Origin of the sequence: Streptomyces sp. NPDC048636 (assembly GCF_040650655.1) — a bacterium.
In the GTDB taxonomy this organism is placed as follows: domain Bacteria; phylum Actinomycetota; class Actinomycetes; order Streptomycetales; family Streptomycetaceae; genus Streptomyces.
On record NZ_JBEZHR010000013.1, the window covers coordinates 1 to 57671 of the forward strand.

The 57671-nt window shown below is 71.8% G+C and carries 46 protein-coding genes (1 of these 46 running past the window's edge); 14 read left to right on the forward strand and 32 right to left on the reverse strand.

The features are described 5' to 3' along the window. Positions 1–500 precede the first annotated feature (500 nt). Complete coding sequence (locus AB0C66_RS28135) at positions 501–1316, reverse strand: EamA family transporter (protein ID WP_362444899.1); 816 nt, start codon at positions 1314–1316, stop codon at positions 501–503. Positions 1317–1516: 200 nt separating this feature from the next. Between AB0C66_RS28135 and AB0C66_RS28140 the strand changes: the two genes are divergently transcribed. Beyond that, positions 1517–2374, forward strand: coding sequence for a LysR family transcriptional regulator (locus tag AB0C66_RS28140; protein WP_362444432.1), 858 nt, complete (start codon positions 1517–1519; stop codon positions 2372–2374). A gap of 128 nt (positions 2375–2502) precedes the next feature. Next, positions 2503–4281, forward strand: coding sequence for a glyoxylate carboligase (gcl, locus tag AB0C66_RS28145; RefSeq protein WP_362444435.1), 1779 nt, complete (start codon positions 2503–2505; stop codon positions 4279–4281). Between the two features lie 50 nt (positions 4282–4331). On the opposite strand, the gene AB0C66_RS28150 is transcribed toward gcl, so the two are convergent. Beyond that, positions 4332–5171: an SDR family oxidoreductase gene (locus AB0C66_RS28150; RefSeq protein WP_362444438.1), complete on the reverse strand. Its 840-nt coding sequence runs from the start codon at positions 5169–5171 to the stop codon at positions 4332–4334. 223 nt (positions 5172–5394) lie between these two features. Between AB0C66_RS28150 and AB0C66_RS28155 the strand changes: the two genes are divergently transcribed. Then, complete coding sequence (locus AB0C66_RS28155) at positions 5395–7266, forward strand: glycoside hydrolase family 15 protein (protein ID WP_362444441.1); 1872 nt, start codon at positions 5395–5397, stop codon at positions 7264–7266. Continuing rightward, positions 7263–7769, forward strand: a complete 507-nt coding sequence (locus AB0C66_RS28160) for a hypothetical protein (protein WP_362444443.1) — start codon at positions 7263–7265, stop codon at positions 7767–7769. Before AB0C66_RS28155 ends, AB0C66_RS28160 begins: the two co-directional genes overlap by 4 nt. Positions 7770–7803: 34 nt before the next feature. On the opposite strand, the gene AB0C66_RS28165 is transcribed toward AB0C66_RS28160, so the two are convergent. The 16 genes from AB0C66_RS28165 to AB0C66_RS28240 all read right to left on the reverse strand — a co-directional run bounded on the left by AB0C66_RS28165 (position 7804) and on the right by AB0C66_RS28240 (position 25685). Continuing rightward, positions 7804–8469: a hypothetical protein gene (locus tag AB0C66_RS28165; RefSeq protein ID WP_362444446.1), complete on the reverse strand. Its 666-nt coding sequence runs from the start codon at positions 8467–8469 to the stop codon at positions 7804–7806. Positions 8470–8647: 178 nt separating this feature from the next. Continuing rightward, entirely contained in the window at positions 8648–9445 is a 798-nt protein-coding gene (locus tag AB0C66_RS28170; protein ID WP_362444902.1) for a SigB/SigF/SigG family RNA polymerase sigma factor, read from the reverse strand. Positions 9446–9712: 267 nt separating this feature from the next. Continuing rightward, a complete protein-coding gene (locus AB0C66_RS28175; protein WP_362444449.1) occupies positions 9713–10633 on the reverse strand; it encodes an AEC family transporter in 921 nt (306 codons plus the stop codon). A gap of 187 nt (positions 10634–10820) precedes the next feature. After that, positions 10821–13136: a beta-glucosidase BglX gene (bglX, locus tag AB0C66_RS28180; protein WP_362444452.1), complete on the reverse strand. Its 2316-nt coding sequence runs from the start codon at positions 13134–13136 to the stop codon at positions 10821–10823. A 181-nt stretch (positions 13137–13317) separates the two neighbouring features. Continuing rightward, positions 13318–14253: a 2-dehydropantoate 2-reductase gene (locus tag AB0C66_RS28185; RefSeq protein ID WP_362444455.1), complete on the reverse strand. Its 936-nt coding sequence runs from the start codon at positions 14251–14253 to the stop codon at positions 13318–13320. A 66-nt stretch (positions 14254–14319) separates the two neighbouring features. After that, positions 14320–15129: an aspartate/glutamate racemase family protein gene (locus tag AB0C66_RS28190; protein WP_362444458.1), complete on the reverse strand. Its 810-nt coding sequence runs from the start codon at positions 15127–15129 to the stop codon at positions 14320–14322. 111 nt (positions 15130–15240) lie between these two features. Next, entirely contained in the window at positions 15241–15720 is a 480-nt protein-coding gene (locus AB0C66_RS28195) for a MarR family winged helix-turn-helix transcriptional regulator (RefSeq protein ID WP_362444461.1), read from the reverse strand. A 73-nt stretch (positions 15721–15793) separates the two neighbouring features. Next, on the reverse strand, positions 15794–16642 hold the full coding sequence (locus AB0C66_RS28200) for an alpha/beta hydrolase (RefSeq protein ID WP_362444464.1): 849 nt from the start codon (positions 16640–16642) through the stop codon (positions 15794–15796). 17 nt (positions 16643–16659) lie between these two features. Further along, positions 16660–17334 carry an isochorismatase family protein gene (locus AB0C66_RS28205; RefSeq protein ID WP_362444467.1) on the reverse strand — a complete coding sequence of 225 codons (675 nt, stop codon included), beginning with the start codon at positions 17332–17334 and terminating at the stop codon, positions 16660–16662. Further along, the gene (locus AB0C66_RS28210; protein ID WP_362444470.1) at positions 17331–18044 is read right to left on the reverse strand and encodes an SRPBCC family protein; all 714 of its coding nucleotides are present in this window, start codon (positions 18042–18044) and stop codon (positions 17331–17333) included. The genes AB0C66_RS28205 and AB0C66_RS28210 overlap by 4 nt, the downstream gene beginning before the upstream one ends. Continuing rightward, positions 18045–18542, reverse strand: a complete 498-nt coding sequence (locus AB0C66_RS28215; RefSeq protein WP_362444473.1) for a (2Fe-2S)-binding protein — start codon at positions 18540–18542, stop codon at positions 18045–18047. After that, on the reverse strand, positions 18539–20881 hold the full coding sequence (locus AB0C66_RS28220; RefSeq protein ID WP_362444905.1) for a xanthine dehydrogenase family protein molybdopterin-binding subunit: 2343 nt from the start codon (positions 20879–20881) through the stop codon (positions 18539–18541). Before AB0C66_RS28220 ends, AB0C66_RS28215 begins: the two co-directional genes overlap by 4 nt. A 68-nt stretch (positions 20882–20949) precedes the next feature. Further along, the gene (locus AB0C66_RS28225) at positions 20950–21813 is read right to left on the reverse strand and encodes an FAD binding domain-containing protein (RefSeq protein ID WP_362444476.1); all 864 of its coding nucleotides are present in this window, start codon (positions 21811–21813) and stop codon (positions 20950–20952) included. 34 nt (positions 21814–21847) lie between these two features. Next, positions 21848–23248 (reverse strand): MFS transporter, encoded by a 1401-nt coding sequence (locus AB0C66_RS28230; protein ID WP_362444479.1) that lies wholly within the window; start codon positions 23246–23248, stop codon positions 21848–21850. Between the two features lie 82 nt (positions 23249–23330). Then, positions 23331–24602, reverse strand: a complete 1272-nt coding sequence (locus AB0C66_RS28235) for an FAD-dependent oxidoreductase (RefSeq protein ID WP_362444482.1) — start codon at positions 24600–24602, stop codon at positions 23331–23333. A 51-nt stretch (positions 24603–24653) separates the two neighbouring features. Beyond that, complete coding sequence (locus tag AB0C66_RS28240; protein WP_362444485.1) at positions 24654–25685, reverse strand: hypothetical protein; 1032 nt, start codon at positions 25683–25685, stop codon at positions 24654–24656. A gap of 477 nt (positions 25686–26162) precedes the next feature. Here AB0C66_RS28240 and AB0C66_RS28245 point away from each other — a divergent pair, with 477 nt between their 5' ends. The 5 genes from AB0C66_RS28245 (at position 26163) to AB0C66_RS28265 (ending at position 33414) form a co-directional block, all read left to right on the forward strand. Then, positions 26163–26909, forward strand: coding sequence for a YoaK family protein (locus tag AB0C66_RS28245; protein ID WP_362444488.1), 747 nt, complete (start codon positions 26163–26165; stop codon positions 26907–26909). Between the two features lie 228 nt (positions 26910–27137). Continuing rightward, the gene (gene sthA / locus AB0C66_RS28250) at positions 27138–28541 is read left to right on the forward strand and encodes a Si-specific NAD(P)(+) transhydrogenase (RefSeq protein WP_362444491.1); all 1404 of its coding nucleotides are present in this window, start codon (positions 27138–27140) and stop codon (positions 28539–28541) included. Positions 28542–28714: 173 nt separating this feature from the next. Continuing rightward, positions 28715–30604 (forward strand): molecular chaperone DnaK, encoded by a 1890-nt coding sequence (gene dnaK, locus AB0C66_RS28255; RefSeq protein WP_362444494.1) that lies wholly within the window; start codon positions 28715–28717, stop codon positions 30602–30604. A gap of 119 nt (positions 30605–30723) precedes the next feature. Then, positions 30724–31404 (forward strand): class I SAM-dependent methyltransferase, encoded by a 681-nt coding sequence (locus AB0C66_RS28260; RefSeq protein WP_362444497.1) that lies wholly within the window; start codon positions 30724–30726, stop codon positions 31402–31404. Positions 31405–31464: 60 nt separating this feature from the next. Further along, positions 31465–33414: an ATP-binding SpoIIE family protein phosphatase gene (locus AB0C66_RS28265; protein WP_362444500.1), complete on the forward strand. Its 1950-nt coding sequence runs from the start codon at positions 31465–31467 to the stop codon at positions 33412–33414. Between the two features lie 30 nt (positions 33415–33444). Here the strand turns inward: AB0C66_RS28265 and AB0C66_RS28270 are convergent, their stop codons facing one another. From AB0C66_RS28270 to AB0C66_RS28290, 5 genes are all read right to left on the reverse strand, one after another. Next, positions 33445–34923: a branched-chain amino acid ABC transporter substrate-binding protein gene (locus AB0C66_RS28270; RefSeq protein ID WP_362444503.1), complete on the reverse strand. Its 1479-nt coding sequence runs from the start codon at positions 34921–34923 to the stop codon at positions 33445–33447. Between the two features lie 5 nt (positions 34924–34928). Further along, entirely contained in the window at positions 34929–36896 is a 1968-nt protein-coding gene (locus tag AB0C66_RS28275; RefSeq protein WP_362444506.1) for a hypothetical protein, read from the reverse strand. 105 nt (positions 36897–37001) lie between these two features. After that, positions 37002–38174 carry an anhydro-N-acetylmuramic acid kinase gene (locus tag AB0C66_RS28280; RefSeq protein WP_362444509.1) on the reverse strand — a complete coding sequence of 391 codons (1173 nt, stop codon included), beginning with the start codon at positions 38172–38174 and terminating at the stop codon, positions 37002–37004. Beyond that, positions 38165–39475, reverse strand: a complete 1311-nt coding sequence (locus AB0C66_RS28285) for an MFS transporter (protein ID WP_362444908.1) — start codon at positions 39473–39475, stop codon at positions 38165–38167. Before AB0C66_RS28285 ends, AB0C66_RS28280 begins: the two co-directional genes overlap by 10 nt. A 151-nt stretch (positions 39476–39626) precedes the next feature. Continuing rightward, positions 39627–42104 (reverse strand): SpoIIE family protein phosphatase, encoded by a 2478-nt coding sequence (locus AB0C66_RS28290; protein WP_362444512.1) that lies wholly within the window; start codon positions 42102–42104, stop codon positions 39627–39629. A gap of 188 nt (positions 42105–42292) precedes the next feature. Here AB0C66_RS28290 and AB0C66_RS28295 point away from each other — a divergent pair, with 188 nt between their 5' ends. Continuing rightward, positions 42293–43081, forward strand: coding sequence for an SDR family oxidoreductase (locus tag AB0C66_RS28295; protein WP_362444513.1), 789 nt, complete (start codon positions 42293–42295; stop codon positions 43079–43081). 10 nt (positions 43082–43091) lie between these two features. Here the strand turns inward: AB0C66_RS28295 and AB0C66_RS28300 are convergent, their stop codons facing one another. Continuing rightward, positions 43092–44348 carry a cellulase-like family protein gene (locus AB0C66_RS28300; RefSeq protein WP_362444515.1) on the reverse strand — a complete coding sequence of 419 codons (1257 nt, stop codon included), beginning with the start codon at positions 44346–44348 and terminating at the stop codon, positions 43092–43094. Between the two features lie 179 nt (positions 44349–44527). On the opposite strand from AB0C66_RS28300, the gene AB0C66_RS28305 reads away from it, so the two are divergent. Next, entirely contained in the window at positions 44528–45232 is a 705-nt protein-coding gene (locus tag AB0C66_RS28305) for an FCD domain-containing protein (protein WP_362444517.1), read from the forward strand. A gap of 35 nt (positions 45233–45267) precedes the next feature. On the opposite strand, the gene AB0C66_RS28310 is transcribed toward AB0C66_RS28305, so the two are convergent. The 8 genes from AB0C66_RS28310 to AB0C66_RS28345 form a co-directional block, all read right to left on the reverse strand. Then, on the reverse strand, positions 45268–45558 hold the full coding sequence (locus AB0C66_RS28310) for a DUF1876 domain-containing protein (protein WP_362444520.1): 291 nt from the start codon (positions 45556–45558) through the stop codon (positions 45268–45270). Between the two features lie 73 nt (positions 45559–45631). Beyond that, the gene (locus tag AB0C66_RS28315; RefSeq protein WP_362444523.1) at positions 45632–46243 is read right to left on the reverse strand and encodes a hypothetical protein; all 612 of its coding nucleotides are present in this window, start codon (positions 46241–46243) and stop codon (positions 45632–45634) included. Between the two features lie 67 nt (positions 46244–46310). Continuing rightward, positions 46311–47165, reverse strand: coding sequence for an aminotransferase class IV (locus tag AB0C66_RS28320; protein ID WP_362444526.1), 855 nt, complete (start codon positions 47163–47165; stop codon positions 46311–46313). Next, positions 47158–48747: a class I adenylate-forming enzyme family protein gene (locus tag AB0C66_RS28325; RefSeq protein WP_362444529.1), complete on the reverse strand. Its 1590-nt coding sequence runs from the start codon at positions 48745–48747 to the stop codon at positions 47158–47160. The genes AB0C66_RS28320 and AB0C66_RS28325 overlap by 8 nt, the downstream gene beginning before the upstream one ends. A 12-nt stretch (positions 48748–48759) precedes the next feature. Beyond that, a complete protein-coding gene (locus tag AB0C66_RS28330) occupies positions 48760–51012 on the reverse strand; it encodes a chorismate-binding protein (RefSeq protein ID WP_362444532.1) in 2253 nt (750 codons plus the stop codon). A gap of 289 nt (positions 51013–51301) precedes the next feature. Beyond that, a complete protein-coding gene (gene rocD, locus AB0C66_RS28335) occupies positions 51302–52546 on the reverse strand; it encodes an ornithine--oxo-acid transaminase (protein WP_362444535.1) in 1245 nt (414 codons plus the stop codon). Beyond that, the gene (ddaH, locus tag AB0C66_RS28340) at positions 52546–53355 is read right to left on the reverse strand and encodes a dimethylargininase (RefSeq protein WP_362444538.1); all 810 of its coding nucleotides are present in this window, start codon (positions 53353–53355) and stop codon (positions 52546–52548) included. Before ddaH ends, rocD begins: the two co-directional genes overlap by 1 nt. A gap of 133 nt (positions 53356–53488) precedes the next feature. Beyond that, positions 53489–53980: an Lrp/AsnC family transcriptional regulator gene (locus tag AB0C66_RS28345; protein ID WP_362444541.1), complete on the reverse strand. Its 492-nt coding sequence runs from the start codon at positions 53978–53980 to the stop codon at positions 53489–53491. 422 nt (positions 53981–54402) lie between these two features. Here AB0C66_RS28345 and AB0C66_RS28350 point away from each other — a divergent pair, with 422 nt between their 5' ends. From AB0C66_RS28350 to AB0C66_RS28360, 3 genes are all read left to right on the forward strand, one after another. After that, positions 54403–54612: a DUF5988 family protein gene (locus AB0C66_RS28350; RefSeq protein ID WP_362444543.1), complete on the forward strand. Its 210-nt coding sequence runs from the start codon at positions 54403–54405 to the stop codon at positions 54610–54612. Between the two features lie 52 nt (positions 54613–54664). After that, entirely contained in the window at positions 54665–55978 is a 1314-nt protein-coding gene (locus AB0C66_RS28355; RefSeq protein WP_362444546.1) for a beta-ketoacyl synthase N-terminal-like domain-containing protein, read from the forward strand. A gap of 110 nt (positions 55979–56088) precedes the next feature. Next, positions 56089–57671, forward strand: the 5' end (the start) of a protein-coding gene (locus AB0C66_RS28360) for a type I polyketide synthase (protein WP_362444549.1). The gene runs 4846 nt beyond the window's last position; 1583 of the gene's 6429 nt are visible here — the first part of the coding sequence; it begins with the start codon at positions 56089–56091; the stop codon falls past the right edge of the window.

Consider the following 57671-nt stretch of genomic DNA (forward strand, 5'->3'; position numbering starts at 1 on the left):
GGCCGACCGGCAGAAACGCCTTGACGCTGTCCAGGTCGCCGAAGATCTGCTGGTCCGGCTTGAGCGACGACACCAGCATGAACACGATCGGGGACACGGCCGTTTGTGTGTTCAGGGGCGGCGGTGGTGGCGCGGTGGCCGGGTGCCGAGGGCCAAGTGCCGCTGGGAGCGCTGTTCTGACATTTGGTCGTAATTCTCTTTTCCCAGCGAGTCCGACACATAGGGCAAGTTCACACTTTTGTATGCTTTCTTCAGCGCGTCGTTCCCCCGTTCACGAAAGGGGCTCCACATGCACACGATGGAGGTTCGCCCACCCGTACCCAGTCGTTCCACCAGCAGATGGCGTCGATACGGGCGGCTCGCCGCCGCGAACTTCGTCCGCGGCGCGTCCTACGCGTGCGGCACCGCGGCCATCGGTCTGATGGCGTGGTGGGTGCAGACCCACTAGGCCCCGCTCCCGACAGATCCACCGGACAGGGCCCGGCCCTTCCGCCGACGCGTCACCCGGCGCGGCGCCCGGACGCCAGGACGCTGACCGCGTTGCTGACCACGACCGCGGCGATGGCCGCCCAGGCGCTCCAGGTCAGCGACTCGCCCAGCACGACCAGCCCCACCACCGCGGCGAGCACCGGGTTGACGCTCATGAAGATCCCGAAGAACCGTGCGGGCACCCGCCGCAGGGCCCGTACATCGCTGAGGAACGGTACGGCCGAGGACAGCACCCCCGCCACGGCCGCGCAGGCCAGCGCCGGTCCGGTCGGCGGATGGTGGAGCAGGACCACGATGCCGACCGGCACGAACAGCAGCCCGGAGAGACCGGCCGCGGCCGCCGAGCCCTCGGCTCCCGGCAGTCTGCGCCCGATCGTCCCGTTGAGCAGGATGTAGGACGCCCAGCACACCGCGGCCAGCAGCCCGAGGCCGATCCCGAGATAGTCCGTGGACGGCTGTGGCCTGGTGAGGGCCACCACCCCGGCCGCGGCGACCAGCGCACACCCCAGGTCCACCGCCCGCCGGGAACCGGCCAGCGCCACCGCGAGCGGGCCGAGGAACTCCAGCGTCACCGCCAGACCCAGGCCCACCCGGTCGATCGCGGTGTACAGCGAGAGGTTCATCGTGGCGAACACCACGGCCAGCAGCAGCACCGGCCGCCACTGCCGGGCGGTGAACGACCGCAGCCGCGGGCGTGCCACGGCCAGCAGCAGCACCGCCGCCACCCACTGCCGTACCGCCACCACCCCGGCCGGGCCGATCACCGGGAAGGCCAGCGCGCCGATCGCGGCGCCGGTCTGGTTGGACAGGCCGCTGCCGCACATCATCGCGATCCCCGCGAGCCAGCCGCGCCCCTCACCGTCGCCCGTGGCGCTTGTGGCGCCCGTCGTCCCGCCTCCCGTGACCGCGGTCTCCGCCCCGGTCCCGGCCGTCCGCTGTCCACGCGCCATCGTCCGCATGCACCGAGCGTGGGACCGCGCCGCTCTTTCACAAAATGCATCGGACGCGTTATCCATACGCTGGGGTTATGCACATCGAACTGCGGCAGCTGCGCTGTCTCGTCGCGATCGTGGACGCGGGCAGCTTCACCGACGCCGCGATCGACCTGGGCATCTCCCAGGCCGCCGTCTCCCGCAACCTCGCCTCGCTCGAAGCCGCCCTCGGCGTACGGCTGTTGCGCCGTACCAGCCGGGAGGTGGCGCCCACCGCGGCCGGGACCCAGGTGCTCTCCCGCGCCCGACGTCTGCTCGCCGAGGCCGACGACCTGGTGCGCGAGGCCACTACCGGCCACAGCCGACTGCGGATCGGCCACGCCTGGTCGGCGATGGGTCGCCACACCCTGGAGTTCCAGCGCCGCTGGCCCGCCGCGCGGCCCGATGTCGAACTGCACCTGGTGCGCACCAACTCCGCGACGGGCGGGCTCGCCGAGGGCACCTGCGATATCGCCGTGGTGCGCACCGAGCCCGAGGACCGGCGGATCGAGAGCGCGGTGGTCGGCCTCGAGCGGCGCTACTGCACGATGGCCGCCGACGACCCGTGGGCGCGCCGCCGTTCCCTCCGCCTCGCCGAGACCGGTGAACGCACCCTGGTCATCGACCGGCGCACCGGCACCACCACCGCCGATCTCTGGCCGCCCGACCGCCGTCCGGTCATGGAGTACACCCAGGACGTCGACGACTGGCTCTCCGTCATCGCGACCGGCCGCTGCATCGGGATCACGGCCGAGTCCACCGTCACCCAGTACCCCCGGGCCGGGATCGTGTTCCGGCCGCTGCGGGACGCCGCGCCCATCCCGGTGCGGCTCATCTGGTGGCGGGACGATCCGCATCCGGCCGCACCCGCCGCCGTGGCGCTGCTGACCGACCTCTACCGGCGGGAGGGCTGACGCCGTCCGGTGCGCGCCCCTTGACGGGCTCCCTTCATCGGTGGACCATCTTTTCCGTTCAGCAAAATTCAGATTCCGCAATACGGAAAAGTAATCCGGAGAACCGGTCCGACCCCAGGAGCGACCCCATGGCGCGCATGACCGCGGCTCGGGCAGCGGTGGAGATCCTGAAGCGTGAGGGCATCACCCACGTCTTCGGCCTCCCCGGTGCGGCGATCAACCCCTTCTACGCCGCGATGCGCGGCGACGGCGGCCTGCACCACATCCTCGCCCGGCATGTGGAGGGCGCCTCGCATATGGCCGAGGGCTACACCCGCGCCAGGGCCGGGAACATCGGGGTGTGCGTGGGCACCAGCGGCCCGGCCGGCACCGACATGATCACCGGGCTGTACTCGGCGGGCGCCGACTCGATCCCGATCCTGTGCATCACCGGTCAGGCGCCGGTGGCCGCCCTGCACAAGGAGGACTTCCAGGCGGTCGACATCGCCTCGGTCGCCGGACCGCTGACCAAGATGGCCATGACCGTCCTGGAACCCGCCCAGGTGCCGGGCGCGTTCCAGCAGGCGTTCCACCTCATGCGCTCCGGACGTCCCGGTCCGGTCCTCATCGACCTGCCCATCGACGTCCAGATGGCCGAGATCGAGTTCGACCCGGACACCTACGCACCGCTGCCCGTCTACCGGCCGTCCGCGACCCGCGCCCAGATCGACAAAGCCCTGGCCATGCTCCAGGCCGCCGAGCGTCCGCTGATCGTCGCGGGCGGCGGGGTGGTGAACGCCGACGCCTCCGCCCGCCTGGTGGAGTTCGCGGAGCTGACCGGGGTGCCGGTGGTGCCCACCCTGATGGGCTGGGGCTCCATCCCCGACGACCATCCGCTCATGGCGGGCATGGTCGGCCTCCAGACCTCCCAGCGGTACGGCAACGCCACCCTGCTCGAGTCCGACTTCGTCCTGGGCATCGGCAACCGCTGGGCCAACCGCCACACCGGGGGTCTCGACACCTACACCCGGGGCCGGACCTTCGTCCATGTGGACATCGAACCCACCCAGATCGGCCGGGTGTTCGCGCCCGACCTCGGTATCGTCTCCGACGCCGGGGCCGCGCTGGAGCTGTTCGCCGACGCCGCCCGGGAGGCCCGGCGCACCGGTGCGCTCAAGGACCGGACCGCCTGGGCCGAAAGCTGTCTGCGCCGTAAGGGCTCCCTGCTCCGCAGAACCCACTTCGACGACGTCCCGGTCAAACCGCAGCGGGTCTACGAGGAGATGAACCGGGCCTTCGACCGGGAGACCCGCTACGTGAGCACCATCGGCCTCTCCCAGATCCAGGCCGCCCAGCTCCTGCACGTCTACCGCCCCCGGCACTGGATCAACGCCGGCCAGGCCGGTCCGCTGGGCTGGACCGCCCCGGCCGCGCTCGGGGTGGCGACGGCCGATCCGGACGCCACCGTGGTGGCGCTCTCCGGCGACTACGACTTCCAGTTCCTGATCGAGGAACTGGCCGTCGGGGCGCAGTTCCGCATCCCCTACGTCCATGTGGTGGTGAACAACGCCTATCTGGGCCTGATCCGCCAAGCCCAGCGCGGCTTCGACATGGACTTCTGCGTGCAGCTCTCGTTCGACAATGTCAACGCCCCCGAGCTGGGCGGCTACGGCGTCGACCATGTGAAGGTGGTCGAGGGACTGGGCTGCAAGGCGCTCCGGGTCCACGAGCCGCGAGACATCCTCCCGGCGCTGGAGGAGGCCAAGAGGCTGATGGCGGAGTACCGGGTGCCGGTGATGGTGGAGATCATCCTCGAACGGGTCACCAATGTGGCCATGGGCACCGAACTGGACAAGGTCATCGAGTTCGAGGAACCGGCCACCGTCCCCGGCCACGCCCCGACCGCCACGCACACCGCCCTCGGCTGAACACGCACACCGCCCTCGGCTGAAGAGGACCCGGCGGTGTGGCGTTTCCGTCAGCCGCCGGTCGCGAAACCGGGGAAGAGGGTCATCCCGCCGTCCACGTAGAGGGTGGTGCCCACCACGTAGTCGCACAGGTCCGAGGCGAGCAGCACCACCGCGTTGGCGACGTCGTCCGGCAGGCCGATCCGGCCGTAGGGGATGAGGGTCAGCAGGTCGGCCAGTGCCTCCGGGGTCTCCCACGCACTGCGGTTGATGGGGGTCTTGATGGCCCCGGGCGCCACCGCGTTCACCCGGATCCGCTGCGGTGCCAGCTCCTGGGCCAGGGTCTCCATCATCATCCCCACACCTCCCTTCGACGCCGCGTAGTTCACATGTCCGCCCCACGGGATGATCTGGTGGACCGAGCTCATGCAGACGATCTTCCCGGCCGCCCGTGACACCTCCGGCACCACCCCGCGCCGGACGAACTCCTTGATCGCCTCACGGGCGCAGAGGAACTGGCCGGTGAGATTGACGTCCATGACCTTCTGCCACTCCGCCAGGGTCATCCGCACCGTCGGGGCGTCACGCTGGAGCCCGGCGTTCGACACCAGGACGTCGATGGTGCCGAAGCGGTCGACCATGGCGCCGACCATGTCGACCACCTGGTCCTCCTGGGACACATCCGCCTGGTGGGCGTAGGACCGCACCCCATGGCCCGCGATCTCCTTGACCACGGCCTCGGCCGCGGGACGGTCGGAGACATAGTTGACGACCACATCGGCGCCCGCGCGGCCCAGGGCGAGCGCCGTGGCCTTGCCGATGCCCGAGTTGGCCCCGGTCACCAGGGCCTTCTGCCCGGTGAGCAGCGGTGGCAGCGGGATCGGGCGGGGCTGGTCGGCACTGGCGTTCACTGGCGCTCTCCTTCGCGGGACGTCCGGATCGGCGCAATGACCCTCGCAGCCCCGGGCGGCGCCCTCACTCACGACGGGCACCACGGTCACCCACTGAGCCGATGGACATCGTTCCAGCGGCGCAACGCGGGGTGAGCGCCGGTCGGCGAGCGGGACCGGGCGTGCGGTGCGACGATGGGGCGAGGCTGAGCACGGGTGGCGAATCCGGTGGGAGGACCCCACGATGGACACCTATCCGAACATCAGTGACCACGGGCTCATCGGAGATCTCCAGACCGCGGCGCTGGTGGCCACCGATGGCACGATCGACTGGTTCTGCAGTCCGCGGTTCGACTCCCCGAGCATCTTCGGCGCCCTGCTCGACCAGCGGCGCGGCGGACACTTCCGGATCACACCGGCACACCCGGACTGCGTCACCAAACAGCTCTACCTCCCCGACACCGCCATTCTCATCACCCGGTTCATGACCCCGGACGGTGTCGGCGAGGTGTACGACTTCATGCCGGTGGCCCCGGACACCGCCACCGGCCACCACCGGCTGGTCCGGATGATCCGCGTGGTGCGCGGCCAGATGCGGTTCGAGATCGACTGCCGCCCCCGGCCGGGCTACGGACGCGAACGCCACACCCTGAAGGTCCACGACGAGGGAGCCATCTTCCACGGCGACACCGTCGACATCACCCTGCACCCCGCGGGCGACCGGATCACCGAGCACACCGAGATCCACGCCAGCGACGGCGACATCCGCTCCACCGTCGTCCTGGCCGCCGGCCAGGCCGCGGGCGTCGTCCTGGACACCGCGGACGCCGGCCACGCGGTCGCCCCCCGACGGGTGCCCCAGGAGGAGTTCCAGCGGATGCTGGACGAGACCACCCGCTTCTGGCGCCGCTGGACCCGCGGCTCGCGCTACACGGGGCGCTGGCGGGAGACGGTGGCCAGGTCCGCCATCACCCTCAAGCTGATGACCTACACCCCCACCGGCGCCCTGGTGGCCGCGCCGACCGCGGCGCTCCCCGAGCAGATCGGCGGGGAGCGCAACTGGGACTACCGCTACACCTGGATCAGGGACGCCTCGTTCTCCATCTACGCCCTGATCGGACTGGGTTTCACCACCGAGGCCGAGGCGTTCGCCAACTGGCTGCGCGACCGCGTGGTGGAGAAGGCGGGCGACGGCTCGGGGCCGATGAAGATCATGTATCGGGTGGACGGCAGCTCCGATCTGGTGGAGGAGACCCTCGACCACTTCGAGGGCTACCGCGGCTCGAGCCCGGTGCGCATCGGCAACGGCGCCGCCGACCAGCTGCAACTCGACATCTACGGCGAGATGATGGACTCGCTCTACCACGCCGACACCCACGGGATCACGGTCGGCCACCGCGGCTGGTCCGAGATGTCCCGGGTCATCGACTGGCTCTGCGACAACTGGGACCGCCCGGAGGAGGGCATCTGGGAGACCCGCGGCGGCCGCCAGAACTTCACCTACGGCCGCATGATGTCCTGGGTCGCCCTGGACCGCGCCGTGCGGATCGCCGAGAGCCGCGGCCGCCCCAGCCACCAGACCATGTGGCGGGTCACCCGGGACTCCGTCTATCAGCAGATCATGGACCGCGGCTGGAACCGGAGCCGCGAGGCGTTCATCCAGCACTACGGCTCGCCCGTGCTCGACGCCTCGCTGCTGCTGATGCCACTCATCGGCTTCGTCGAGCCCCGCGACCCCATGTGGCTGTCCACCCTCGACGCGATGGACGAGGAGCTGGTGTCCGACAGCCTCGTCTACCGGTACGACCCCGCCGCCTCACCCGACGGACTGGCGGGCTCGGAGGGCACCTTCTCCATGTGCACCTTCTGGTACGTGGACGCGCTCGCCCGCTCCGGCAGGCTGGAGCAGGCCCGGCTGATCTTCGAGAAGATGCTCACCTACGCCAACCACCTCGGCCTGTTCTCCGAGGAGATCGGGCTCACCGGTGAGCAACTGGGCAACTTCCCCCAGGCGTTCAGCCATCTCGCCCTGGTCAACGCCGCCGTCAACCTCGACTACCAGCTCGACCACGGCTCCGGATGGGTGGGACCCGTGCTGGGCCTGAGCACCGCATGACGGCCGCGGAGCAGCGGGCCGGCACCGCGCCCGCGCGCCCCCGCGACTACTCGGGCGCGGTCTACGGCTCACTGCTCGCCGCCTCCGTGGTGGCCGGGACCGGCACCCCGGGCCCCTACCCCCGGATCCAGCTGGTCGCGCTGCTGCTCATCACCGGCGTGGTGTTCTGGGCCGCGCATGTCTACGCCCGGCTCGCGGGGGAGCGGCTGGGGGAACGGGAGCTGAGCGGGCGGGAGCTGCGCCGGGTGGCCCTCCACGAGTGGCCCCTCGTGCAGGCGGCCGTACCGCCCGCCATCGCCGTGGCGATCAGCCCGCTGCTGGGGCTGGGGCTGGAGGGCACGGCCTGGCTGGCGCTGGCCGTCGCGGTGACCGAGCAGGTCGGCTGGGCGAGCGTGGCCGTCCGGCGTGCCGGGGCGTCGCTGCGGCTGACCGTGCTGGCCGGGGTGGGCAACCTGCTGCTCGGTCTGGTCATCGTGGCCGCCAAGGCGGCCCTGTCGCACTAGGTGTGCGCTTCGCGAGAGGTCGTCACCGGGCCGGTCACTCGGGCCGGGTACGGGAGCGCAGCGCCACCCGCAGCACCCGGACACTGACGGCCAGCATCCACAGCGGGAACACCAGCGCGAACCAGGCGTCGGTGCTCACCACGAACAGCAGCACCAGGGCCACCGCGTAGCCGGCCCACACCAGCCAGCGCGGGAAGACGCCCAGCTGGCGGCAGAGCGTCGTGGCCGACAGGACGAACACGGCCGCGATCCGGGTGGAGTACGACGAGAGCAGCACCAGCGTCAGATGGCGTCCGTACTCCCACATCTGCAACTGTGAGGAGGACGTACTGCCCGCGAGCGCCAGAAGTCCGCCGATGGCCGCCGCCAAGACGAAGATCACCGCGAGATAGAGCACCCCGCTGCCGAAGAAGAGGGTGGCGAAGAACGTGTCCTCCGCCGGACCCACGTAGTCCCGTACCGCGCCCATGAACCACAGGAAGAAGATCCCGGCGAACGGCACCAGTTGCAGCGCCACGTTCAGCGAGCCGCGGCTGGAGCCGTCCGCGAGCCAGGCGCCCGCGTCGATCGGATGCTCCGGGATCGCCGAGTGGACCAGGACCACCACCGTGCCCAGCAGCAGCGCGGAGAGGATCCCCGCGGCCCCGGCGGCCCGCGGTGTCCGCAGCGACCGGCCCGGCGGCTCATCGGTGGCGCCCATGACGTCCTCCTTCCGGCCGCCGCCCGGCCCGGGACACCTCCGGGCCCGGCGGCGGACCGTGACCGGACCTCATCGTCACGCGGGAGGCGGCTCCCGTTCGGCCGGGGACACCGGTGCGGGCCACGATCACCCTCCTGGCCCACCCGGCTCCCCCGCCCGGCCGAGCCGCCCGGACCGGTCAGGCCGTCTCGGCGAGCGCCTGGTCGCGCAGGGTCGAGCAGGTGCGGTTGATGAGCCGGGAGACATGCATCTGGGAGATGCCGAGCTGTTCGGCGATCCGGCTCTGCGTCATATCGCAGAAGAAGCGCATGTAGAGGATCTGGCGCTCGCGGTCCGGCAGCCGGGTCAGCCCGGGGCGTACCGCCTCGCGGTCCACCACCCGGTCGTACGCGGGCTCCTGGGCGCCGAGCGTGTCCACCAGGGAGTAGCCGTCGTCGGCGCCCGTCAGCTGCGCGTCCAGGGACAGCGGGGTGAAGCTGCCCAGCGCCTCCATCCCGGCCCGCACCTCCTTCTCGGTCAGGCCCGTGCGCTCGGCTATCTCCTCGGTGCGCGGCGCACGGTCGTCGAGGGAGTGGGACAGCTCGCGGTGCGCGGCCCGTACCCGGTTGCGCAGGTCCTGGACCCGGCGCGGCACATGCAGCACCCACAGATGGTCCCGGAAGTGGCGCTTGATCTCGCCGACGATGGTGGGGACCGCGAACCCCGCGAAGGCCGTGCCGTGTTCGGGGTCGTAGCGCTTGACGGCCTTCACCAGACCGAGCGCGGCCACCTGCTGGAGGTCCTCCAGGGACTCGCCGCGGTTGCGGTACTGGCGGGCCAGCCGCTCGGCCATCGGCATCCACGCCTCCACGACCCGCCGCCGCAGCGCCTCCTTCTCGGGGCCGTCCGGCAGACGGGCGATTTCCTGGAACTCGGCACCGGTGTCAGGCGCGTCGTCGTGCGAGTGCTTCCTGGGGCCGGTCTGGGGCCGTGCCATGTCCTGCTGCGCTGTGGTCGTCACGGAACACACCTCCTGCGATGTTTGACGGGATTGCCGGGACCGAAGTGGGCCCGCATCGCGGAAGCGCGCACAGGACCGGTGGGGGCCGCATCCTGCGGGATGTCACACTGCTCCCGCGGTGCGTGCCTCCGGTCCGAAGCACGAAATACCGCCTGCCCGGGGGACCCGGGGGTAAACCATCGACGCTCCGGCGACCTTTTTTGGCGGTTGCCACGGGCGAGTGCGCGCGGCGCCGTACGGGACTCACCCCAGCAGGGCCGCCACCGTCATCAGCACGGGTGCCGCGAGGAGTGTGGAGAGCAGGATCGACTCACGGGCCAGCACGGTGGCCGTCCCGTAGCGCGTGGCATAGGTGAAGAGGTTCTGCGCCGCCGGCAGCGCGGAGGTGACCACGGCGGCGAAGAGCGCGGGCCCGTCGAGCCCGAACACCCCGGCCGCGATGGCCCATGCCACCACGGGCTGGGCGAATGACTTCAGTGCCACCGACAGCAGCACCGGCCCGCGCTCCGCACCCGTGCCGGGCAGCGCGGTGCCCGGCAGGGAGAGACCGAAGGCCAGCAGCACGGCGGGCACGGCCATCCCGCCCAGCAGGGTCAGCGGCTCCAGCACCGGCCCGGGGATCCGCCACCCCGTCGCCGTCACCGCCACCCCGCACAGCGAGCCGATGACGATGGGGTTGCGGAACGGTGTGGTCAGCCTGCGTACGACCGAGGGGCGGATCCCGGGGCGGCTGAGGTCGATGACGGTGAGCGCGATCGGTGTCATCACCAGCTGCTGGAAGAGCAGTACCGGAGCGACCACCCCGGCGTCGCCGAGGACGTACATGGCGATGGGGATGCCCAGGTTGCCCGCGTTCACATAGCTCGCGCACAGCGCGCCGATCGTGGTGCGCCCGACGCTCCACCGGCGTACGGCCCCCACGGCCACGAACACCCCGGCGACCACACCAGTGCTGAGCCCGGTGACCAGCAGGGGAGTGGAGACCACGACGGAGAGGTCGGCCCGGGAGAGCGTGGTGAACAGCAGCGCGGGGGAGGCCACATCGAAGGACAGCCGGGTGAGCACCTCCCGGCCGTGTTCGCCCAGGGAGCCGCGGCGGCCGAGCACATAGCCGGTGACGATGATGCTCGCGATGACACCGAAGCCCGTGATCACACCGCCCACGGTGCCGCCTCCGCCGGATGGAGCGCGGGGGAGCGGGGACAGTGCGCGGCGGCGGTCATGGAGGTGTTCTCCGGCAGACGGGACGGACAGCTTGCACCCTACAAGCAATCGCCCGCGCCCGGGGCGGACAGCGCGCCGGGGCCGGTGCGGGACCGCCCCGGACCCGGCGCGCACCGGCCGTAACGCCTCAGGTGATGGTGAGGGTGTGTTCGCCCTTGGCCTGGGAGCTGTTGCCCGCGTACAGCCGGATCTCGCCCTTCTCCACCACGAAGTCGCCCTCGGGGGCATGGGTCCAGAAACCCAGCTCTTCGGCGCTGAGCCGGAAGCGTACGGTGGTGGACTTCCCGGCGCCGAGGGTGACCCGGCGGAAGCCGCACAGTCTGCGCACCGGCTGGACGATGCTGGCCACCGGATCGCGCAGATAGAGCTGGACGACCTCGTCTCCCGTACGCCGCCCGGTGTTGCGCACCGCCACCGCCACGTCGACGGTGTCGCCCGCGCGCAGGGCGTCGGCCGCGATCCGGCGCACCGAGAGCCTGGGCTCGCCGATGTCGAAGGTGGTGTAGCTCAGACCGTAGCCGAAGGCGAACTGCGGACCGTTCGGCAGATCCAGATATTTGGATGTGTACTTGTTGTCCGGGTCGTAGGGGCGGCCGGTGTTCTCGTGGTTGTAGTAGACGGGGATCTGGCCGACCGCGCGGGGGAAGGACACCGGCAGTTTGCCACCGGGGTTGACCTTGCCGAACAGTACGTCCGCGATGGCGTGTCCGCCCTCGAGCCCCGGATGCCACGCCTCCAGCACGGCGGGGGCGGACTCCAGCCAGCCACCGATCGTCAGCGGACGCCCATTGACCAGCACCACCACGAACGGCGCACCGGAGTCCGCGATGGCCTCGATCAGCTTCTCCTGTCTCCCGGGCAGGCTGATGTCCGCGCGTGCGCTCGCCTCACCGCTGAGCGCCGACGCCTCGCCGACCACCACGACGGTCGCCTCGGCTGCCTTGGCCGCCGCGACCGCCTTGGCGATACCACCGGTGTCCTCGCCGCCCGCGTCCACACCCTTGGCGTACGTCACCTCGGCCTCCGGCACGGCGTCCTTGACCGCGTCGAGGACCGTGACCGCGGGGAATGTCTCGCCCCAGGGCCCGGCCCAGGTGCCGAGGAGGTCGGTGGAGTCGCCGAACGGGCCGACCACCGCGAGGGACCGTGCCGATGTGCTCAACGGAAGCGCCGACTTCTCGTTGCGGAGCAGCACCATGCACCGCGCCGCGGTCTCGCGGGCGGCCGAACGGGCCGCCCTGCCGGGCTTGTCGACGGCCGTGTCCTCGTCCACATAGGGGTGGTCGAAGAGGTCCAGCCGGAACTTCAGCCGCAGCACCCGCGCCACCGCGTCATCCAGCCTCTCGGCGGAGATCTTCCCGCTCTTGAGCAGCCGTTTGCCGTGGTCGACGAGGTTGGTGCTGACCATCTCCATATCGACACCGGCGTTGAGGGCGAGCCGGGCCGCGTCGGCGCCGTCGGCGGCGAAACCGTGGGCGATCATCTCCTGGACACCGGTGTAGTCGCTGACCACGAAGCCGTCGAAGTCCCACTCCCGTTTGAGGATCTCGGTGAGGGTGTGGGTGTTGCCGTGGGCGGGCACCCCGCTGATGGTGTTGAAGCTCGCCATGACGGTGGCGATCCCGGCCTTCACGGCCGCGCGGAACGGTCCGAGGTACTGGTTGCGCAGCCGAGCCTCGGACACGTCCACGGTGTTGTAGTCGCGGCCGCCCTCGGCGCCGCCGTAGGCCACGAAGTGCTTGGCACACGCGGCCAGCCGGTCCTTCGCGGCCAGGTCGGTGCCCTGGTAGGCGCGGGTCTTGGCGGTCGCGAACGCCGCCGTGAGATAGGGGTCCTCGCCGTTGCCCTCGGCGATCCGTCCCCAGCGCGGTTCATGGGTGACGTCCATCATCGGGGAGAAGGTCCAGTGCACCCCGTTGGAGCGGGCCTCCTTGGCGGACACCTCGGCGTCCCGCCCGGCCACCGCGGGGTCGAAGCTGGCCCCCTGGGCCAGCGGGATCGGGAAGGTGGTCCAGAAGCCGTGGATGACATCGAGTCCGAAGAGCAGCGGGATACCGAGGCGGGACTCGTCGACCGCGATCCGCTGGAGGGCGTTGGTGTACTTCGCCCCGTAGATGTTGAGGACCGATCCGAGCCTGCCCTTGCGGGCCGCCTCCTCCGCGGCCTCGGTCTGGCCGCCGCCGGGCCCGGTGTTCCCGGCCCAGGTCAACTGCTGGAGCTGGCCGAGCTTCTCCTCGACCGTCATCCGCCCCAGCAGGGCCCGGACCCTGGCCTCATGGGGGCTCCTACCGGAGGCGCCGGGGGCGGTGGCGTCCGCGGCCTTCGGCTCGGAGGCTGTCGCGCCGGGGGGTTCCTCGGCTCGGGCGGTGCCGGTCGCGGCTCCGCCGGCGACGGCCGTACCACCGACCGCGGCGAGCACCGTACGTCTACGCACACCATTCATGGTCTTCGTCCCTTGAAGAGCGTTGAGTGCTGTCGACGGGTGGATCTTCAAAAGTTGAAACGAAAGTACGGACCCGGCGAGAGAGCGTCAAGGGTCGGCGCGAGAGCGGTTTCCCATGGCTTTGATCGTTCCAAGGACCGGCCCGGACCGCCGCGGTCAGGCGGCCCGGGAACGGTGTGCGCTATGCCTCCGGAACGGCCGGGGCGCCCAGCGCGTACGGCGAGAGGATGTCGGCCACCGCGCGGTTGCGCGGTGTCCCGACGCCCAGTTCCTCCCCGAGGGTGGCCACCGCACCGCTGAGCCAGGCCAGTTCAAGACGGTGGCCGCGTTCCAGGTCGTTGTGCATCGAGGAGGTCATGGACGGTGGCAGGGTGTCGCAGAACGCGAGGCGGTCATCGGCGAACCCGGGGTCCAGGGCGACTCCTCCGGCCCGGCCCACCGCGACCACCTCACCCATCACCTCGTGCAGCAGCGAGCGCGACCCGGCGTCGCCGCGGACCACGCCGATGGGCTGCCGCACGGCCGTCGTCGCGGCCGACAGACCCACCAGGAACACGAACTTCTCCCAGATGGCGCGCTCGATGTCCGTGCTGAGCTCCGCCTCGATCCCCGCCTTCAGACAGAGGTCGAGCAGGGCGCGGGCCGGGCCGGACCGCTCGCCGCCGTACCCGCCGAACACCATCCGTTGCAGGGTGCCGTTGTGCACCACGACCCCCGGCTCCTCGATGAACGCCGAGATGTAGCAGACCCCGCCCAGCACCGATTCGGCCGGGAGGTGGCGGCGCAGCACGGTGTCCTTCTGGACACCGTTCTGGAGCGAGATCACGGCTGCTCCGCCCTCGGCGAGCGGGCGCAACTGCCGCGCCACGTCCTCGGTGTCCCACAGCTTCACGGCCACCAGCACCACATCCGCGCCCTCGATGTCCGCGATGGCCGGAACCACCGCGCCGGGGGACACCCGCAACTCGCCCAGCGGGCTGCGCACGGTGAGCCCCTTCTCCCGGATGGCGTCGAGATGGGTACCCCGCGCGACGAAGGTGACGTCGCCTCCGGCGGCGGCCAGCCGCGCGCCGAAGTACCCGCCGACGCCCCCCGCCCCGACCACGGCGATCCTCATGATGACCCCTCCTCGATAAGCGACAGGAGGGTCACTTTAAGGCCGTGGACGCCGCGGCGGGACGATCTACCCGGCCGTGTGCGGCCGCCCGGTCGCGCGCACGGCCGCCACGCCCCGACCGCCCTGGACGGTGCCGCTCAGCAGCCGTCCCGCGCCCGGCACCACCGTCGGCAGACCCAGTGACTCCAGCACCCGGAAGGTGGTGGCGGTCGCGGCCGACAGCACCGGCAGTCCGGACTCGTCCTCGACCGCCTGGATCGCCTCGAGCGACGGCATCTGCACACACGCCGACAGCACCAGCGCCTCGGCGCCGTCCAGCCGCAGCCGCTTCCAGTGCTCGCGCAGATCGGCCGGATCCAGCCGCGCGACCGCCAGGTTGTCGGGCACCTCCAGACTCAGCGCGTCGACCACCTCGATCCCCGCGGCCTCGATGCACCCGGTCACCAGACAGGTCAGCTCCTTCATATACGGGGTCACGATGGCCACCCGCCGGGCGCCGAGCGCCGCGATCCCGCTGAGCAGGGCGCCCGCGCTGGAGACCACCGGAGCCTTCGCCCCCTGCCCGTCGAGCACCGCGGCGATCTCCGCCTCCGCCACCTCGTGGTGGCCCGGACCCTGCGCCATCAATGCCACCAGACAGGCCGAGGCCACCACATCGGGCCGGGCGTCGGCCAGTTCGAGGGCGGCCCGCTCGGTCTGCGCGTTCATCTCCCGCAACTGCTCGGGGGTGACGTGCCGCATCCGCATCCGGCTGGTGTGGAAGACGAAGCGGTCCTCGGGTGCCACGCTCTCCCGGGCGCGCAGCATCCGCGGCAGTTCCGTCTCCATCGTCAGATTGGAGCTGGGCACGATCAGCCCTATGTGGTGATCCGGCATGGGGGTCCTCCACGGATATCGCAAGGTGGAACGTCGGTCGTGACGCGTCGGTGGTGACGCGTCGGTGGTGACCCGGGTCCGTGACACCCCATGCCGTGGCGGCGAGCGGTGTTACGGCTCCCGGGTCAGCCCCTCCCAGTGGTCGGCGAGGGACGTCAGCAGGTGCATGAGTTCTTCGCGCCGCTCCGGTCCGTACGGCTCCATCAGCCGCTCGTCGAGGGCGCGGGCGCGGTCGTTGGCCGCCCGGAGGGTCCGCTCGCCCTCCTCCGTGAGGAAGAGCAGCTTGCGGCGGGCGTCCTCCGCCGCGGTCCGCCGGGTGATCAGACCCCGGTTCTCCAGCCGCCGGGCCACATCCGCCATGGTCGAGGTGTCCAGGGCCACCGCCGACGCCATGGACCGCTGGTCACGGCCGGGTGCCGCGTCCACCGCCGTGAGCACGGCGAACTGAGGGCCGGTCAGCGTCGAGTCGACCGCCCGCACCCAGACCGCCAGATACGCCTGGTACAGGCGGCGGACCTGATAGCCGGGGGCGGCGGTCAGGGCGGCGGGAGCTATCGGCAGGGACTCGGCAGGTGCGGTTTCGTCAGACATGGCCTCACTCAATCACGGGCGGTGAGCCGGCTCCGACCGGTGGCGCGGTCTCCGGCCGGTGCGCACCGGACCCTCACTCCAGCATGGGGCGCAGCGCCGCACGGACGGCCGCGAGCGCGGCGGCGGGGCTGTCCCAGAACACCATGTGACCCGCGCCGGGAATGGCGGCCAGACGCGCCGGAGGATTCATCCGGGCGGCCTCCTCCGCACCCGCCGCCGTGACCACGGGGGACTCCGCGCCGTACAGCAGCGCCGTGGGGCCGGGCACCGACGGCCACCAGTCGAAGAAGTCCTCGGTCTCGAAACCGCGGTGGGTGGCGACGACCGCCTCCCGGTCGCAGCTCGACAGCCAGCGGGCCCGCAGCTCCTGCTCCCGCCGTGGCCACCGCGGCCAGGCGCGGGCCACCTCGTCCGCGTCGGTGCCGCGCAGCGCCTGGTCCAACTGGCCGAGAAAGGTCTCCAGGGTCGTCGGATACGGACCCCGGCCCGGCCCGCTCATCGGGGGATCCACCAGTACGGTGCCCCGGAGGGCCACCTTGTCCCGGACCGCGACCGCCGCCGCGATCCGCGCGCCCATGGAGTGGCCGAGCAGCAGTGGACGGTCCAGACCCAGTCCGTGCACCACCGCCTCGGTGTCCTCGGCGTACTCCACCAGGCCGTACGCCCCGCCCGCGTCGGACAGTCCCCGGCCACGGACGTCGACCACCAACGGCCGTACCGTGCCCACCAGTTCGCGGGCAACGAAGTCCATGGTGAGGGCGGGCGAGGTGATGCCGGGCAGGATGACCAGCGGCACCCCGGAACCGCCGTAGTCGAGCACATGCAACCGGGACCGGCCGGAACGGACCCACCGCCCGGTGGCGGGCACATCGGCCAGATCGGCGAGCGCGGACTGGAGCACGGACCGTTCGGGCACGGGCACCTCCTGGGGGCGGCCGGTCACAGGACCGGGGCGGGACGGGCGGCTGACAGCCGGCCGAGATAGCCGACGGCCTCCGCGAGATCGATGACATCGCCGTACTTGGCCTGGATGTCGAAGAGACTGGCGTCATGCGGACCCGCCGCGCGGTCGCCCACACACTCGCGCGGCACCAGCACATCGAAGCCGGACTGCACGGCGTCGACGGCGGTGGCCCGGACACAGCCGCTGGTGGTCGCCCCGCACACGAGGACGGTGTCGCGGCCGAGACCGCTCAGCATGGCGGCGAGCGAGGTGCCGAAGAACGCCGAGGCGCCCTTCTTGACCACCAGCGGATCCGCCTCCCGCCGCGGCAGCCGGGGGTCGAGCGCCACCGCGTCACTGCCCTCGGCCATCGCCCGCATCCCCGGCGCCTTGCGCAGCCAGGTGACGGCGTCTCCGGCGGCCTCCGCCGGGGAGTAGGCGATGGCGGTGAAGAGCACCGGTACGGCGGCCGGCCGGGCCGCCTCGATCAGCGCCGACGTCGCGGCCACCACCTCCGTCAGATCGGTGCCCGAGGCGAAGGTGTCCTCGGTGAAACCACGGGTGAGGTCCACGACCACGACGGCGGGGCGGCCGCCCCGGCGTACCGGGGCGCCGAACCCGGCCCGCTCGTAGGTGCGGTCGGTCCCCTCGCCATAGGTGCTCGCGTTCACCGGGTCCTCCCCGTCGCCCGCAGATACTTCTCCTGGGTGGTCAGCCGTCCCAGCAGCCAGCCCTCGAACAGCCCGAAGGCGAACGCCGCGGCCAGCGGCCCGTACTTGGTGAGCACCGGACCGGCGATCAGCGACAGCCCGTCGAGTGCGGGCTCCGCCGCATTCGTGGGCGGCCGGGACACGGGCGCGGAGGAGGGCGCGGGGGCGGCGGGGGCGGTGGGGGCCGTGGCCACCGGCGCGGGGGACGCCGGTGCGCCGACGGCCCGGTCCTGGTCCAGCAGCCCGCCCAGGTTCTGTGCGAACCGCTGGAGGATCCGGTCGGAGACCGCGCCGATCGCGCCCTTGCCGAACTGGGCGATCTTGCCGCGGATGACGAGGTCGGTGGAGATCTCCAGCCGGGCTCCCTCGGGGGCCTCGGCCACCTCCAGGGTGACTTCGGCCTCCGCGTCGCCGTTGCCGTGCTCATCCGCGCCCCGTGCCTGTACCCGCAGCCGCCGCCGCTCGGTGTCGACCTCCAGGAAACGGACGGTGCCCGCGTAGGCGGCCGTGATGGGGCCGACCTTGACCTTCACCCGGCCGCGCCAGGTGTCGCCGTCCCGGCCGTCGAGGGTGGCGCCCGGCATACAGGAGGCGACCCGTTCCACATCGTTGACGAGGGCGAACACCGCGTCCGGCGGCGCCGGGACCGGGACCGTGTTGGACAGGTGCATCTACGTCTCCTTCCGGCGCCGGGCGGCGCAGTCGTCGATCGCCTCGACGATGGTCTGATAGCCGGTACAGCGGCACAGGTTGGACGCCACGACCTCGCGGATCTCCTCCTTGGTCGCCTCCGGGCGCTCGGCGAGGAAGCCCTCGGCGAGCATCAGGAACCCGGGAGTGCAGAAACCGCACTGGAGTCCGTGGTGCTGGGTGAACGCCCTTTGCAGATCGCTGAGTTCGCCGTCGTCGGCGAGGGATTCCACCGTGCGGATCCGGGCGCCCTCGGCCTGCGCGGCGAACATCAGACAGGCGCGGGCCGGACGCCCGTCGACCAGGACGGTGCAGGCGCCGCAGATGCCGTGTTCACATCCCACATGGGTGCCGGTCAGCAGCAGGTCGTGGCGCAGGGCGTCGACGAGGGTACGGCGCGGTTCGACCAGCAGCTCATGGCGCTCGCCGTTGACGTCGAGCGTGATGAGCTGCCGCTCCCGCGGGGCGGTGTCGGTCATGAGGGGTGCTCCACGGTCCGGCCGAAGGCGCGCTGCACGGTCTCCGGGGTGATGGGGGTGGTGTCGAGTTCGGTTCCGGTGGGCCGCAGCGCGTCGTTGACCGCGTTGAGCACGGCCGCGGGCGCCCCGATGGTGCCGCCCTCGCCCGCGCCCTTGGCCCCGGTCTCGGTGAAGGCGCACGGTGTCTCGAGATGGCGGATCAGCACATCCGGGATCTCGTGTGCGGTGGGGACCTTGTAGTCCATGAAGCTGGTGGCCGACGGCTCGCCCTGGTCGTCATAGGTGACCTGCTCGAACAGCGCGCCCGCGATGCCCTGGGCGATACCGCCGCGGCACTGCCCCTCGACCACCTGGGGGTTGATCGCCACCCCGCAGTCCTCGACGCACACATACGCCAGGATCTCCACCCGTCCGGTGCCCGGATGCAGCTCCACCACCACTGCGTGGGTGGCGTTGGAGAACGTACCGTCGTTGAACACATCGAAGGTGGCGGTGGCGGAAAGACCCGGCTCCACGTCCTTGGGCAGCAGATGCGCCTTGAGATAGGCGATGTCGGCCAGCTCCTCGAACCCCACCGGCTCCCCGGACCCGTCCCGTCTGCGGATCCCGCCGGGCACCAGCTCCACCGCGTCGGGGGACAGCTCCCAGCGGGCCGCGGCGATCCGGCACAGCTTCTCGCCCAGCTTGGCCGCGGCCAGCCGGACCGCGCTGCCGCCCACCGCGATGGACCGGGAGGCGAAGGTGCCCCAGCCGTAGGTGATGCGGTCGGTGTCGCCCTGGTGGATCCGCACCTTGGCGATGTCCAGGCCGAGTTCATCGGCCACGATCTGGGCCATCGTGGTCTCGTGGCTCTGTCCGTGGCTCATCGTCCCGGTGGTCACCACCACCGCGCCGCTGGTGTCCATCCGGACCTCGGAGATGTCGAAGCCCGGTACGACCTCCATCTTGCGCTGGGCGAAGGCGGCGGAGCCGTAGCCGGTGCGCTCGCTGAAACACGCGTAGCCGATGCCGAGATGGCGCCCCTGGGCCGCCGCCTCCGCACGGGCCGTGTACCAGCCCTCCTCCTTGACCACCCGCTCGCACAGATCCAGCGACTCCCGGTAGGAACCGGGGTCGTAGGTGATGTGGTTGACGCCGGTGTAGGGGAAGTCGGTGATGACATTGCGCCGCCGGATCTCCACCGGGTCCAGGCCCAGCTCCCGGGCGGCGCGCTCGAAGAGCCGCTCCACGACCATCACGTACTGCGGTCTGCTGACCCCGCGGTACGGTGCGGTGGGCGCCTTGTTGGTGGTCACCGCCCGGCCGCGGACCCGGTAGGCGGGCACCTTGTACACCCCGGGCATCTCGGCCGAGGCCATCAGCGGTTCGATCCCGGCGGTGAACGGATAGCAGGAGTACGCGCCCATGTCGCACACGATGTCGGCGTCCAGCGCGAGGATCCGGCCGTCCGCGTCGAAGGCCGCCCGCGCGTCGTAGTACTGCTCGCGGGCGAGGAACGACGCGGTCAGCGCGTCCTTGCGGTCCTCGATCCACTTGACCGGGCGGTCCAGACGCAGCGCGGCCGCCGCCACCGCGATCTCCTCGCGCCCCACCACGCACTTGAGGCCGAAGCCACCGCCCATATCGGGGACGACCACCCGCACCGCGCGCTCGTCGAGCCGCAGACAGCGCGCCGCCACCGTGCGCACCTGGTGCGGCACCTGGGTGCAGGTGTGCAGCAGCAGCTGGTCCTCCCGGGCGTCCCAGCTCGCCACGGCGCCCCGGGTCTCCAGCGGCAGCGCGTTCTGCCGTCCGGTGCGGGCGCGGACGGTCACCACGTGCGGGGCCTCGTCGAAGAGGGTGTCGATGCCCTCGGTGGCGAACATCGACACATCCAGCAGGGTGTTGTGCGCGGCCTCGTCATGGACCAGGGGTGCGCCCTCGGCGAGGGCCAGTTCCGCGGAGACCACCGGCGGACGGGGCTCGTAGGACACCTTCGCCGCCTCCAGACCGTCCTCCGCGGCGTAGGCGTCCCGGGCCACCACGATGGCCAGCGGTTCACCGACGAAGCGGACCCGGTCCCGGGCCAGCACCGGCATGGCGGTGGCGGTGAACTCGGCGGCCGGACGCCCCAGCCGGGCGGTGATATCGCCCAGTTCCAGGTCCTCGGCGGTGAACGCGGCCACCACACCGGGGACATCGCGCACCGCCGACAGATCGACCGCGGTGACGGTCGCGTGGGCGACGGTGGCGCGGACGAACTGCGCGTGCAGCATCCCCGGCAGCTGGATGTCGTCGGTGAACCGGCCGCGGCCGGTGAGCAGCCGGGGATCCTCCCGGCGGCCGACCGAGGCGCCGATCCACGGCTGGCCGGGTGCGGGGGCCCGGCCGTGACCGCTGGCCCGCGGGGATGTGTCGGGGGTGTCGTTCACCGGGAAACCGCCTCCTCGCAGGCGCGCCGGACCAGTTCGCGGATGAGGGCCGTGCGGTAGGGGCCGTCGCCGTTCGCGTCGCCGGGGGGATCGGCAGCCGCCGCGGCGGCCTCGGCACACGCGGTGAACAGCTCGGGACCGGCCGGGCCGCCGCGGGCCAGTACCGCCTCGGCCTCCGGGGACCGGACCGGCAGGGGCGCGACACCGCCCAGCGCCACCCGGCCGCCGTGCACCGTACCGTCCCGCAGGTCCAGTGCCACCACGGTGGACACGATCGCGAAGTCCCCGCGCCGCTCGGCGAATTCGGTCAGCGCCGCGTACCGTGCCGGAGCCGGGAAGACCACCTCGACCAGCAGCTCATCGGGGTCGAGCGCGTTGGTGTAGTAGCCCTGGAAGAAGTCGGCGGCCGGGATCCGGCGCTCACCGCCCGGGCCGAGGGCCACCATATGGGCGTCCAGCGCCACCGCCAGCAGACACCACTCGGCGGTGGCGTCGGCGTGTGCGATGCTGCCGCCGACGGTGCCACGGGTGCGGATCGGCAGATGGCCGACCCATTCCATCGCCGTGCGCAGCACCGCGAACCCGCTGCCGAGCCGCTCGTCGGAGGCGGTCTCCACGGTGTGGTGCGTGGTGAGCGCCCCGATGCGCAGCGCCCCGTCGGGTCCGGTGCGCAGATAGTCGAGCTCCTTCAGCCCGCCCACATCGACCAGATGGCGGGGCCGGGCGAGCCGGAAGTTCATCATCGCGACCAGGCTCTGGCCGCCCGCGATGACCTTCGACTCCTCACCGAGCTCGCTCAGCAGCCGGGTGGCGCCGACGGCGTCACGAGCCCGGTGGTAGACGAACGGGGCGGGCTTCATCTCTCTCCTGTCGCGTCGTGGGGTCCGTCGCCGGTCAGGCGCGGACCGCCGGCTCACGGGCGGGCGGGGCCGGGGCGGCGGGCACCTCACCGGTCTCGTCCAGCGCCCGTCCCCGGGTCTCGGGGGCGGCCACGGCCATCCACACCATCGCGGCGAGTACGGCCAGCCCCAGCACCCCGAAGGTCAGGGGCAGTCCGAGGAGGGGCCACATCAGCGAGCCGAAGAGCATGGGGGCGAATCCGGTGAGCACCCGGCTGACCGAGGAGGCCCAGCCGAAGCCACTGGCCCGCAGCGGGGTCGGATACAGCTCGGACACATACGCGTACATGGCCGGGATGGTCAGCTGCATCAGGAAGCCGAACACCGCGATGGCGACCAGGGGCGCCGTCGGCAGCTTCATCACCATCGCGAAGGCCACCAGCGCGAGGGTGGCGAGCGGCGCGGTGACACCGATGAGCCACTTGCGTCCGACGACATCCACCAGGACGGTCGAGACCAGCACGCCCACGATGCCCACCCCGCTCATCAGCGTGGTGCCGAAGAAGGCGGCGGTGTCGCCCTGACCCTCCTCCTTGAGGATGGTCGGCATCCAGCTCAGCGCCGCGTAGTAGACCAGCATCACGGTGGCGAATATCAGCCAGGACACCGAGGTGATCCGCGGGCTGAACCGCCAGATGCCCCGCAGCTGTTCGGTGGCGGCCGCCAGACCCCGGACCCGGTCGTCGCGCACCGCGGGCGCCGGGATCACATACGGCTCCACGGGCGCCCCGGTCCGGGCCACCAGGTGGTCGATGACCTCCCGGGCCTCGGCCTCCCGGCCCTTCTCGGCGAGGTAGACCGGCGATTCGGGGATACCGCGCCGCACCCAGAACAGCAGCAGGGCGGGCAGCGTCATGGTGGCCAGCATCCAGCGCCAGTTGCCGTCCAGCGGCAGCATCGCGGTGGACACCACTCCGCACAGCGTCACCCCGACCGGCCACCAGACATCCAGCGCGGTGAGCACCCGGCCCCGGTACTTCTTCGGCGAGAACTCGCCCACCAGCGCGTAGTCCACCGGGATACAGCCGCCGAGGCCGACCCCCGCGAGGAAGCGGAGCGCCAGGAAGAGCCAGTAGGCGGGGGAGAACGCGGCGAGCACCGAGAACACCGCGAAGATCAGCAGAGTGACGCTGAACGCCCGCTTGCGGCCGATCCGGTCCGCGATCCCGCCCCAGAGGATGGCGCCCACGGCCATACCGATGAGGTTGGCGGTGGCCACCAGCCCGCGCTCGGAGAGCGAGAGTCCGAACTCCTTGCCCAGCAGCGGCATCAGAAAGCCGTTGAGGGCGATGTCATAGGCGTCGAACAGGTAGCCGAGGCCACCGATGATGAAGATCTTCCCCTGGACTCCCCACTTCCATGGGAGATCCTGGACGATCTGACTTCCCGTCTTCACGTGCGCTCCATGGTGTCGTTCGTGTTGAACACGTGCCGCACCGTGGCGGACGTGATCCGGACGCGGGCCGCGATGGGCCGGGTCAGCGGGCGAACTGGTAGGAGAAGGCCCCCAGATCGGGGTCGTTGAGCGGGGTGCCGCTCCACAGCCAGTCATAGGAGAGATCGGACTCCCCGTCGAAGCCGCGGCGCAGCTTCGCGTCCCGGGCCCGCTGTTCCGGCCCGTCGGGGAGGTGGTAGAGGGTCTTGTTGCGCAGCGACGCCTCCTGCACCATCCCGGCGTGCTTGGCCCGCCGGTCGGCGTAGCGGCGCAGCGCGGCGGTGGCGCCGTCGGCGGTGGCCGCGCCCAGTTCCTCGGCCAGTACGGCGGCGTCCTCCATCGCCTGCGAGGCGCCCTGGGCCTGGTAGGGGAGCATGGCGTGGCAGGCGTCGCCGAGCAGGGCCACCCGGCCGTCGGTCCACACCGGGTCGCGACGGCGGTGGTACAGGGCGAAGCAGGTGACGTCGTCCTTGGCCTTGGACAGCATCGCCGGGACCCGGTCGTCCCAGCCGGGGAAGGCGTCCACCAGCTCCCGGGTGGAGGACACCGCGGTCCAGCGCCGGGCCACGTCCTCGGTGCACGGCACACACGCGACGACATTCAGGTACTCGCCACCGCGGATCATGTAGTGCACCAGATGCCGGTCCGGGCCGTACCAGATGGTGCTCTGGAACCGGTCCACCAGCCAGCGGGTCGCCGGATCGGCGGCGATCAGCTCACCCGGGATCAGCGTGCGGAAGGCCATCTCGCCGGAGAACACCAGGGTGTCCGGCGCGCCCATCAGATCGCGCACCCGGGACCGCACCCCGTCCGCGCCGACCAGCACATCCGAGGCGAACCGCCGTCCGTCCGCGGTGATGGCCACCGGCCGCCGCGGGTCGGAGGTGTCGAGACCGGACACCTTGCTGTCCGTGTGCAGCGCCACCACCGGCCCGGGGCCCGCGGGGTCCACACAGGCGTCCATGATGACCCGGTGCAGATCGGCCCGGTGGTAGTGCCAGTACGGGGCGTTGAAGGTGCTGGTGCAGCGCTCGCCCAGCGACGTCAGCCCGATGACACTGCCGTCCTTCCAGCGCCGCCGCACCTGGTCCAGGGGTTCGGTGTGGATGGCCTCCAACTGGCGCCGCAGCCCGAGGCCGAGCAGCACCCGGCTGGCGTTGGGCGCGGTCTGGATACCCGCGCCGACCTCGCCGAGCTCGGGCGCCTGCTCCAGCACCGTGACCCGCAGCCCGCGCTGGCGCAGCGCGAGCGCCGCGGTCAGCCCGCCGAGCCCGCCACCCACGATGGTGACTTCGTACGACTGAGTGGACGCCACTTCTCCTCCAGCTTCCGAATGCGGTCCGGTGTGACGGGTGGGTGTCGCGGGTCAGCGGTCCTGGAGGACCCCGTCGACCACCACATCGGTGCCGTCGACGGAGACCGTGCAGCCGCGCATGGCGATGTCCAGATGGGCGTAGGACTCGCGGCCCAGGACCGGATGCGGACCGGTGGACCACAGGAAGTTGCCCGCGAAGGCCCGGGCGTCCATGCCCATCAGATCGCCCTTGCCGTACATGGCGGTGGCGAACCAGTCGGCGGTGCGCATCAGGCCCCAGCCCATATGCGACAGGCTGCGCGCCCACTGGTCCTGTGCGTCGTCGAAGAAGGTGGCGAGCAGATCGGCCTCGGCACCGCCGGACACCTTGGCGATATGTCCGCCCTCGACCTGGAGGGTGACCGGGTCCCGGACGTACTCCTTGAACGGCAGCAGGATGTCGCCCGGGGCCAGTACGAGCTGTCCGTCGGAGATCTCCGGCCAGCAGAGCACCATGGTGCTGGGCCAGTGGTCCCAGCGGCCCGGGTCGTCGGCGAAACCGCACTGGAACTCGGGCTTGGCGCCACTGAGCCGGACGGTCAGATCGGTGCCCGCGGCGGAGGTGACCCGCATGATCTCCGACCGCTTCAGCAGTCCGACGCCCTCGAGGACCTCGTCCTTGTCGCCGGGGCGGGGCAGATTGCGGATGAGCACGTCGGGGGCGTCGCAGACGAAGATGATGCGGGTACCGGCGCGGAGGATCTCCTGCTGGACGGGGGCGTGGATAAAGCCCTCCTGGGTGAGGTCGACCACCAGGTCGGCCGACTTCAGCAGGTCCTGCGCGGTGGTGTCGGTGAGCACGGAGGTCAGCCCGGGCCCGGCGCCGGTGTGGGTGCTGGGCATCGGGGCGGGGCTGCCGCCGGGGACCGTGGCGGCGATGACATGGGCACCGCACGCCTTCGCGGCGCCGAAGGCGGCCGCGACGTAGTCGCCGCGGCTCGCGGGCTCCGCGAGGACGACCACATGCTCCCCTTCGCGGAGCTTGCACAGCTCCAGCTCACGGGTGAAGGCGTCGAGGAGGTCGACGGAGGAAAGATCGAACACGGGGTCCCTCCAAGGACTGATCGGTGGTACCAGACAGCGCCGGGCGCGGCCGTCCCGGTCGGTGGCGGGAGGCAGGGGCCGCAGCGGCGCGAGGGGAGGATTCCGGATTCCGGGAAACGACGAGGATGGACAGAGGCAGCAAGTCGATATATCAACACACCGATACATCGACCGGACAGACCGGTCTCGACCCGTGATACCGGGTCTGAGCAGCGGTTTCGCAGGGGCTTAAGTGCCCGATGGAGATAATCCGAACACGTACGATCTCGGTTTGGCAAGGGGTTGCACCCGGACTCGATGCCGTTATTTCCTGAGCCGCCATCAGCTTCGGGGCGTTTGTCGAGGTCGTCCCAGGGATCCGCGGAGGCACGTATTCCGCTGCTGTCCGGCGTTCCCGGCGCTGTTCCCCGCCCGGGTTCCCGTCCGCGTTTCCCGTCCGGTGACGGGGGCACCCGCCTGGCGGCCGGAGGAGTGCCGATGGCAGATGTGACCGAGGGGGTACCGGCCCCCGCCCCGGGCGGACGGGCGGGCGGACGGCGCCGGGGCCGGGCCCACCGGGCGGGCGGGATGACCGCCGCCCTGGCGCTGACGGTGGCCACCGGCGCGATGGACGCGATCAGCTTCCTGGCGCTGGGCGGAGTCTTCACCAGCGTCATGACCGCCAACCTCTCGCTGCTCGGCCTGTCGACCGGCTCCCATGATCCGCGGCTCGCCCGGGACGCCGCGGTGGCGCTGTGCGGCTATGTCGTCGGCGCCGTGGTGAGCGGCCGTATCGTCCGAGGCCGCCGGACGGCCCGGCGGGCCCGCTGGGCCCTGGCCGTGGAGCTGCTGGCACTCGGTGTGCTGTGGGTGGTGTGGGACACCGCCGGGGGCCATCCCTCGGGCGGCCGTCAGCTGGGGCTGCTCGCGGTGGCCGCGCTGGCCATGGGCGGCCAGAGCGGGCTGGTGCGCGCGGTCTGCCCGCCCGGGTTCTCCACCACGTACCTGACCGGCGTCCTGACCGGTCTGCTGGTCGAGGCGGCCCACAGCCGCCGGGTGCGCTGGGCGGACCTGTCCCTGCTGGCCGCCCTGGTCCTCGGCGCGGCCTGCGGCGGCCTGCTGGTGGCCTACGCGGCGCGGGCGGCACCCGCCCTGCCGACCGTGCTGGTCGCCCTGGTCCTGCTGGCCTCCCTCACCTCGCTGGCCAGGGACGCCGAAGGCCGTCTCTGGCCGCACCCACCCTGACCCGCCGCGGGTCCCCTCGGCGGGTCCCCTCGGCGGGGCGCGGACGGCTCGGCGCGGGCGGGCCGCGTGACATCCCCCTCCGCCCCGGTGTTCTGCCGGCGCTCAAGGGCCGGGTGGGCGAGGGGGGTTCGGGGCGGGGGCGGTCAGCGGGCTGGTGGCGCGCGGGCCTCGCGAGGTTGGGTGACGACTGCTCTTCCGGGCCGGTGCTCCCGGTGTCAGACTCCTTCCGTGACCGACTTTGACATGCTTGTGATCGGGTCCGGCCCCGGCGGCCAGAAGGCTGCCATCGCAGCAGCCAAGCTCGGTCGCCGGGTGGCCGTCGTCGACCGTCCGGACATGGTGGGCGGGGTGTCCCTGCATACCGGGACCGTGCCGTCCAAGACGCTGCGCGAGGCGGTGCTCTATCTCACCGGTCTGACCCAGCGGGATCTGTACGGTCAGAGCTACCGGCTCAAGGAAGAGATCACCGTCGCGGATCTGACCGCCCGTACCCGCCACGTGGTCGGCCGCGAGGTGGAGGTCGTCCGCAGCCAGCTCACCCGCAACCGCGTGGCCCTCTTCTCGGGCACCGGACGGTTCGTGGACGAGCACACCGTGGCCGTGACCGATTCCGAGGGCAGGGAACAGCTGTTGACGGGGCGTCATATCGTCATCGCCACCGGCACCCGTCCGGCCCGTCCGTCGAGCGTGGAGTTCGACGAGCGGACCATCATGGACTCGGACTGCGTCCTCAACATGGAGCGGGTACCGCGCTCGATGGTGATCGTGGGGGCCGGGGTGATCGGTATCGAGTACGCCTCGATGTTCGCCGCCCTCGGCAGCAAGGTCACCGTCGTCGAGCAGCGTGACGGCATGCTCGACTTCTGCGATGTCGAAGTGGTCGAAGCCCTCAAGTACCGGCTGCGGGATCTCGCCGTCACCTTCCGCTTCGGTGAGACGGTGGCCGCCGTCGAGCGGCATCCGCGCGGTGCGCTGACCGTGCTGGAGAGCGGGAAGAAGATCCCCACCGAGGCGGTGATGTACTCCGCGGGCCGCCAGGGCCTCACCGACGGGCTCGCTCTGGAGCGGGCCGGTCTGGCGGCCGACCGCCGGGGCCGGATCGCGGTGGACGAGCACTACCGCACGGCCGTACCGCATATCTACGCCGTCGGGGACGTCATCGGCTTCCCGGCCCTCGCGGCCACCTCCATGGAGCAGGGCAGGAGCGCGGCGTACCACGCGTGCGACGAGCCGGTGAACCCCATCCATGACCTCCAGCCCATCGGGATCTACACCATCCCGGAGATCAGCTTCATCGGACGGACCGAGGACCGGCTGACGGAGGCGCGGGTGCCGTTCGAGGTCGGGGTGTCGCGCTATCGCGAGCTGGCCCGGGGGCAGATCGTCGGTGACTCCAGCGGCATGCTGAAACTGCTGGTGTCCCCGGAGGACCGGCGGCTGCTCGGTGTGCACTGCTTCGGTACGGGCGCCACCGAGCTGATCCATATCGGCCAGGCCGTGATGGGGTGCGGCGGCACCGTCGACTATCTGGTGGACGCGGTGTTCAACTACCCGACGTTCGCCGAGTCCTACAAGGTCGCCGCCCTGGACGCGACCAACCGGATGCGAGAGATCGACCACCTGCGGGAGTGACCGGGCCGCCGGGTGGGTGTGTTCCGCCCGGCCGTGGGCGGCCCCCGCCGGGCGGTACGGCCTCATGGATCAGGCCCGATCGGCCCGGTCCGGCTCTGGCAGACGGATCAGTCCGGTCGGGCCGGACGCGCCCCTTTTGGGATACTTGGAGGCAGATCGGGAGGAGGGCCGAGATGACCCGCGCAGTCGGTATCGACCTGGGAACGACGAACTCGGTGGTGTCCGTCCTGGAGGGCGGTGAGCCGACCGTCATCACCAATACCGAAGGAGCCCGTACCACCCCCTCGGTGGTGGCGTTCGCCAAGAACGGCGAGGTGCTGGTGGGCGAGGTCGCCAAGCGCCAGGCGGTGACCAACGTGGAGCGCACCGCGCGTTCGGTCAAGCGCCACATGGGGGATGCCCGGTGGCGGTTCCCGGCCACCGGTGACATCGACGGCAAGCGCTACACCGCCCAGGAGATCTCCGCCCGGGTGCTCCAGAAGCTCAAGCGCGACGCCGAGGCGTACCTCGGTGACGAGGTCACGGACGCCGTCATCACCGTCCCGGCGTACTTCAACGACACCCAGCGCACCGCCACCAAGGAGGCGGGCGAGATCGCCGGGCTGAAGGTGCTGCGGATCATCAATGAGCCCACGGCCGCGGCCCTGGCGTACGGGCTGGACAAGGAGAACGACCAGACCATCCTGGTCTTCGACCTCGGCGGCGGCACCTTCGACGTCTCGCTGCTGGAGATCGGCGACGGGGTGGTGGAGGTCAAGGCCACCAACGGCGACACCCAGCTCGGCGGCGACGACTGGGACCAGCGGATCGTCGACCATCTGATCAAGCAGTTCAAGAGCGGGTACGGGGTGGACCTGGCCAAGGACAAGATGGCGGTCCAGCGGCTCCGGGAGGCCGCCGAGAAGGCGAAGATCGAGCTGTCCGCGGCCAGTGAGACCGCGGTCAACCTGCCCTACATCACCGCCTCGGACGAGGGCCCGCTGCACCTGGACGAGAAGCTCACCCGCTCCCAGTTCGAGCAGCTCACCGAGGACCTGCTGGAGTGCTGCAAGGCCCCCTTCCACCAGGCGGTCCAGGACGCCGGGATCAAGACCTCCGGTATCGACCATGTGATCCTGGTCGGCGGCTCGACCCGGATGCCCGCCGTGACCGGCCTGGTCAAGGAGCTGACCGGCGGCAAGGAGGCCAACAAGGGGGTGAACCCGGACGAGGTCGTGGCCATCGGCGCGTCCCTCCAGGCCGGTGTGCTCAAGGGTGAGGTCAAGGACGTCCTGCTGCTGGACGTCACCCCGCTGTCCCTCGGTATCGAGACCAAGGGCGGCATCATGACCAAGCTGATCGAGCGGAACACCACGATCCCGACCAAGCGCTCCGAGGTGTTCACCACGGCCGAGGACAACCAGCCGTCGGTGCAGATCCAGGTCTTCCAGGGGGAGCGCGAGATCGCCGCGTACAACAAGAAGCTCGGGATGTTCGAGCTGACCGGTCTGCCGCCGGCTCCGCGCGGGGTCCCGCAGATCGAGGTGGCCTTCGATATCGACGCCAACGGGATCATGCATGTCTCCGCGAAGGACCTGGGCACCGGCAAGGAGCAGCGGATGACCGTGACCGGCGGCTCCGCGCTGCCGAAGGACGACATCGACCGCATGATGCGCGAGGCCGAGCAGTACGCGGAGGAGGACCATAAGCGCCGCGAGGCCGCCGAGACCCGCAACCAGGCCGAGCAGCTCGTCTACCAGACCGAGAAGCTGCTCCGTGACCAGGCGGACAAGGTCCCGCAGGAGCTCCGGGACGAGGCCGGTACGGCGGTCGCGGATCTGAAGGAGAAGCTGAAGGGCGAGGACATCACCGCGATCCGGGAGGCCACCGAGCGCACCGCGGCGGCCGGCCAGAAGATCGGTTCCGCGATCTACGCGCAGGCGCAGCCGCCGTCCGACGGCGGGGGAGGGGCGTCCGGTGCGGAGGGCTCCGGTGACGGCGGGGGCCGGGCCGGTACGGATGACGAGGAGGTCGTCGACGCCGAGATCGTCGACGAGGAGAAGCCGAAGGGCGGTGAGGGCTGACGTGCGCGCACGGCCCGTGCCCGCACGATCCGGTCCGCGTCCCGCCCCGCGAACCGGTCGTAGCGCAAAACGGGAGCAATATGAAAATATTGGGTACCGAGTACCTCAAGGATGTACGCGTGAGCAACGGGACCAGCGAGACCGGCTACGAGGACATACGGCTCGACCGTACGGGTCAGGCCGAGGCATTCGATGCCATTGGCGCCCGCTACGACGAGGCGTTCCCGCACAAGGACGGGCAGCTCGCCGCCGGTGAGTGGCTGATCGGCAGGCTCCCGGCCGGATCCCGGGTGCTGGATCTGGGCTGCGGCACCGGGCTGCCCACCGCACGCCAGCTGACGGACGCGGGGCTGCGCGTCGTCGGTGTGGATCTGTCCGCCGGAATGGTGCGGCTGGCCAGGGGGTATGTCCCCGGCGCGGTCTTCCACCGGCTGGACGTCGCGGAACTGCGCCCCGGCGGCCCTCATGACCTCGGGCGGTTCGACGCGGTCACCGCCTTCTTCTCCCTGCTGATGCTGCCACGGGCCGAGATCCCCTACGCCCTGGGCACCATCCGACGCCTGCTGGTCCCCGGCGGGCTGTTCGCCCTGTCGATGGTGGAGGCCGATGTGGACGACTACGCGATCCCGTTCCTCCACCACACCATCCGGGTCTCCGGCTATCTGCGGGAGGATCTGCGGAGGGTCACCGAGACCGCCGGTTTCGAGATCCTCGGCGAGACCTCCTACAGCTATGCCCCGGCGACCTCGGACGTGCCCCCCGAGGAACAGCTCTTCCTTCACTGTAGACGTGGCGGCTGAGGCCGCCCGGCCGCCCACCGCGGCCCGTCGTGCCCCCCACCGGACGGAACGACTCGTGTGATGGCGCACCCGCCTCCTGACGAAGGCCCGGACAACCCCACCGGCCGGGCCCAGGGGAAGGCCGCGCTCCGGGGCCGCGGCCAGCAGCCCCCCGCTGGGCCGGGCGGCCAGCCACCGCAGCCACCGCCCCAGCGCGGCCGCGGCGACCCGCCGCCCGAGGCCACCGTGGAGCAGCCCCGGGACGAGGCGACGTACGGGCCGGAGCCGCAGACCGACCGGCTGCGCTACCTCGACACCGCGACCCGGCAGATCGCCCGCGGGATGGACCTCGACGAGACGCTGCGCGAGCTGTGCCGGGCCGCCGTCCCCGCCTTCGCCGACGCGGCCGTGATCCATCTGCGCGATCCGCTGCCCGCCGGGGACGATGAGTCACCCGGCCCCCTCGTACTGCGCCCGCACACCACCGGACCGACGGGCGTCAGCGACCCGGACGACCCCGCGCCCTGCGGCACCCCCGGCGTGATCACGGCCGCCATCGGACTGCCCCCCACCGGGCCGGCACCCCCCGACGCCACCCGCCGGACGATCAGCGGCGGCCTCGCCGACCTGCTGAACGGCGGACGGCCCGCCTTCTGCGACACCCCCGGGGTGGCCGCCGCCGCGGCCGATCTGCTGGGCCCGGACGCGGGCGGCCCCGGCACCGTACCGCCCGGCCAGCGGCTGATCATCGCCCCGCTGCGCGGCCGCCGCCATGTACTGGGCGCCGCCGTCCTGGTGCGCTACGCCGACCGCGCGGCCTTCACCGGGGACGATCTGCTCGTCGCCTCCCAGCTCGCCACCCACACCGCCCTGGGCATGAACAAGGCGGTGCTCTACGGACGCGAGGCATCCGTCGCGGACGCCCTCCAGCGCACCATGCTCCCGTCCTCGCTGCCCGAGCCCATGGGCGTACGGCTGGCCAGCCGCTATCTGCCCTCCTCGAAGACGGCCCGGATCGGCGGCGACTGGTACGACGCGATCCCGCTCCCCGGGAACCGCGTGGCGCTGGTCATCGGCGATGTGATGGGCCACTCCATGACCTCGGCCGCGATCATGGGCCAGCTGCGCACCACCGTGCAGACCCTCGCCGGACTCGATCTCACCCCCGACGAGGTGCTGCACCACCTCGACGAGCAGGCCCAGCGGCTGGGCAGCCAGCACATGGCCACCTGTCTCTACGCCATCTACGACCCCATCGCCCACCGGCTCCAGGTGGCCAACGCGGGCCATCCGCCACCGGTGCTGCTGCACCCCGAGGGCCGTGGAGAGGTGCTGCGGGTGCCGCCCGGCGCGCCCATCGGGGTGGGCGGTGTCGGCTTCGAGACCGTGGAGATGTACGCGCCCACCGGATCCACCCTGCTGCTCTACACCGACGGCCTTGTCGAGTCCCGTGACACCGATGTGTGGACCGGGGTGGAGCTGCTGCGCGACCGGCTGCACGCCACCGCCCTCGTCCTCACCCCGCCACCGCTGGAGCTGCTGTGCGACGCGGTGGTCGGCGGTGTCGGCCCCAGCAGCGAACGCGACGACGACATCGCCCTGCTCGCCGCCCGCTTCCACGGCATCCCCTCGTACAACGTGGCGTACTGGTTCCTGGAGCCCGAGCCGCAGACGCCCGGCCGGGCCCGGCGGCTGACCCGCAGAACGCTCCAGCGCTGGCGGCTGGAATCCCTGCTGGAACCCACCGAACTCATGGTCAGCGAGGTGGTGACCAACGCCGTGCGCTACGCCAGCCGTCCGCTGTCGCTGCGGCTGCTGCGCACCGATGTGCTCCGCTGCGAGGTCGGCGACGACTCGCCCTTCGTACCCCGGATGCTGCACGCCCGGCCCGGCGACGAGGGCGGCCGCGGGCTGTTCCTGGTCAACCAGCTCGCCCAGCGCTGGGGGGCCACCCGGCTGAGCACGGGCAAGGTGGTCTGGTTCGAACAGCAACTGCCCAAGGGCCGCCGGATGGAGATCCCGGACGACTGAGCCCCCGGCGCGCCCGCGGAGCCACGGGCGTCACTGCTTACGGGGCGGCTCACCGCGCGGCGCCGACACCTCCAGCAGCTCCGCCCGCCCGGTCCGGTTCAGATGCAGGATCGGCACCGCCTTGTTCCGCGGATCGCCGTCGTTGTGGAAGGAGATGAAACCGCTCGCCCCCGCCACCTGCTGACGGCCGTCCATCTGGTGGAACATCCGGGCCACCGCGTCCCCGGTCACCTCGCCCTGCCAGCCCGCCGCCATCTGGATCCCATGGGCGGCGGTGAGCACCGCGTCATGCGACATGATGGCCTGCCCGTCGTAGCGGGTGTCGCCCGGGAACCAGCGGTCCAGCGAGCCACCGGTCTGGAAGTGGCGGGCCGACGGACCCGACACATGGAGCGGATCCTGCCGCCACATATCCGGATGGGCCAGCCCCGTGTACAGCACCCGCACCCCGCTCTCGGCCGCGTGCGCCAGCTGGCGGGCGGTGAGGTTGGAGGTGTCGTCGCCCGCGATGACGGTGAACTTCCGCCCCTGGCACGGGCGGTTGGCCAGCGAGTCCAGGAAGCGGGTCAGATGGCGGCCGCGGCCCGCGAAATACACCACCTGCGGCTTCTGATCGCACAGCTGGCCCGGCATATAGCGCAGCTCGTTCTGCCAGGCGCTGCGCACCGAGGAGTCGTAGGTCATCCGGTCCGCCACCAGCCGGTGCCCCTTGGTGTCCTGGAAGACATCGGTGAAGGCGTCGCCCAGCGTCTTGGCGTAGTAATTGCTCTCCGCGTCGTCCTGCACCACCACCGCGGTGGTGATCTTCTGCTGCTTCAGATAGGCCGAAGCGGCCTGCGCCTCGTCCACATTGGTCGGCGAGACCCGCACAAAGCCCTTGATGCCCTTGATGTTGGTGGCCGTCATGGTGCTCGCCACCAGGGCCAGACCGTGGTCGGAGAGGCGCCGCAGCGCCTCCAGCGTCCGGTCGGTACTCGGCCCGAGGCCGGTCACCGCCACCAGCTTGTCGTGCCCGCCGGTGCGGTCGATCAGCTCGTCGACGGTGTGCTCCCAATGGGCCGCGCTGCTGCCCATGTTGGCGATCAGCAGCCTGATCTTGGGAGTGGAGGACAGATCGCCGCGGTTGTGCCGGTACTGCGCGAGATAGGCGCCCTCCAGCTCGTGCCGGACCGACTCCTCGGAGTTGCTGTCGTCGTCGGTCAGGGTGAAGGACGTCATATAGGCGACGCTGACGTACGGATCCTCCCCGGCGTGCGCCGTGACCCGGTCGTTCTCCGCCTTGATCTTCTTCTCCACCGCACCGAGATGACCCGCGAAGGTGTACGAGCCGTCGGTGACGCCGACGCACTCGCCCCCGTCACCCAGCTTCACCACGCCCGCGCCGCAGCGCGACCGCTTCTCCTGGATCCAGTGCACGGTCAGCGGCACCGCCACCGCCAGGACGGCGGCGATCACCACCCCCGCCACCACACGGCGCACGATATGCAGCGGCCACTCGAGTCTGGGCACCGGGCTCACCCCTCACCGGCGGCGGTCAGCGGATGGCGCCAATGGCGGTATCGCTCCGCCTCGTTGAACAGGGCCACGATGTCGTTCCTCCTCAGCCGGGACAGCTGGTTGAAACCGTCGGCCAGCACATCGCCCAGCCGTCGGCCGGGGTCGGCGAGCGGATCGCTCCACACCCAGCGCGCGGTGATCAGCTCCCGGATCACCGACGCCACGGTGACCGCCTCCGGCGGCTCGTCCGGGGCCAGCCCGGCGAGCAGATCGAGCGGACCGCCCACCGCCGGGAACCGGCCGGGCGCGGCCGTGATGGTGTTGAACTCGCTGATCCACTGGGCCGCGGGCACCACCGGGAACCGCGCCACCAGATACCCCGTCACCTCGTCGATCCGGCGCGACGCCAGCCGGTGGTACATCTCCTGGACCGCGCGCCCCTCCGCCCGGAAGTGCTCGGCCAGCAGCTCGTGCACGGTGTCCCAGTCCTCCGGGCGCCCCGCCAGCCGCCACAGCAGCAGCCGCCGCAGCCACGGATGGAGCACCGGGGTCACCGTGCCCGGGCTCAGCAGCAGCCAGCGGTCACGGATCTCGCCGAACAGCGTCTCGCCCGAGCCCAGCAGCCGGGTGCCGACGGACAGGTCGCGGGCGGCCGCGCACTCGGCGAGGGTGGCCCGCTGCCCCGCGTCGAACCCCTTCAGCAGATGGCCGAGGGCCATCTCGGCGAGCGAGCGGGTGTCCTCGCCGTCCCGCAGGGTGCGGTCCGGCAGCGTACGCAGCCAGCGGTCCTGCTCGAAACCGTCCTCCACGGGCGGATCCGACTGCCGGAACACCTCCAGCACCTGCGATACGGCCCGGGGGAGCCCCGCGGTCAGCCGGTGGACGAAGGGCGCGAGCCGGGTGAACGGCGCGAGATCGGGGTGGTGGCGCAGCTCCAGCTCCATCCGGATGCGCACTTCGTCCAGATTGAGGTCACGCAGCCGCAGCGGATACCACCAGCTGTCATCGCTGTCACGGGTGGGCCGGTGCTCCTCCCAGTCGGTGAGCGAGGCGCGGTCGGGGCCGCGCAGCTGCCACGGCCACTGGTCACCGGTGGCCGGGCCCCAGCGCGGCAGCCAGCGGTTGGTGCTGGCCACCACGGTGAGCGGATCGCAGACCGCGCCCGCCACCACGGCCTCGTCATGACGGGAGCGGATCAGCAGGTCGAGGAAGCGACGGCCGTACTCCGTATGGGAGTTGTCGAGCAGCAGCAGATACGAGCGCGGCATGAACGAGCGGTCCGTATTGCTCCGCAGGTCCTCCAGGAAGGCGGAGAACAGCACCCGGTCCAGCCGCTCCAGATCATGGGCGTCGCCTTCATGGCGCCATAAGTTGAGCTCGACCAGCGCTTCCCACGGGTCTCTGCTGTGCAGCAGCCGATGGCCTCCGTACCAGGCGGCGCTGCCGGTGAACTTGCGCCCCGGCAGCCGTCGGCGGCCGCGCCGCAGGGCGTCCCGCAGCACCGCGAGCGCGGCTGTCGACGCCCCGTCGGGGGCGCCCACAGCCCCGCCGGCCACCTCGAAGAAGGCGGCCAGATAGTCGCCGTAACGCGCCTCGGCCTGCTCCTGGAACGCGTCCAGCTCCCGCCGGATGGTGCGCCGCCCCTCCGCCAGGCTGGTCATCCGCAACTGATGGTCCGAGGCGAGCAGCCCCAGGGTGAGCCGGGGGAAGTGGGAGCGGCGGTACCGCGGCAGCTTGCGCTCCAGCTGACGGGCCAGCAGCGCAAGGGCGTAGCGCGGCAGCAGCGACTGCTCGCCGCCGAGATTGACATAGGCGAAGGGGTGCTCGGGGCCGAACCGCTCCATCAGCGCGCTGTGCGCCTCACTCGCCCCGCTGCCACGCGGGCCGAGTAGCGTGATCACCGGTCGCTCGGCCGCCGGTGGCAGCCTCAGGCACTCCTCGGCCAGACTGATGATCCCGCTGCGGCCTCTGAGGCCGACACCCATCCCGGACTCCCCCACGCGCCCCCGCCCCCCGTCAACTACGCTGAGTTTACCCGCGTTCACCCATTCTGATCCGTTCTGCGCTCCAGGACATCCGGGTTTGGTGGTTCAGCGCCGGAAGATGTCCAGCCGGGACGGTGCGTTGCGGCCCGGTTCCGGCAGCCGCAGCGGCCGCCGCCCCGGAGTGAGCGAGCCCAGCACACGTGGATGGCGCGCCCCGGTGCAGCTCGGCGCGGTGCCCGCCAGCCCGTGGGCGGTCAGATAGCCCAGTACGGCGAAGGCGTACGCCTCCTTCGCGGCCGCCGGGAGGCCGAGCTCATCGGAGCTCCGCAGCGCGATCCCGTCCAGCGCCCGGCCCAGCGCCGCCATCAGCACGGGGTTGCGCACCCCACCGCCCGAGGCGATCACCTCGGTGGCGTGCACCGACCGGACCGCGTCCGCCACCGTACGGGCGGTCAGCTCGGTGACCGTGGCCAGCACGTCGTCCGGTGCCACCGCACCCGCCTCGGCCAGGGCGGCCCGCAGATACGCCGCGTGGAACAGCTCCTTCCCGGTGGTCTTGGGCGCGGGCCGGGCGTAGTACGGCTCCGTCAGCAGCCGTGCCAACAGCTCCGGATGGACCGTGCCGCGCGCCGCCATCGCCCCGTCCGCGTCGTAGCCGAGCCGTCCGCGCGTCACCTCGGCGGCCGCCGCGTCGATGAGGGCGTTCCCCGGGCCGGTGTCGAAGGCCAGCGGAACACCGCCCTTCGGCACCGCGGTCAGATTGGCGATCCCGCCGAGGTTCAGCGCGGCGCACACCCCGGGCCGTCCGGTCAGCCACAGCGCGTCCACCAGGCTCACCAGGGGAGCGCCCTGGCCTCCCGCGGCGATGTCCCGGGAGCGCAGATCGGCGACCACCGGCACCCCGGTGGCCTCGGCGATCCAGGCGGGCTGTCCCAGTTGCAGAGTGCCCCGCGCCCGGCCGTCCGCCACCCAGTGGTACACGGTCTGGCCGTGGGAGGCGATGAGATCGGCGCGTCCGCCGCACAGCTCCCGGTCGGCCCGTACGGCGAGCGCGGCGAACGCCTGGCCGATCCGGGTGTCGAGCGCGCACACCGCCTCCAGGGTGGTCGACGACGGCGGCAGCGCGGCCCTCAACTCCTCCCGCAGCGTGTCCGGATAGGCGTCGCTGACCAGCCCCAGCGGGGCCAGGATCAGGGTGTCGCCGTCGAGGACCAGATCGGCGGCCGCGGCGTCGATCGCGTCGTGGGAGGTCCCCGACATCAGTCCGATCACCCGCATGACGTCTCCTTCCGTGTCCGTGGTGTTCCGGGGTCGCGCGGTGTTCCGGTGGTCTCGCGCAGCGCGCCGCGGTGGTGGCCGCCGCGCAGGGTCAGCAGGGCGAGCAGGCTGACGGCACAGGTGACCGTCACGTAGTACGCGGGGATGTCCGCGTCGCCGGTTCTCTCGATGGCCTCGGTGATGATGAGCCCCGCGCATCCGGAGAACACCGCGTTGGCCAGCGCGTAGGCCAGCCCCAGTCCGGTGCAGCGCACCCGGGTCGGGAACATCTCGGCGAGCATCGCCGGACCGGGCCCGGCCATCAGTCCGACGACGGCGCCCGCCACGAACACGGCCGCCCCTCGGACCAGGGCCGAACTGCTGGGATCCTGGACCAGGTTGAGCAGCGGGAAGGCGAGGACGGCCACCAGTGCCGCCCCGGTGACCATCACCGGCCGCCGCCCGATCCGGTCGCTGAGCAGTCCCGCCGGGAGGATGGACAGGGCGAAGCCCAGATTGGCCACCACGGTGGCGATCAGCGCCTGCCGGAACGAGGCGTCGAGGGTGCTCTGGAGGTACGCCGGCATGACGACGAGGAAGGTGTAGCCCGCCGCGGCCCAGCCCATGACCCGCCCGGCTCCCAGGACGACGGCGCGCGCCACCTCGCCCCGCCCCGCCGTCCCCTCGGCCCGCTCCACCGGGGGCGCCGCGCGGAAGGACGGCGTCTCCGCCAGCCGCAGCCGCAGCCACAGCGCGGCCAGCCCGAGCGGCAGGGTGAGCAGGAACGGCAACCGCCACCCCCAGTCGTACAGCGCCGGCTCGCTCAGTACGGTGGCCAGCACCGCCGCGGCTCCGGCGCCCGCGAGCAGCCCCAGGGCCACCGTGAAGGACTGCCACGCCCCGTAGAGTCCGCGGCGGCCCGGTGGCGCGAACTCCGTCATCAGCGACACCGCACCGCCGAACTCCCCGCCCGCGGACAGGCCCTGGACCACCCGCAGCAGTGTCAGCAGCCATGGGGCGGCGGCACCCACCGTGGCGTAGGTGGGCAGCAGCCCGATCAGCGTGGTGGCACCGGTCATCAGCAGCAGCACCAGGATCAGCGTGGGGCGGCGGCCGATCCGGTCGCCGATCCGCCCGAACACGGCGGCGCCGATGGGCCGGAAGAAGAAGGCGAGCCCGAACGAGGCATAGGTCTTGATCAGGCCCTCGAGCTCGGTTCCGCCCTCCGGGGTGAAGAAGTTGGCTGCGATGACGGTCGCGAAGAAGCCGTAGACGCCGAACTCGTACCACTCGATGAAGTTGCCGACCGAACCGGCGACCAGCGCACGGCGCGGAGCGGGCGTCGGCCGGGCGCGTTCGGCGGGGTCCGGGAGAAAGCCGTCGGGGTCGGGGTGGGGACTGGTCACATCGGGCCCTTTCAGCCGTACACCGCCTGGAGGGGAACGTGAAGTGCGTACCCCGTGGCGGCGGTGGTTACGGCTCGGGACCCTCCAGCGGCTGTTCCGCCCAGACGGTTTTGCGGTCCCCGGAGTACCGAGTGCCCCACCGCCTGCTGAGCTGCGCGATGAGGAACAGCCCGCGGCCGCCCTCGTCCAGCTTTCCGGCCCGGCGCAGATGCGGGGCGGCCGCGCTGCTGTCGGAGACCTCGCAGATCAGCGACTCGTTCCTGACCAGCCGCAGTTTGATCGGGCCGCTGGCGTGCAGGATCGCGTTGGTCACCAGCTCGCTGACCACCAGCTCGGTGGTGCTCACCAGATGGCCCAGCTCCCACCGGTCCAGCTGCCGCGCCACGAACGAGCGGGCCCGGGGGACCACCGCGGGCTGCGGCGGCAGCTCCCAGGAGGCGCAGCGGTCGTCGTCCAGCGCCCGGGTGCGGGCCACCAGCAGGGCCACATCGTCGGGCGGATGCTCCGGGAGCAGCCCGTTGACCACGGAGTCGCACACCGAGTCGAGCGAGAGCTCGTGGCAGCCGTCGTTCAGGGCGAGCCGCAGCCGCTCCAGACCGGCGTCGATGTCATGGTCCCGGGACTCCACCAGACCGTCGGTGTAGAGCACGAGCATGCTGCGGTCGGGCAGTTCGACCTCCGCCTTCTCGAACGGCAGCCCGCCCACCCCCAGCGGCGGCCCTCCGGCGGAGTCGAGGAAGCGGGTCCGGCCGTCCGGCAGCACCACGGCGGGCGGCGGATGCCCGGCGCGGGCGAACGTACAGCGCCGGGTGGCCGGGTCATAGACCGCGTAGACACAGGTGGCCCCGAACGCCCAGGTGTCGATGGCCGGTTCGGCGGGTGGGGTCCCCGATTCGGCGAAGTCCCGGTGCTCATCGGCCTGTTCGGCGATCAGCCGCCGCACATGGGCGTCGACATGGCTGAGCAGATCATCCGGCGGAAGATCGAGGTCGGCCAGGGTACGGACGGCGGTGCGCAGCCGTCCCATGGTGACGGCCGCCTTCATCCCGTGGCCCACCACATCCCCGACCACCAGAGCCACCCGGGCCCCGGACAGCGAGATCACATCGAACCAGTCACCGCCCACCCCGGTCCGGCCGCTCGCGGGCAGATAGCGCGAAGCGGCCTCCACCGCCGCCTGTTCGGGCAGCCGCTGGGGGAGCAGACTGCGCTGGAGGGCGAGGGCCGTACCGCGCTCCCGGGTGTAGCGCCGGGCGTTGTCGATGCACACCGCGGCCCGTGCCACGATCTCGTCGGCCAGCAGCAGATCGTCCTGCTCGAACGGCTCGGGCCGCTCGCGGCGCAGGAACACCGCCACCCCGAGGGTGCTGCCGCGCGCCCGCACCGGCACCACCATCCAGGAGTGGATGCCCCATTCCCGGATCCCCGCGGCCCGCGCCGGGTCGTCGGCGAGCCACGCGGGGGCCGGACCCGGGCCGTTCGCCGACTCCAGCACCGGCCGCCCGGTGGCGAGGGCGCGGGCGAAGGGGGAGTTGGGGGCGGAGGCGTGGACATCCACGTCTTCCACCTCGGCCACCGCCTCCGGTGAGCCGGGCACGATGGAGCGATGGGCGGCGCGGCGGAAGGCGGCCTGCCGGGTCACCGGGCCGGAGGGCGGCTCCCCGCCCTCGAAGACCGAGTCGATCAGATCCACACAGGCGAAGTCGGCGAGCCCGGGCACGGCCACGTCCGCCAGCTCCTGCGCGGTGTGCAGCAGATCCAGGGTGCTGCCGATACGGGCGCTCGCGTCGTTGAGCACCGCGAGCCGCTCCCGGGCGCGGGCCTGGGAGGTCACATCGACCACCGCGTGGCAGACGGCGAAGATGTCCCCGGAACGCTCCTTCAGCGGGAAGACCGAGTTGCACCAGGAGCGCTCCCGGCCGGGGTCGGCCGGTACCCGGCCGTGGACCTCGACGTCCCCCACCGGGCTGCCGCCCCCGAGCACCCGCCGCTGGAGCGCCTCCATCTCCGTGGTCTCCAGCTCCGGCAGCGACTCCCCTAGGGTGCGCCCCATACGCTCCTCGTCGGTGAGGCCGCTCAGCCGTCGCAGCGCGGCGTTCTGCATCAGACAGCGGCAGTCGGTGTCGTAGACGCTCATGGCGACCGGGGCGTCCGAGCCCAGACTGTCCAGCAGCGCGCGTCCGACGTCCTGCCGCCGGATCGCCTCCTCGCGGGTCGCCTGCACCAGCCAGTGGCGGCCCCCGTCACCGAGCGCCCACGGCTGCGCCCACAGCACGACGGATATCTCGCCACCGTCCCGGTGGCGCAGCACGGCCGGTCTTCCCCCGGGCGCCGTGTACGCCGCCACCCCGTGCGGCGGTGCGGTGCCGTCCGCGAACAGCCCAGCCGCGGGCTGTCCGACGGCCTCTTCCGCGGGAATCCCGAGCATCCGGTGCGCCCCGAGGCTCCAGCCGGTGAGGACACCCCGCTCATCGACCACGGCGACGGCCTCGGAGACCAGGTCGGGGAGGTGGTGGGGCCACCCGCGGAAGGTGCTGTCGCCCATGTGATCCGCTTTCCCTCTGCCTCCAGCACGTGAAGCGCAATCCTACTCCGCAATTGCCACGCTAAGCGGAAATAGTCCGATATGCCGGATGTCTATGCCCGTCGAGCCGCGGCAGCCGGTGGCGGGATGCCCGGGAGCCGGTGACGAGGGTCTTGGCGGGCCCTATTAATTCATATTTAATCTGGTGGATGGCCTCCTCTGCTCCTGTCCAGGGCCCCGCCCGGGACCCCGGTCCGGCCCGGCGCTGTGTGATCGTCACCGGAGCCGCCGGAGGCATCGGGGCGGCCACCGCCCGGCGGCTGGCCGCCGACGGCGCGGGGGTGCTGATCGCCGATGTGCGGACCGGGGCGGGGGAGGCCGTCGCGGCGGAGATCCGCGCCACGGGCGGCACCGCCGTCTTCCAGCACTGCGACGTATCCGCCGAGAGTGCCTGGGAGGCCGCGGTCCGCACCGCCACCGACGCCTACGGCCCGGTCACCGGACTGGTCAGCAACGCCGCCGTGGCCCATGTCGCGCCCGCCCACCACACCGGCCTCGCCGCATGGGACCGGCAGCTCTCCGTCTCGCTCACCGCCGCCTTCCTCGGCTTCCGCGCGTGTCTGCCCGGTCTGCGGCGGACCGGCGGAAGCGCCGTGCTCGTCTCGTCCGTCCACGCGCTCGCCGGACTGCCCGGCCGTCCCGCCTACGCGGCCGCCAAGGCCGGGCTGACCGGGCTCACCCGGCAGCTCGCGGTGGAGTACGGCCCCCGGGTACGGGTGAACGCCGTGCTGCCCGGTCCGGTCCTCACCGCCGCCTGGGACGGCATCGGCGAGGAGGAGCGGCGGGCCAGCGCCGCGCAGACCGCCGCCGGGCGCCTCGGCCGCCCCGAGGAGGTGGCCGGTGCGATCGCCTTCCTGCTCGGCGGGGACGCCACGTTCATCACCGGCGCCTCGCTCGTCGTCGACGGCGGCTGGAGCGTCCGGAAGTCCGGGGCCTGAGCCGCGGGCGTCAGCCCCGCAGCACGCCGTTGCACTCCCGCTGCAACGCCACATCCCGCCACATCGGGTGGTGCGGCGCGGCGTTGGAGCACACCACCGAACCCCACGCGCCCACCCGCGCCGACTCCGCGGCGGCGCGGCGGCAGAACGCCGCGCCCACCGGACCCTCCTCGAACGTCCCGTGCAGCGGGGTGTAGCCGATCCAGCCCTCCCCGAAGACCAGTGGCACCCCGCGGCCCGCCGCCCAGTCCGCCGCCGCCTCTATCCAGTCGACCAGCCGCTGCTCCATCGCCAGCCGGTGCAGCGCGTAGCGGCCGTAGAGCCAGGCGTCCCACCGCTGCGGATCGCACCAGTCGTGCACATAGATCTCGCGCGGCCCCACCGTGGTGGCCTCCAGCCGCCACCGGTCGCCCGGCGGCGGCGCCCAGTCGGCCAGGTCGGGCGCACCGGGGCGCAGCAGCTCCCGCCGCACCCGCTCCTGGGGGAAGGGCCGGGTGCGGTCCCGGACCGCGAAGGTCTCCAGCAGCTCGTCGAGCACTCCGTAGACATAGGGGTGGAAGACCGCGACATCGACCCCGTCGGGGATCCCGCGCAGCGAACCGACCGGCACCTTCGCGTAGTTGACGGCGACCGGCCGCATGGGATGGCGCTCCTTGAACCGGCCGATGCCCCGCTCCAGCCGTGGCCGCAGGGCCACCACCCGGTCCCCGTCCGGCAGCCCCTCGGTGAGCCCGCTGCCCTGCACCTCGTTGTGGAGTTCGGTGAAGGCGATCCGGTCGTCCAGACCGTGCACCACCAGGAAGTCCACGAGATCCGCCAGCGCCTCGGCCAGGACCTCCGCGCGCCGCTCCGGCTCCACCGCCCGCAGCGCGTCCAGCCACGCCCGGTCCGCGCCGAACGACGGGCTCTGCTGGTACTCCCAGCTGGAGAGGATGACGAAGCACTCATGGCGCCGGGCGGCCTCGAACAGCGTGCGCAGCCGCTCCCGGCCGTCGAACTCGGTGCCGCCGCCCACGTCGTACCACCGGGTCCGCTGTCCGTAGCCGCCGCCCAGCGGACCGAGCCGCAGGGCGCGGGTGTCGAGCCCGGAGCCGAAGAGCAGGAACGGCATGGCGCACACCCGCACCGTGTTGTAGCCGCGCGCCACGGCCGCCTCGAAGGCGCGGTCGAGATCGGTGAACGGCTCGCCCGGCCCGCCGCGGGTGTACCAGCTGAAGTCCCACAGAGTGATCGTCAGGGTGTCCGGCAGATGCGGCGACAGCGTCACAGGGGGCTCCCCGCGGTCGGCGGCTCGGAAACTCGGCGATGAGGTTCGGTTCATCGTTCGGGCCCCGCCGGGAGGGTGTCAAGATGTATTCATAAATAACGCGCGGTACGGGCGGTTCCGTACGAGGGCGGTTCCGTACGGGGGACGTTCCGCACGGGGCGGACGGGAGGAGCACGGCCATGACGGCGTACGCGGGGCGAGGCGTCCACGGCCAGGTGGTACGGCGGCTCGGCGCCCGGATCGTCGCCGGGGAGCTGGCCGAGGGCGACATCCTGGATGTGCGCGCCCTCGGCGAGGAACTGGACGTCAGCCTCACCGTGCTGCGCGAATCCCTGAAGGTCCTGGCCGGGAAGGGGCTCATCGACGCGCGCCAGAAGCGCGGCACCTTCGTCCGCCCGCGCTCCGCCTGGAACCTGCTGGACGCCGATGTGATCCACTGGCGGATGGCAGGGGGAGACGGTGAGCGGCTGATGCGCGACCTCACCGACATCCGCGCCGTCGTGGAACCCGCCGCCGCCCACCGCGCCGCGCTGCGCCGTACCGACGCCGACCTCACCGCGCTGGACACGGCGCTGGCCGCCATGGAGCGCGCCCGCGGTGATCTCGAGGCGGCGGCCGAGGCCGACGCCGCCTTCCACCGCGCCCTGCTCACCGCCACCGGCAATGAACTGCTCGCCCGGCTCGATCTGGTCCTGGAGCCCGGACTGCGCGCACGCGACCGGCTGGTGCACGGCGGCGGCGACGCCGGTGACCCGGCGCCCAGCCACCGGCGGGTGCTCGAGGCCGTACGCGACCGGGACGCCGCCGGAGCCGAACGCGCGATGGTCGAGCTGCTCGCCAAGGCCGCCGACGACATCGGAAAGGCCACCGCCCGGCGGTCATGAGCGGGCCGTGAGCGGCCGTGAGCCGCCGTACGCCGTCAGGCGATCCAGCCGTACCCCGGGCGCGGCCGCCGAGACGCGGGTGGCGCGCCCACATGCTCGATGTCATGCTCCGCGGCGCGTACCAACTGCTCCCCGAGGTCGCGCAGCGCCCGGCCCGCGGCCAGCTCGTCACCGATCACCGGGACGTCCTGATCTTCGGGGTTGCAGCGCGCCAGCCCCCGCCCGGTGAGCGCCGAGCCCCCGGTGTCCAGCTCGATCCGCGCCTTGGTCCTGCCCTCGTCCTCGAAGAGGAAGAGATGGATTCTCCACTCCACTGTGTGCGACATCGTCCGCTCCTCACCTTCCGCGTACCGCGCGGACACCGGCCGGATCCGGCGCCGGACCGGGCCGGGACCCGGATCAGCGACGGTTCCTGCCGGACCACGCGGGTTCCACCTCCTTCCACTCTGCCTCCCATCGCGCGTACCGGCCGCGGTCCAGCACCTGCCGGGTCCGCGTCCGCGCGGCGCACGCGAGCATGACCACCGCCGCCGCGGTCAGACAGCCGGTGAACCAGCCCACCGTCCGCGCGGTCGCCGGGGAGGCCGGGGCCCGCACCAGCTCCCCGGCGCGGTCCACCCACACCCGCACCGCGTCCCCCGGGCGTGGGCCGCCCGTCACCGTGGCCAGACCGGAGTGGTGCGCGCCGTCCGTGCCGGTCCACAGGACCCGCGCCTGCCGGGGCGCCCGCCCCGCACGGCCCGGGTCCGCCGGGGCCTCGGCCAGTCGTGCGGTGATCTGGTGGCGGGCGGCCTCCTCGGCGCGCACCACCCGCATCTGCGAGCCGTACGCCGCGCCCGCCGCGCCCAGCGCGGCGAACGGGAGCCCGCACACCAGCGTCAGCAGGAACAGCGCGGTGCACCAGGTCTGGATCCGGTCCGACCGGCGCCGCAGCGGATTCCGCCCCCGGGCGTGCGCCCGCGGCCGGGGCTGATGTGTGCCGAAGGCACGTCGCGGTCCATGGGTGTTCAAGGTCTGGCCTCCAGCGGGTGCCGGGGTGCGGTGGTGGCCGCCGCCTCGTGGGCCGCGGCGGCGGCCGTCATCGATGGACTCCCTGCGGGGTGGCGAACGGTTCGGCGCTGCCGTCCAGCCAGGTCTGCCAGTCGGCGGCGCGCAGCGCCGGGCCCGCGCGCAGCGGACGTCCCAGCCACGCGGTGACAGGGCGGATCCCGTGCAGGGCGTTGACCAGCCACACCTCCCGGCCGTCCAGCTCGTGCGGGGCACATCTGCGGTGCTCGAGCCGCAGCCCGAGCTCCGCCGCACGCTCCGCCACCAGCGCCGTGGTGACGCCCGCGAGCAGCGGCAGCTCCGGGTCCGGCAGACACAGCACATCGTCCTCCCACCACAGGACACTGGCGCCGGTGCCCTCCAGCACCAGCCCGGTGTCCGTGGTGAGCAGCAGCTCCTGCGCCCCGCGCGCGGCCGCCCGTTCGCGCAGATGCGCCAGCAGGGAGAGGTCGGGCCCCTTCCGCCGGGGCACGGTCCGCGGGTCGAACTCCTCGGTCAGACACACCGTCACATTGGCCGTACGGGGCGGTGCCGGGCGCATCCGCAGGAACAGCCGGGCCGGTTCCGGGCCTGCCAGCTCCACCCGGGGGAACCAGCGGTCCGTCCGTGGCACCATCGCCATCGCGTCCCGCCAGAAGCTCTCGATCCGCGCGGGCGAATCGCCCGTGGCCTCGGTGCACGCGTCGATGAACCGGCGGCGGTGGCGCTCCAGCGCCCGTACCCGCCCGTCGTCCACCAGCCAGGAGTCGGCGGCCAGCACCGCGCTGTCGGGCACCGGGCGCGAGGGCATCAGCCCCCCGTCCGCACGCCACATCAGCGTCCACTGCCGCTGATCGGAGCGGTGGTCCTGGAGGCCGCCGGTCCAGCCAAGCGTTCTCTCACCCATGGGCCGATGCCCCGCTCAGCACGGGCAGTTCACCCGTGGCCAGCAGCCGGGCGATCTCCAGCCGCTTGACCTTCCAGGTGCGGGTGCGGGGCAGATCCTCGAAGCGGCACTGCACGGGCGCCGCCATGGAGGGCAGGTCCCCGGTGGCCCGCCGCCACCGGCCGGTGTCCAGCGGACGGTCCCCACGGACGCACACCACCGGGACCGCCTCCCGCTCCGGACCACGGACGATGATCACCTCGCGGAGCTCGGCCACCCGCGACAGCAACTCGTCCTCGAGCTCCAGATCGCTCTCGGCCGGGGAGCCCCGGTCCGCCTCGTGGTCCAGCAGATACAGCGCGCCCCACCGGTCCCGGTAGCCGGTGTCGCCCATCCGCCACCACCCCTGGTCCATCTGCCGGGCGTACTGTTCCGGCGCGCCCAGGTAGGTGAGGATCCGGCCCCGGGTACGGACCTCGACCGCGCCCGGCGCACCGGGCGGACAGGCGCGCCCGCGCTCGTCGACCACCCGGATCCGGGTGAAGCCGGGGATCCCGGTGCCCACCCGGCGGCAGTGCGCCCGGTCCGCACCCCGCCGGGTGTACCAGCCGAAGGCGATCGGACCCGTCTCGCCCTGACCATAGAGCTGCATCAGCCGGGGGTCCCGGCGCCGGGACGCGTCCAGCAGCCGCCGCACGGTGCGCGGCGGGAGGGGGTCGAAGGCGCAGCCGTAGGACCGTACGTGGGACAGCGGCCCGCCGGGAGCGTCCGCCAGCTCCTCCCACAGCCCGAAGGTGTGCGGATCCGTCTCGACGAGGCCGGGCCGGTGCGCCGCGAGCAGCGGACCCGCCTGCGCCGGGTCCGGATCGGTGAGCAGCAGCAGCGGACTGCCGAAGTGCAGCGCCACGCCCAGCAGTTGATGGAGCCGGGAGGAGGAGTACGGCAGATGCAGCGCGGCCGGTTCGCCGCGGGTGGCCCGGCCCAGCGCCTGCTGTGGCACCAGCCGGTTCCACAGCGTGTGTGGCGAGTGCACCTCCAGCCGGGGGATCCCGGTGGCCGCCGGGCCATGGGTGATCAGCGAGGGTTCATGGGGGTGCAGCCGGATCGCCGGACGGCGCGGCACACCGGCGAGGCCCGCCAGGGCGAGGGTCTTCCCCGGTGCCGGGTCCACCGTGAGCACCCCACGGGCGAGTGTGGTGTCCACACCGCTCAGGGTGGACAGCAGCGTCTCGGCGTCGGTGATGAGCCAGGGCGCGTGCAGCCGGTCCAGCAGGACCGCCACCACACCCCCCTCCAGCTCGGGTGACAGCAGCGCGGGCACCGCCCCGATCCGCGAGACGGCACACGCCAGTAAGACGACGTCCGCGTTGTCGCGCTTGAGGACGGCCACATGCTCGCTCGGCCGGACCCCGGCCGACCACAGCCGCCCGGCCATATCGTCCACGAGGTCGGCGAGTTCGGGGTAGCCGAGGTCGGTACCGGCCCCGGGCGCGATGTCCAGGGGACGGTCGAGGGTGACCCGGACCCGGCCGTGGCGGGCCGCGGCCTCCTGGAACATCAGCCCCGGATAGAACCCGCGCTCGGGAAGCAGCCGTTGCAACATGTCCAGCTCACCTCATCGTTCGAAGTCGGTCGCGGAGGTGGCCGCGCTTCCCACGAGCAGCCCGTCGCCGGCTCCGGCCGACGGTGACCGCACCGCGTCGTGGGCACGCATCGTCGCGGCGGTCTTGAGCAGCATCTCCTCGTACTCCTCGGCCGGATCGGAGCCGAGCACGATGGAACCGCCCGCGCCGATGTGCATCAGGCCGCCGGTGAACACGGCCGTGCGGATCACCACGTTGAGGTCGGCCGCGCCATTGCAGCTGAGGAAGCCGATGGCCCCGGAGTAGACCCCGCGGGCCTCGGTCTCCAGGGTGTCGATGATCTCCAGGGTGCGTGCCTTGGGGGCGCCGGTCATGGATCCGGCCGGAAAGCAGGACCGTACGCAGTCGACCGCGGAGGTGCCCCGGCGCAGCCGTCCGCGCACGGTGGAGACCAGGTGGTGCACGGTGGCGTAGGTCTCGGTGTTCATCAGCCGCGGTACGTAGACGCTGCCCGGCTGGCAGACCCGGCCGAGGTCGCTGCGGAGCAGATCGACGATCAGCAGGTTCTCGGCGCGGGGCTTGGGGCGGGTGCCGAGGGCCGCCAGCGCCCGCGCGTCCTGTTCGGCGTCCTCGCCGCGGCCGATGGTGCCCTTGACCGGTTTGGCCTCCGCGAGACCGTCGGGGGTGATGCGCAGGAAGCGCTCGGGGGAGGCGCAGGCCACATCGGTCCCGCCGAACCGCAGATAGGCGGCGTACGGCGCGGGGTCGGACCGCCGCAGGGCCCGGTAGAAGGTGTAGGAGTCGCTGGGCGCGGGCAGCCAGGCGGAGTCGGTGAGGCAGATCTCGTAGCTCACCCCGGCGCGCAGTTCGCGCAGCGCGGCGCCGACCGCGGCGGCGTGGCCCTCCCGGTCGCGGACCAGCCACGGTTCCACCGCGGTGGGGGAGGTGAGCGGCGGCGGCGGGGGGACGGCTCCGGCGGCCGTCGGCACCCCGGTGAGCACGGTGACGGTCGTGTCCAGCCAGTCCTTCGCCCCCTGTTGGCCGTCGGGGGTGTCCTCGGCGAGCGCGCACACATAGGTGACGCCCTCCTGGTGATCGACCGCGACGAACCGGTCGGCGAACAGCCAGCAGGCGTCCGGGGTGGTGGCGCGGTGGCGGTTGGGGGAGCCGCAGTCGGCCTTGAGTTCGTAGCCGAAGTACCCGACGTAGCCGCCGGTGAAGTCGAAGGGGAGGTCGGGGGCGCTGACCTGGCGGCAGGTCAGTTCCCGGTCCAGATAGTCGAAGACACTGCCTTCGAACCGGGTGCCGGGCCGCCCCGTCCGCTCGATCTCGCAGACGCCGCGGGTGACGTCATAGCGGACGAACTCGGCCAGCGGGCCCCGGCTGTCACCGAGGAAGGAGAACCGTGCCTCACCGGCTTCGGTACGGGCGCTGTCCAGCCAGAACGCGCCCGGGGCGTCCGCGTACAGCCGGGTGAAGGCCGCCTCGGTGTCGGTGGCGTCGGCCAGCCACCGGGCGTGCAGGCGGTAGTGGCGCTCCGGGACCGGCTCCTTCTCCGCGCGGCGGGCGGCCGCCGGGGGCCTGCGGGCGCGCGCCGCGCGCGGCGGGGTCCGCTCCGGCGACGGTTCGGCGGCCGGTCCACCCGCCGGTCGGGCGCGGCGCCGTCCGGTGATGGAGGTGACCGATTCCCCGTTGGCGTGCTCGATGGTGAGATCGCGGAAATTGACGAACATGCGGTAGCCGAATCCGGTGAGTACCGACTCCGGATGGAACTGGACGCCCCACAGCGGACGGGCCCGGTGCCGAAGCCCCATCAGAACACCGTCCTCGGACCAGGCGATGCCCTGGAGTCCCAGCGGCAACGGCTCGGCCACACACAGCGAATGGGAGCGGACCGCGGTGAAATCCGACGGGAGGCCGCGGAACAGCCCGCGGCCCCCGTGGCTGATCCGGGACAGATGTCCGTGCCGGGGCTCTGGCGCCGACACCACCCGCGCCTGCGCCCCCAGCGCGATGCCCTGGTGGCCGAGGCCGACCCCCAGTACCGGGACGGCGGAGCGGTCGATCAGCCGGGCCGCGGCGCCGAAGTCCCGGCCGTCGGCCGGATGGCCCGGACCGGGCGAGACCACGATGTTGTCGAACTCCGAGAGGTCGATGTCCGCGCATTCCGGTGCGTCATTGAGAAGCACCTCCGGTTCCTCGCCGTTGACCTCGGTCAGCAGGTGAAAGAGGTTGTACGTGTACGAGTCATAATTATCGATGAGGAGCGTCCTCAGCGATTCCATCCGGATAGCCTCCTTGTTCGACCCGCGAGGGCTTCCGGCTTTCCAGCAGGTCAGCCGGTGAAGACGAAAAGAAGTGTTCCACAACGGATGGTTGGCACCGATGGAATGCTCAACAACGTACATAAATTGCCGGACGGGTGGCCGTGACCTGGGCGTTATCTTAGGTTCCGGTTGCCCGTCCGTGGATCGCGGAAAAAAATACCGCGAGAGGGTGAACACAACGAAGCGCCGGGCCGTATAAGACTTAATCGGCCCGGCGCTCGTACGCGTTCGGTGGTGCGGAGTGGGATCAGCCCAGGACCTTCTCCAGGGCGGCGAGCGACGACTCGAGTTCGTCACGGGTGATGGTCAGCGGCGGCGCCAGCCGGATCGTCGAACCGTGGGTGTCCTTGACCAGGATCCCCTCGCCCATGAGGCGTTCGCTCACCTCGCGGCCGGTGCCCAGCGCGGGGTCCACATCGACGCCCGCCCACAGCCCGCGGCAGCGGTAGCCGACGACACCCTTGCCGGTGAGCGCCGCCAGACCGGACTTGAGCACCTCGCCCAACTCGGCCGCGCGGCGCTGGAACTCGCCGGTGCGCAGCAGGTCCACCACGGCCGTGCCGACCGCCGCGGACAGCGGGTTGCCGCCGAAGGTCGAACCGTGCTCGCCCGGGCGCAGCACCCCGAGCACCTCACGGTCGGCGACGACCGCGGAGACCGGGACGATACCGCCGCCGAGCGCCTTGCCGAGCGTCAGCACATCGGGCCGGACCGACTCGTGGTCGACGGCCAGGGTGGTGCCGGTCCGTCCCAGACCCGACTGGATCTCGTCGGCGATGAACAGCACCCCGGTCCGCCGGGTGAGTTCGCGCACCCCGCGCAGATAGCCGTCGTCGGGGATGATGACGCCCGCCTCGCCCTGGATGGGTTCGATCAGCACGGCGGCGGTGGTCTCGTCGATCGCCGCCTCCATGGCGGCGAGGTCGTTGTAGGGCACGACCCGGAAGCCGGGTGCGAACGGGCCGAACCCCTCACGTGCGGTGGCGTCGCTGGAGAAGCTGACGATCGTGGTCGTCCGGCCGTGGAAGTTGTCGGCCGCCACCACGATGGTGGCCTGGTCCGGGGCCACGCCCTTGACCTCGTACGCCCACTTGCGGGCCACCTTGATGGCGCTCTCCACCGCCTCGGCGCCGGTGTTCATCGGCAGCACCATGCCCAGACCGGTCAGCTCCGCCAGCCCCTCGGCGAACCCGGCGAGCCGGTCGTTGTGGAACGCCCGCGAGGTGAGGGTGAGTTCATCGAGCTGCCGGTGGGCGGCGGCGATGAGCGCCGGATGGCGATGGCCGAAGTTGAGGGCGGAGTATCCGGCCAGCATGTCGATGTAGCGGCGGCCCTCGACGTCTTCCACCCAGACGCCCTCGGCGCGGGCGACGACCACCGGCAGCGGGTGGTAGTTGTGGGCGAGCGAGGACTCCTCGGCGCGGATCAGCTCCTGTGACGACCGCGCGGAACGGGAGCCGTGGTCCGGGGCGGTACGCGTGGGGGCGGTCATCAGCGGATCTCCTGTGTGCAGCACTTGATGCCCCCGCCGGCCTTGTGCAGTTCCGACAGGTCGACGGGGACGGGGACGTAACCGCGCTCGGTGAGCCGGTCGATGAGGCCGGTCGCCTGGGGGGCGACGAAGACATGGCGTCCGTCGGAGACGGAATTGAGCCCGAAGGCCATGGCGTCCTCCCGGGTGGCGAGCAGCGCGTCCGGGTAGAGCCGCTCCAGCACCTCACGGCTGCCGGGGGAGAACGCCTCCGGGTAGTAGGCGATGTTCTCGTCGTCGAGGGTGAACAGCGCGGTGTCCAGGTGGTAGAAGTACGGGTCCACCAGCAGCAGGCTGATGGTCGGCACCCCGAAGAACTCCTGCACCTCCTGGTGGGCCGTCCGCGTGGTGCGGAAACCGGTGCCCGCCAGGATGAACCGGCTCGCGGGCACCAGGTCGCCCTCGCCCTCGCACACCGACTCCGGCGGGTGGACGTCGTATCCGGCCGCCTTGAACCAGGTCTCGTAGGCCAGCTGCTCCGGACGCCGCTGCGGGGCGTGGAAGCGGGAGCCGAACACCCGGCCCTCGAGGACGAGGGCCGAGTTGGCGGCGAAGACCATGTCCGGCAGTCCCGCCACCGGCTCGATGGTCTCCACCTGATGTCCGTGGTCGCGGTAGACGCGGATCAGCGTCTCCCACTGCGAGCGGGCGAGGTCGGTGTCGACCTCCGCGTCCTCGCGCATCCAGGGATTGATGGCATAGCGCACGTCGAAATATCTGGGAGGACAGGTCAGATAGCGCCGGAGGCGCGGCACGCGCTCAGGGGGCACGGAGGGTTCCTCTCGCTTCCGCGGGCGACCGGGGGATGCCTTCCACGGTAGAAAGCGGACGAGAGGGGAGACAAGAAAGGAGAGCTGCGTGAATGCGCAGCGATGCTGCGTGCTGAGGCGCCTCGGCGACGGTTCATTGCGTCGGGGGTGTGGCGGGGGTCGCACCGGCCTCCGGACTGCCCGTGAGCAGGTGTGACAACACCATGTAACTGATCGTTTTCCGGATGAAGGGCTCGGCCCGGATGCGCTCGAGCACCTCCTCGAAATGGTCCACGTCGGTGGCCATGACATGCAGCAGCGCATCGGCCCCGCCGGTCACCGTCATCGCCGCGATGATCTCCGGATAGTCGCGCACCACCTCGGCGATCCGCCGCGGCGGCGCCGCGCTGTCGCAGTAGACCTCCACATACGCCTCCGTCCGCCAGCCGAGGGCGGCCGGGCGCACGGTGGTGGTGAAGCCGGTGATGACGTCGTTCTCCCGCATCCGGTCCACCCGCCGTTTGACCGCCGAGGCGGAGAGGCCGATCGCGGCCCCGATCTCCGTGAAGCTCGCCCTGGCGTTCGCGACCAGCGCCGCAACGATCTTGCGATCCAGGTCGTCGAACGGCACGGACTGATTTGCCATATTTTGCAATCCTTTGCGGTCGACTGTTCAGGGTGCAGGGAACTCTTCCGCGCGCGCAAACTGTTCAATGATACCCAGGCCGGAAACACCAGATGATGAACTGCCAAGACGACGTGCCGATGAGATGCCCGCAAATGCACGGCACCGGTATCCGGTCGCGCAAAGACCCGCATTTTTCGGTCCGTTTCCTGTCCGCTTTGAGGAAGTTTCCGAAAGGAGGGGCGTGAGAAGGGGATCGGACCGCATTGGCCGCTCGGAGGCATGGGGCGGCGCCGGGCGTGCGAAACAGGGCGCCGTACCTCTCGAATCCGCCTCGGTGATTCGACACTACCTACCGGTAGGCCCTCTTGACGGCGTAGCGTCAGCTATTCACACATCGTTTCCGAGCGACGATCTGCTCCTGATCCACCGAGGGTCCATTCATGTCTCAACCGGCATTTGTCCTCCTCGTCGGCGGACCCCCCGGAACCCCCCAGGTATGGGCCGCTCCCGTCATCGGAGTATGGGAGCGAGTCAAGATCCAGCGGGGCAACGGTTATGAACATTTCGAATCCGCGGGCGAGTGCGCCGAATTCGAGGGTGAGCTGATCCCTGTCTACCGGTGGTGCCACCGCACATTCATAGCAGAGTAGGGACCGCCGTGCACCGGTGCGTCCGCGGTCTGCTCACGGGAAAGGGATCGCCATGGTGAAAGGCGGAAATACACGCGACGCCGTGGTCACCGGGCTGGGTTTCTGTCTGCCCGGTGGCGCGGAACCTGTTTTCACCGCCGGGCAGGTGTGGGAGCTCGCCTCACAGGGCCGCTCCGCACTCGTCCAGCACGACATCTACTACGGCTCGGTGAATCTCACCACCGAGCAGTTCGAGCAGCGCCTGCCCGACATCCCCGAATTCTTCTCCCGCCACTACACGGGTGCCCACCGACTCGGTCTGGTCTCGCTGGTGGAGGCATGTGCCGACGCCGAGCTGGACTTCCGCGCCGGAGACCTGCGGGAATCGGCGATCCTCGTCGGCCGCGGCAGCGTGGACGCCAATGTGGACAGCTATCTGGCGCTGCTGAACGTCGACCCCGACGGCGCCTCCACCCTCGACGCCCTGGAGATGTTCGTCGCCGCCGAACAGGCCGTGTCCCCCTCCGACGTCGCCGTCGTCCAGGGCGCCCTGACCCAGACCGTCGGCCCCTGCTACACCGTCTCCTGCGGCTGTTCCTCCGCGGCCGTCCAGATCGGCAACGCCCGCCGCCTGATCGCCACCGGGGAGACCGATATCGCCGTCGTCACCGGCGTGGACGTCTTCAACCTCGGGTTGATACAGAAGGGCCAGCGGCTGCTGCGCGGTGCCCAGCACGCCTACGACAGCATGGACGCCGCCGGGATGCCCGACCTCCTGCCGTCCTTCGACTCCCTGATGCGCCCTTACGACCGGCGGGCGGACTGCATCAACCACGGCGAGGGCTCCGCCACCGTCATCCTGGAGAGCCGTGAACACGCCGTCCGCCGCGGTGCCCACCTCTACGGCCAGGTGCTCGCCACCGCCATGACCCGCGACGGCCTCGCCAACCCGCTGGCCGCCGACCACACCGGCGCCCAGCTCGTCCGCGCCGTGCGCGCCTGCCTCGGTGACCGGTGGCGGATCGGCCAGGTGCCCTACGTCAACGGCGCGAGTGACGGTGGCGCCGCCGTCACGGCCATGGAAGCCAGCACCATCCGGGAGCTCTACGGACCGGACAGCGGTGTGCTGATGTCCTCCCAGGAAGGCTGCTTCGGCCACCACGGCTCACCCGCCGGATGCCTCGGCGCCGCCCTGACACTGATGATGATGGAACTCGGCGAGGTGTGCCCCACCACCAACTGCGAACAGCCCTCGGACGGCCTCCCCTTCGACCCCGTCCCCGGACACCGCACCCGCCCGCTCGACTTCGACCACGCACTGAGCTTCAACTACCAGATCGGTGGCGTGAAGCACGTGATGCTGCTGGGCAGCCCGGACGCCACCTGAGTCCGCACCCCGGCGCCGTACCACCCCACACGGATCTCCCCTCACCGCACCACACCCTCCCCACGCCCCACGGCCCCACCCCGGCCGGGCACCACCCCACGGAGACCCCGATGCGTCATGACATATCCGTCCCCAGCCGCATAGCGGTGGTCGGCATGGGCTGCCGGCTCCCCGGAGACATCGACTCGCCCGCCGCCCTGTGGCACCTGCTGGCCGAAGGCCGTGACGCCGTCGGCGAACCGCCCGCCGAACGGCGGGAGTTGTGGCCCGATGAGCCGGGCGCCGACTCCGGCCTCCCCACCCACGGCGGCTATCTCCGGGACGTCTCCCGCTTCGACGCCGACTTCTTCGGCGTCTCCGGCCGCGAGGCAGACGTCCTCGACCCGCAGCACCGGCTGCTCCTCGAAGTGGCCTGGGAGGCCCTGGAACACGCCGGAATGCCACCGGACCGGCTCGGCGGCACCTCCACCGGCGTCTTCACCGGCCTCAGCTACAACGACTACATGGACCGCCTGGAGCGGCACCCCCGGGAGAACGAGGGCTCCGCCCTGTCCAACGCCCACTGTGTCGCCGCCGGACGGATCTCCTACCTGCTCGGCCTGCACGGCCCCTGCGTGGCCCTCGACACCGCCTGCTCCTCCTCCCTGGTCGCCGTACACCTCGCGGCCCAGGCCCTGCGCGCGGGCGAGTGTGACCTCGCCCTCGCCGGTGGTGTCACGCTCATGTTCGAGCCCAGGACCACCCGTTCGTTCGTGCGCATGGGCATGCTCTCGCACAGCGGCCACTGCCACGCCTTCGACGCCGCCGCCGACGGATTCGTCCGCGGCGAGGGCTGCGGCATCGTCGTTCTCAAACGCCTCGAGGACGCCGAACGGGACGGCGACCGCGTCCTGGCCGTGCTGCGCGGCTCCGCCGTCAACCAGGACGGCCACTCCGACGGGCTCGCCGCGCCCTCCGCCACCGCCCAGCGCGCCCTGTACGAGGAGGCGCTGCGCCGCGCGGGGGTCGACGCCGCCGACGTGGGCATGGTCGAGGCCCACGGCACCGGCACCCCGGTCGGCGACCCCGTCGAGTTCACCAGCCTCGCCCAGGTCTACGGCACCGGTCGCGACGGCTGCGCCCTGGCCTCGGTCAAGACCAACCTCGGCCATCTGGAGCCCGCCGCCGGAGTCACCGGCATGATCAAGGCGATCCTCTGCCTGGGCCACGGCCTGATCCCGCCCAATCTCCACTTCACCCGCTGGAACCCGGCCATCGACGCCGGTGGCACCCGCTTCTTCATCCCGCGGGAGCTCACCCCCTGGCCGGTGCGGACCGGCCCCCGGCTCGCCGCCGTCTCCTCCTTCGGCTTCTCCGGCACCAACGCCCATGTGCTGCTGGAGCAGCCGCCCGCCGCCCCCGTCCCCGCCGTCCCCGTCCCCGACCAGAGACCCCGGCCCCGGCTCGCCACCCGGACCGTTCCGCAGGTCTTCCTCGTGCCCGCGGGCTCCCCGGCCGCCCTGCCCGCCGCCGCCCACCGCATGGCCGACTGGCTGGAGGGCGACGGCGCCCGGGTGCCGCTGCGCGATATCGCCCACACCCTCGCGCTGCGCCGCTCCGCGGGCCGCGGCCGCCTCGGCGTCACCACCGGGGGCCGTGAGGAACTCATCGACGCGCTACGGGCGTTCGCCGCCGGACAGGCCCACCCCGATGT

Bases quoted from the DNA above. Each gene is read 5' to 3' on its own strand.
- AB0C66_RS28135 (WP_362444899.1), bottom strand. From the start codon at position 1,316: ATGATGTGCGGCAGCGGCCTGTCCAACCAGACCGGCGCCGCGATCGGC.
- AB0C66_RS28140 (WP_362444432.1), top strand. From the start codon at position 1,517: ATGCACATCGAACTGCGGCAGCTGCGCTGTCTCGTCGCGATCGTGGAC.
- gcl (WP_362444435.1), top strand. From the start codon at position 2,503: ATGGCGCGCATGACCGCGGCTCGGGCAGCGGTGGAGATCCTGAAGCGT.
- AB0C66_RS28155 (WP_362444441.1), top strand. From the start codon at position 5,395: ATGGACACCTATCCGAACATCAGTGACCACGGGCTCATCGGAGATCTC.
- AB0C66_RS28160 (WP_362444443.1), top strand. From the start codon at position 7,263: ATGACGGCCGCGGAGCAGCGGGCCGGCACCGCGCCCGCGCGCCCCCGC.
- AB0C66_RS28165 (WP_362444446.1), bottom strand. From the start codon at position 8,469: ATGGGCGCCACCGATGAGCCGCCGGGCCGGTCGCTGCGGACACCGCGG.
- AB0C66_RS28170 (WP_362444902.1), bottom strand. From the start codon at position 9,445: ATGGCACGGCCCCAGACCGGCCCCAGGAAGCACTCGCACGACGACGCG.
- bglX (WP_362444452.1), bottom strand. From the start codon at position 13,136: ATGAATGGTGTGCGTAGACGTACGGTGCTCGCCGCGGTCGGTGGTACG.
- AB0C66_RS28185 (WP_362444455.1), bottom strand. From the start codon at position 14,253: ATGAGGATCGCCGTGGTCGGGGCGGGGGGCGTCGGCGGGTACTTCGGC.
- AB0C66_RS28190 (WP_362444458.1), bottom strand. From the start codon at position 15,129: ATGCCGGATCACCACATAGGGCTGATCGTGCCCAGCTCCAATCTGACG.
- AB0C66_RS28195 (WP_362444461.1), bottom strand. From the start codon at position 15,720: ATGTCTGACGAAACCGCACCTGCCGAGTCCCTGCCGATAGCTCCCGCC.
- AB0C66_RS28210 (WP_362444470.1), bottom strand. From the start codon at position 18,044: ATGCACCTGTCCAACACGGTCCCGGTCCCGGCGCCGCCGGACGCGGTG.
- AB0C66_RS28215 (WP_362444473.1), bottom strand. From the start codon at position 18,542: ATGACCGACACCGCCCCGCGGGAGCGGCAGCTCATCACGCTCGACGTC.
- AB0C66_RS28225 (WP_362444476.1), bottom strand. From the start codon at position 21,813: ATGAAGCCCGCCCCGTTCGTCTACCACCGGGCTCGTGACGCCGTCGGC.
- AB0C66_RS28245 (WP_362444488.1), top strand. From the start codon at position 26,163: ATGGCAGATGTGACCGAGGGGGTACCGGCCCCCGCCCCGGGCGGACGG.
- dnaK (WP_362444494.1), top strand. From the start codon at position 28,715: ATGACCCGCGCAGTCGGTATCGACCTGGGAACGACGAACTCGGTGGTG.
- AB0C66_RS28265 (WP_362444500.1), top strand. From the start codon at position 31,465: ATGGCGCACCCGCCTCCTGACGAAGGCCCGGACAACCCCACCGGCCGG.
- AB0C66_RS28275 (WP_362444506.1), bottom strand. From the start codon at position 36,896: ATGGGTGTCGGCCTCAGAGGCCGCAGCGGGATCATCAGTCTGGCCGAG.
- AB0C66_RS28280 (WP_362444509.1), bottom strand. From the start codon at position 38,174: ATGCGGGTGATCGGACTGATGTCGGGGACCTCCCACGACGCGATCGAC.
- AB0C66_RS28290 (WP_362444512.1), bottom strand. From the start codon at position 42,104: ATGGGCGACAGCACCTTCCGCGGGTGGCCCCACCACCTCCCCGACCTG.
- AB0C66_RS28295 (WP_362444513.1), top strand. From the start codon at position 42,293: ATGGCCTCCTCTGCTCCTGTCCAGGGCCCCGCCCGGGACCCCGGTCCG.
- AB0C66_RS28305 (WP_362444517.1), top strand. From the start codon at position 44,528: ATGACGGCGTACGCGGGGCGAGGCGTCCACGGCCAGGTGGTACGGCGG.
- AB0C66_RS28310 (WP_362444520.1), bottom strand. From the start codon at position 45,558: ATGTCGCACACAGTGGAGTGGAGAATCCATCTCTTCCTCTTCGAGGAC.
- AB0C66_RS28320 (WP_362444526.1), bottom strand. From the start codon at position 47,165: ATGGGTGAGAGAACGCTTGGCTGGACCGGCGGCCTCCAGGACCACCGC.
- AB0C66_RS28325 (WP_362444529.1), bottom strand. From the start codon at position 48,747: ATGTTGCAACGGCTGCTTCCCGAGCGCGGGTTCTATCCGGGGCTGATG.
- AB0C66_RS28330 (WP_362444532.1), bottom strand. From the start codon at position 51,012: ATGGAATCGCTGAGGACGCTCCTCATCGATAATTATGACTCGTACACG.
- rocD (WP_362444535.1), bottom strand. From the start codon at position 52,546: ATGACCGCCCCCACGCGTACCGCCCCGGACCACGGCTCCCGTTCCGCG.
- AB0C66_RS28345 (WP_362444541.1), bottom strand. From the start codon at position 53,980: ATGGCAAATCAGTCCGTGCCGTTCGACGACCTGGATCGCAAGATCGTT.
- AB0C66_RS28350 (WP_362444543.1), top strand. From the start codon at position 54,403: ATGTCTCAACCGGCATTTGTCCTCCTCGTCGGCGGACCCCCCGGAACC.
- AB0C66_RS28355 (WP_362444546.1), top strand. From the start codon at position 54,665: ATGGTGAAAGGCGGAAATACACGCGACGCCGTGGTCACCGGGCTGGGT.